Genomic DNA, 52,416 nt, shown 5'->3' with positions numbered 1-52,416 from the left:
TGGTTAGATGCTTTTAAAGCTATAATTATAAGATATGAAAAACTAGAAAAAAACTGGACCAGTTTACATTATATTGCGTTTATAATTATACTTTTTAATAAAGTCTATTTTTAAACAGGTTCAAAGTCTCTTTTTTAATAAAAACTGTATTTATTAAAATTTTATGAATATTTAATTGCATTAACCATAGAATACCCTAAGCCAGAAAAAAATCTAAAAATAAAGCACAAAAAAAGGGAAACTCCATAGAATTTCCCTTTTTGATATATTTTTAAAAAAATTGATTATCCTAATGCAATTCTTCTGAAATCAGTAACAGTAACATCTCCAATAGACTTCACATACTCAGCAACAGTTTTCTTGTTGTCTTTGATGAACATTTGGTTCACTAACGTGTTATCTTTGAAGAAACGCTTGATCTTACCTTTAGCGATGTTTTCTAACATAGCTTCTGGCTTACCTTCAGCACGTAATTGATCTTTTGCAATCTCGATTTCTTTCTCGATAATAGCAGCATCAACACCATCCTCGTTTAACGCGATTGGGTTCATTGCAGCAGCTTGCATTGCAACATCTTTAGAAACAACATCAGCACCTTCAGCAACAGCAGATAACCCTACTAATGTAGCGATTTTGTTTCCTGCGTGGATGTAAGATCCTACGAATGGAGCCTCAACTCTTTCGAAAGATTTGATCTCTAATTTCTCTCCGATAACTCCTGTTTGCTCGATTAATTTATCAGCAACAGTCATTCCACCAAAGTCAGCAGCTAAAAACTCTTCTTTACTAGCGTAACCTAAAGCTAAAGTAGCTAATTCAGTAGCTAAAGCAACGAAGTTGTCATTTTTACCAACGAAATCAGTTTCACAACCTAAAACGATAGCAGCACCTACAGTGTTGTCACCATTTACTTTTGCGATTGCAGCTCCTTCAGTAGACTCTCTGTCAGCTCTCTTTGCAGCTACTTTTTGTCCTTTTTTACGAAGAATTTCAATTGCTTTATCGAAATCTCCTTCAGCTTCAACTAATGCTTTTTTACAATCCATCATTCCAGCACCAGTTGTCTTTCTTAACTTATTTACGTCAGCGGCTGTTATTTTTGCCATGGTATTTTCGTTTAAATTTTTAATAAATAAAGGTTACTACCAAAATTAATTGATAGTAACCAAAGATATATTTTTTTAAAAACCCTAAAATTAAATTAGGGTTAATATTTTTTTACAAATTATTCAGCAGAAGCTTCTTTTGCTTTCTTTTCTTCACTAGCTTTTTCTCTGCTAGCTTTTCTTTCAGCTAAACCTTCTGCGATTGCTTCAGTTACGTATCCTAATACTTTATCGATAGACTTAGAAGCATCATCATTTGCAGGAATTACAAAATCAATTCCTTTAGGGTTTGAGTTTGTATCAACCATTGCAAATATTGGAATGTTTAATTTTTGAGCTTCAGCAACTGCGATGTGTTCTTTTTTCACGTCCACTACAAAAAGAGCTCCTGGTAAACGAGTCATATCAACGATAGAACCTAAGTTTTTCTCAAGTTTTTCTCTTTGACGATCGATTTGTAATTTCTCTCTCTTAGATAAAGCAGCGAAAGATCCATCAACCTTCATTCTATCAATTTGAGCCATTTTCTTAACAGCTTTACGGATAGTTACAAAGTTTGTTAACATTCCTCCTGGCCATCTTTCAGTGATGTAAGGCATGTTTACAGCTTTTGCTTTCTCAGCGATGATTTCCTTAGCTTGCTTTTTTGTAGCAACAAAAAGAATACGTCTACCTGAAGTAGCGATCTTTCTTAATGCGTTAGACGCTTCTTCAATTTTAGCAGCAGTCTTATATAAATCGATAATGTGAACTCCATTACGCTCAGTATAAATATACGGAGCCATGCTAGGATTCCATTTTCTTGTCAAGTGTCCGAAGTGTACACCTGAGTCTAATAATTCTTTAATATCTATGTTTGCCATTTTGTTTCTTGTTTACGTTCCGTTGAGATAGCAATACACAAGTAGCGAGTTTTCTCGGTCTTATGCATTTAGATGCTAAACATAATTTCTAGATGGTCTCTAGAACAACGGCAACTGAATTTTTGTTTTGTAAAAATCTTGTATACACAAAGTGTAATACTCGAAATAAAAAACGATTAACGTTTTGAGAATTGGAATTTCTTACGTGCTTTCTTCTGACCGAATTTCTTACGCTCAACCATTCTTGGATCTCTTGTAAGTAATCCTTCTGGTTTTAACACTCCTCTATGCTCAACATTAATTTCACATAAAGCTCTAGAAATTGCTAAACGAATAGCTTCAGCTTGTCCAGTGATTCCTCCTCCGTAAACGTTTACTTTTACATCATAAGCAGCTTCGTTACCAGTTAAGGCTAAAGCTTGCTTTACTTTGTATTGTAAAGTTGCTGTTGGAAAATAATCATTTAATTCTTTTTTGTTTACTGTAATGTTCCCCTCTCCTGCTGAAAGGTAAATACGAGCTACAGCTGTTTTTCTTCTACCTATTTTATGAACAATTTCCATATATTATTTAAGGTCGTTTAAGTTAATAGCTTTAGGTTCTTGAGCTTCTTGTTTGTGCTCAGATCCTGCGTATACGTATAAATTTCTATATAAAGCGCTACCTAATTTGTTTTTTGGTAACATTCCTTTTACAGCTTTCTCAACTAAACGTGTAGGATCTTTCTCAAACATCTCTGTCGCTGTAAGTGATTTTTGTCCTCCTGGATAACCTGTGTGACGGATGTATGATTTCTCAGTCCACTTCTTTCCAGTTAAATTGATCTTCTCAGCGTTGATTACTACTACATTGTCTCCGCAATCTACGTGAGGTGTATAATTAGGCTTATATTTTCCTCTAATTAGTTTTGCAACTTTAGAAGCCAAACGTCCTAATGTTTCTCCGTTAGCATCAACAAGGATCCACTCTTTGTTTACAGTGTTCTTGTTTGCTGATACTGTTTTGTAACTTAATGTGTTCACACTAATCTTATTTGTCAATTAAACATTCCTATCCCGTAATCGGGTCTGCAAAGGTATAACTATTTCTTAATATAGCAAATAGGATTTTTATCATTTTTTTCTGGTGTTTATTTTTTAACATTTTAGAAAAATAAAATTATAACTCATTAAGGGTAAAATTCTTAGAATTGACGCTTCTTTATTTTTATTCCTATAAACTTTGTTAAAGTTCTGTGTTCTTTGCATGAGGGATTGAAATGGAAAGCTCGTAAAGGTTTTTTTTCTAGTTTTTTTGATCTTTTATAGCGACCAAAGGAAGCTAAATAAAAGATTTTAAAAAACTTAAAAAAAAACTGCGAACTTGAAATGGAAAGCCCGACCCAGAGGGTCATGCCCTAAAATTCACTTAATTTAACTTGTTGTTTTCATAATTTCTAAAGATGATTTTATTTTTTACTAATTTTTTCTTTTGAAAAATATAATTAAAAGGTAATTACTTGTTTTTTAACAGTGATTTATTTTTAAAAAGAGGAAATTTGAGAATCAACTTAAAAACCTTGTATTATGAAACCTTTACCCCTCCTCATAATACTAACCTTACTTTTTGTTATTGGATGTACGAAAGACACTATGGAATCGGACATGCAAAAGAACTCCGACACTGAATTGAATTCTAGAATGCTTGCTGAAAACGAATGTGTCGTATATGAATTGGTTCTTTCTTCTCAGAAGGAAGTGGACGAATTTAGGTGCGAAAGCGGAATCATTCAGGGAATTATTATTGTTTCTGGTGAAGACATTACAGATTTGTCTAATTTATCAGAACAAATCAAGAGTCTATATGGAGAATTGGTCATTCGTGATAATGCTGCTTTAGAAACGGTTTCTGGTTTTGATGATATTGATCGAATTTATACTCGATTGGTTATTATCGAAAATCCAAACCTGAAATCTATCGAGGGTTTTAATGGAATGATTGCCTCCAACTCTATTACTATTTATGAAAATCCGAATCTGGAAACGATCGCTGGTTTTAACGGATTGACAGATTTGGGGAATAATCTTCAGATTAGAGCAAATGAAAATTTGAAAGAAATTACTGCTTTTACTTCTTTAGGTAGATTGAATGGACATATTCATTTTTCAGATTTACCAAAACTAGAATCTATGGATTTCTTTGAGCGACTTTTTGCTCTGAATGGAATTGAAATTGAAAATACGGGAATTAAGGATGTTTCTTGGATAAATAAACTCGGTGATGGAAATTTGATTCAAGATAAAGTTCGGATTGTAAATAATCCTGAAATGACGGTTACCTATAATAATGATTTGTGTAAATGGGTTTCGAATATTTCTGATTTTGAAAATAATGTAGAAATTCATGGAAACAAAAGTGCTATTCTTGATAAAGCAAACTTAGAAAATTCTCCTTGTAGAAAAGTAAAAGTTCGCTATCAAGTTTATCATAATGAAAGAGTGCACCAAGCAATTCACACAAATATTGGTGGTAGGTATTTTGATAGAGATGGAAATCAACAAGATCTTGGTAGATTAAAATGTCATACAGGTTATACTTCCAACGAAGTTTTTGTTCCTCGTGGACATTTAGTTTCTGGAGATGCTGCTTGGGAATCTACTTTAATTGTTATTCCTATTTATGAGTGGAAACGTCTTTGGGCGGAACATGTTGGTAAAGAAGATAAGCATGAATATCCTTTGGCTGAAATTGTAATTGATGGAAGACATCAAGAGTTTATCAATCCTGGTTATAAGCCAACAATTACGGTTACAAAAAAGTATAAAGACTGGGATGGAAATGAAAAACATAGTATCGAAAAACGTTTTCATTTTTATGAACATAGTACGGGAGCTGGAAACTTAACTGGCCCGCATAATGTATTTTACTAATGAGTTTTTAAAAAAGTATTAAAATCAATGCGTTTATTTTTTTAGATTTGACAAAATTCAAAATTGTCATATATGTTAAAAAAATACGCTCTACTAGCTATCATTGCTTTTCCTTTACTTTTTTCTTGCTCTGAAGATCCGGTAGCAAAAGCCGAAAAAGAGGCAACTGCAAGTTCGAAGGAATTCTTTCAGTGGTATCTGAAAAACAAAAAAGAACTTTTAGAAAAAAGAAAAGCAATTGTATTTGTTGATGAAGGAGGATTTAATGCTGTAAATATGTTTAAAATCGATGATTATGTTTCTTTTTTGAAAAAATCTGGAAAGTTTAGTGAAGATTTCATTCAGAAAGAAAAAGAATATTGGTTAGGTGAATGTTTGGATGTAATTTTTGAAATGCAAGAAAAAGGAGTAAAAGGAGATCCTGCTGTTTTTCCTTGTAAATTCAATGAAAATCCTTTTTATCTTACTCCAAAAGAATTCACACAAGAAAGTATTTCTACCATGAATTTTCAGTCAGATTCTATCAGTTTAGAAAATGCTTCTTTAAAATATGGAAATCATAGTTTAAAACTTAAAAATAAAAATGGATCGTGGAAAGTCATGGACTGGGCTTCGAAATAATTCTTTTCATTTTCCAAAAAACATCCCAATTCTAAATGAAAGAATTGGGATGTTTTATTTTTATTTTAAATAAGCTCTAAAGCATTTTTTAAATCTTCAATTAAGTCATCTTTATCCTCAATTCCTACACTTAAGCGAATCAAAGAATCTACGACTCCTATTTTTTCTCTTTCTTCTTTTGGAATCGAAGCATGCGTCATCGAAACCGGGTGACCAACTAAAGATTCTACACCTCCAAGAGATTCTGCCAAAGTGATAATTTTCAGATTTTCTACAATTTTTAATGCATTTTCTAAATTATCTCCAACAGTTGTAAAAGAAATCATTCCACCAAAATCTCGCATTTGCTCTTTTGCAATCTCATGATTAGGATGTGTTTCAAATCCTGGCCAATATACCTTTTCTACTTTCGGATGTGAAGCTAAAAATTCTGCCACAGCTCTACCGTTTTCACAATGGCGCTGCATACGAACATGTAATGTTTTGATTCCTCTCAAAACTAAAAAACTGTCCATTGGTCCGCAGATTGCACCACAAGAATTTTGAATAAAATATAATCTGTCTGCTAAATCTTTATCATTAACAACTAAAGCTCCCATCACAACATCCGAATGACCTCCAAGATATTTTGTAGCAGAATGCATTACGATATCCGCTCCCAAATCCAGTGGATTTTGTAAATATGGTGTTGCAAACGTATTATCGACTACCAAAAGTAAATTATGCTTTTTAGAAACCTCCGCAGATTTTTTGATATCGATAATATTCATCATCGGATTGGTTGGTGTTTCTACCCAAACCATTTTTGTGTTTTCATTTACAAAATTCTCAATATTATCTGCATTTTCCATTCCAACAAAATGAAATTTGATTCCATATTGCTCAAAAACTCTTGTAAAAATTCGATAAGTTCCTCCGTATAAATCGTTGGTTGAAATAACTTCATCTCCTGGTTTTAGAAGCTTCAAAACACAATCTATTGCAGCCAAACCAGAACCAAATGCTAAACCAAATTCTCCATTTTCGATACTCGCTATAGCATTTTCTAAAGCAGTTCTCGTTGGATTCGAAGATCTTGAATATTCATAACCTTTATGCGCTCCCGGAGAAGTTTGTGCATACGTTGAAGTCTGATAAATCGGAGGCATTACAGCTCCTGTAGAAGGATCATGTTCTTGCTTTCCGTGTATTGCTTTTGTATTAAATTTCATTCTGTGTATTCTATTTTTGAAGTAAAAAGATAAACTTATAAGAAAATATCTCTTTCAAAAATTCGTCTTTCAATAAAAAACAAATTCCTTTGTTCTGTTATTTAGCTTTAAATCTTTTAGATTACTTTTTTCAGAGCTAAAATAGACCCAAAGTGAATTCCTTCGTGGAAATTATTAAACTGAAGTGCTTTTTCAAAAGAATCCAATTCTACATTTGCACTTGTCATATAAGTATGATAGTTTTTGAAATGACCTTTTTCATAAAGTTCTTTTGTCTTTAAAGGAATTTCTAAAAACAGCTTCTTTTGTTCTTCAAATAATTCTAAATCTATTTTATGTACTGGATGTGTTCCTTTTCTATAAAGCTCGATAAATTCATCATCTACCAAACAAGGTTCTCCAGATAATTTATGACACAATAATTGTTGCGTAACCGTCAAATGATTCATATTCCAAACGATATTATTTTTAAATCCTTTTGGAATCGTATTCAATTCTTCAATAGATAATCCTTCAATCACTTTCAGGAATGTCTCTCTAGTTCTTTGCAAAACATCAAATGCTTCTTTCATTGTTTTTGATTTAAATAATATAGACTGCAATTTATTAAAAACTTAGCTATTTCTTGTAAGAAAGCAGCTATGGAAATTTTTATGAAATATTTTATCTTTTTAATAGTTATTTTTGAATAAAACTAGAATCCAATGAAACTAAAACTATTTTTTGTCAGCATCTTTATGCTATTTTCAATTTTAGGTTTTTCTCAAATCAAAGCAACTTTGGTCAAAGAAATTCCTTTAGATGCAGATTCCTTTGTTGGCGTAGATACTTTTGAAAATTTCTATTTTGTAAAAGACAATATTTTATACAAAAAAACAGACAGTAATCTGCTTTCTTATGCAAATATTAGTTTGGGAAATATCAGCTCTGTAGATATTACAGATCCTACAAAAATTATTATTTTCTATAAGGATTTTTCCAGCTTTGATATTTTAAATCGAAACTTGATTAAGATAGAAACTATCGAACTTCTAGACTTAAACATGACTTTTATAAGAAAATCTACAGATTCAAATGTTTGGATTTATTCGGATGTTTTTCAAAAAGTATTTTTATACGATTATCGAATGAAAAGAATTATTCTAGAGTCGGAGTTTATTCGAAATAACGAAATCAAAGAAATGACTTCAAACTATAATTTTTGTTGGCTTTTAACAGAAAAAAATAGCATCATAGAACTGAATTTACAACTGAATATGACCAACATAGAGAAAGATTTGGAAATAGAAAAAATAGAAACAAATTCAAATGATTTGATATTAAAAACAGAAGATTCTTTTTATAAGTTATTCTCTGATAAAAGTCTTAAAAAAATAAATCTTTCAGCAAAAGAAATTAAGGATTTTTATTCAAATGAGAATTATCTTTATATTTTTGAAAGAAAGCAAATTAAAGTGTTTGAAATTTCAAAAAATGATTAACTTTATCCCTTAATTTTTTATTCAGAAAATAGATTATGCACGTAGCAATTGCTGGAAATATTGGAGCAGGTAAAACTACGCTAACCAAGATGTTAGCGAAACATTATAATTGGGAACCACATTTTGAATCAGTTGAAGAAAATCCATATTTAGATGACTTTTATGGAGAAATGGAGCGTTGGTCTTTTAACTTACAAGTGTTTTTCTTGAATAGTCGTTTTCGCCAAGTTTTAGATATTCGTGAAAGTGGAAAAGAAATTATTCAAGATAGAACGATCTATGAAGATGCGCATATTTTCGCACCAAATTTACATGCAATGGGGTTGATGACAAATAGAGATTTTAATAACTATGAGTCTTTATTTGAATTGATGGAAAGATTGGTTTCGCCACCAGATTTATTAATTTATTTAAGAGCTTCGATTCCTACTTTAGTTGGACATATCCACAAAAGAGGACGCGATTATGAAAACTCAATCAGCATCGATTATTTAAGTAGATTAAATGAAAGATACGAAGCTTGGATTTCTAAATACGACAAAGGGAACTTATTGATTATTGATGTAGACGACCTAAACTTCATCGATAAAGAAGAAGATTTAGGGTTTATCATCGACAAAATTGATGGACAAATCAACGGACTTTTTAATAAATAAAATTCCAACAAAACATAAAAAAATCCAGAATTAGCGTTCTGGATTTTTTTATGTTTATATAATATATTTTTAATACATAATATATTTATTTTATATTTTTTTTAATTATAATTGCATTTTTTAACAACAAATTATAATTATGAAAAAGTTAGTATTTCTTTTAGCCTTATTTATTTCAGTAACAACATTTGCACAAGAAAATAGTGTGAAAGTTGGATACAATTTCAGTGGATGGGCTTTAGAGTATGAAAGAAAAATTGCAGATCATTTTGCAGCGTCAGTATCATTAAGTACTGGTGCTAAACATGAATTTAGTAAACCATCATTAATTGATGAAGGTCTTGCTGATATCACATTTGAAGAAAAAGTTTTTGGTGTTGGATTACGTGGTAAATACTATTTCTATGAAGAAATTGAAGGATTTTATGTTGGACCATACTTAGGATTCGTTACTTTTAGTGTTGAAGATGAAAAAGGTAGTGTTTTTAAATATGGTGCAGGTTTTGGATACCAATGGATTTTTGACTCTGGATTCACAATTGATTTCAATTTAGGATATGGAGGAAAAAGTGACAACATTCCTGATGGTTATAGCATAAGTGATGATACTGTTTATACTGCTGATTTCGGTTTAAAACTTGGATATAGTTTCTAATTGAAATTCACTCAAAATAAATTTAAATCCAGAATTAGCGTTCTGGATTTTTTTATACCTAATATTAAGAGTTTTAATATTATTCAAAAAAGCAAGTTGATTTTTACATTAATAGCATCCTTTTTTAACGAATTAATATCATAAACTTTTTAAATTTGCGAATCAGAACAACAGGAAAACAAAAGAACTAACTAACTTAACCAAATGATTTTCAACTCGATTGATTTCGCTTATTTCTTACCAGTAATATTTATCCTCTATTGGTTTGTAACCCAAAAAAACTTAAAAGCACAAAACATCCTTCTATTAGTAGCCAGTTATATTTTTTATGGTTGGTGGGATGTTCGTTTCCTTACTCTTATTGCTTTTAGCTCTGCTTTAGACTATTTTATTGGTTTAAAAATGGGTGAAACAGAAAATCCAAAAAAACGAAAACTTTTATTAGCATTAAGTCTAACAGTGAATCTTGGTTTTCTTGGTTTCTTTAAATATTTCAATTTCTTTATCGAAAGTTTTTCCGATGCCTTTACGTTTTTCGGAGGAAATATTGCAGCTTCAAAACTTAATATTATTCTACCTGTAGGAATTAGTTTTTATACTTTCCAGACTTTAAGTTATACCATTGACGTTTACAGAAAAACCTTAAAACCAACAAAAGATCCTATTGCATTTTTTGCTTTTGTAAGTTTTTTCCCACAGCTTGTTGCAGGACCAATTGAAAGAGCTTCGAATCTTTTACCGCAATTCTACAAAAAAAGAACTTTTGATTATGATTTGGCCGTACAAGGAGGAAGACAGATTCTTTGGGGACTTTTTAAGAAAATGGTAATTGCAGACAATTGTGCAACCTATGCAAACATCATTTTTAATAATTCAGAAGATTACTCTGGAAGTACTTTACTTTTAGGTGGTGTTTTCTTTGCATTTCAAATTTATGGTGATTTCTCAGGATATTCAGATATCGCTATTGGTACTTCAAGACTCTTTGGTTTTGACTTGATGAAAAACTTTGCTTTCCCTTATTTTTCTAGAGATATAGCAGAATTTTGGCGTCGTTGGCATATTTCACTTTCCACTTGGTTTAGAGATTATCTATACATTCCATTAGGAGGTAGCAAAGGTGGAACTTGGATGAAAATTCGAAATACTTTTATCATTTTTGCTGTAAGTGGTTTTTGGCATGGAGCCAACTGGACTTTTGTTCTTTGGGGACTAGTAAATGCAATGTATTTCTTACCAATCATGCTTTTAAACAGAAATAGAAACAACATGGAAATTGTAGCACATGACAGAGCTTTACCAACAATTAAAGAAGTTTTCTCAATGCTAGTTACTTTTACTTTAGCTGTTTTAAGTTGGATTATTTTCCGAGCAGAAAACATCGGTCATGTAAAAGAAATTTTCTCTAAAATATTTTCTAGTTCTTTATTTAGCAAACCTGATTTTTACCAAATGGAAATTGCAAATGTAATTCTTTGGGTAGTTGCTATTTTTATGCTAATTGAGTGGATTGGTAGAAAGCAAGAATTTGCTATCGCAAATGCAAAATTTAGAATTCCAAGAGTTTTAAACTGGAGTTTTTATTTCGTTTTAGTTTTTATGATTTTGATTTTTGGTGGTAGCGAACAAGATTTTATTTATTTTCAATTTTAAGCCTTATGAAAAAGATATTTAAAGACATAGGAATCATTGTTTTATTTGGAGTTTTATTTGTATTAATTATGGATGTATGGCTTCGAAATCAAAACTCTGTATATAAAGCAAAACTCTCAGGTTTGGAAAAAGAAGTTGAAGATATTGAGTTATTAATTCTTGGTAATTCTAGAGCTGGATATGGAATCAATCCAACACTTTTTGATCAAAATGCTTACAATCTTGCCAACGTAAGTCAGTCTATTTATTTTGATAGAAGAATCACAGAAAAATATTTAGATCAAATGAATAATTTGAAGTACGTTTTTCTAAGTATTGACTACCATACTTTATATTTTTCTTCACAAGGTCGAAGAGATTATTGGTCGTATTATGCACATGACATCAAACATCCTGACAGAAGTTATACAATGCCTACAATCTCTCCTTTTCTTTACGGATATTCTTCAAAACCTTCGATGGCAATGCTAAAAAGAAGTGTGATTAATAATTTATCACACAATGATTCTATTCTTGATTTTGATGTAGAAAATGGAATCAATATTGAAATTCCGATGCAAAAAGGTTTTATCACCTATGAAAACACAGATAAAGATGCTTTCAATAAAATAGCTTATGAAGCTAGAGCAAAATATTTCAATGGAAAAACAGTAAATTCTAATGAAAAAGAAGATGTTTTAAAAGATTTAGAAGATTTTATTCAACTTTTGAAAGACAAAAATATTCAACCAGTTTTGATTACTTCTCCATGCATCAAAGAATTTAGAGATTTATTAGATGAAAAAATTAAAGCTCAAAACGAAAAAGATATCGCTTATTTAGTAGAAAAATACGGTTTACCATATTTCAACTATTTCAATGGAGAAGAATATTTCGAGAAAGATGAATTTTATAATTGTGATCATTTAAACCTAAAAGGAGCTGAAAAATTTGCGACTCTTTTAAACAAAAAATTAAAAGATTTTAAATAGTTCAAGACTTTAAAAAGTTTATTTAAACCAAATACTACTTCTAAAACTAAAAAAAGAAATTCTCACAGATTTCGTACTTTTGCGCTTTAGAACGATTTCCTATGCAGCAGACTTTTTTTAATTATTTTTCTACGGATATTCAACACATAGAAAAACCAGCACTTTTCACGTATCCTTTTTACTACCAACCTCATGAATTGAGTAAAATAGCTAGTAAAGAAGTACAAGATTATTTAGAAAAAAACTTCAATCATTTTTTTCAAATAAGCGATTCGAATCCTACAGGGATTATCGGAAAAATGTTTGGTGTTTTGATTGTAGAAAATGCTAAAAAAGAACTTGGTTATCTAATTGCTTTTTCAGGAAAACTGGATAATGAAAATCATCATGAATATTTCGTTCCTCCTGTTTTTGATATGCTAAAAAAAGATAGTTTTTTCTTAAAACAAGAAATTACAATCAACCAAATAAATGACACTATCGAAGAGATTCTTGACAACCCAAAATTTCAAGAATTAAAACAAAAACTTCAGAAAATAAAAAAGCAAGCAAAAGAGGAAATCGAGCAACAAAAAGCAGAAGTAATCGAACTTAGAAAAATTCGAAAAGCAAAGCGTGTTGAAGCAGAAAAAAATTTAAATCCAGAAGAATTTTCTAAACTAAAAGAAGAACTTTCTAAAGAAAGTATTGCCACGAAAAATAAAACTAAATGGCTTATCATTCGTTGGGAAGATACTATTATAGAGCTAGAACAAGAAGTTGAAGTTTTTACAGAAAAACTAAATGCTTTAAAAGAAGAAAGAAAAATAAGATCTGCCAACTTACAAGAGCAATTATTCAGAAGTTATCAATTTCTTGATGCAAACGGAAAACAAAAAGATTTATTAGATATCTTTTCGGATTATTCGCAAAGCATACCTCCTGCAGCAGCTGGAGAATGCGCAGCTCCAAAACTTTTTCAGCAAGCATATTTGGAAGGTTTAAAACCGATTGCAATGGCTGAATTTTGGTGGGGAGCTTCTCCAAAATCAGAAATTAAAAAACATAAATATTTCTATCCTTCTTGCAGAGGAAAATGCGAACCTATTTTAGCGCATATGCTTCAAGGTTTACATGTAGAAGAAAATCCAATGCTTATAAATCCTGCGGAAGGAAAAGAGTTGACCTCTGTTTATGAAGATGAACATTTAGTCGTAATCAATAAACCCGCAGAATTTTTATCTGTTCCAGGAAAAAACATCACAGATTCGGTTGCTAGCAGAATGAAAATTGCGTATCCAAATGCAACAGGTCCTTTGGTTGTGCATCGTCTGGATATGTCTACTTCTGGTCTTATTTTGGTTGCCAAAACGGAAGAAGTTTACAAAGAATTACAGCAGCAATTCATCCAAAGAACGGTGCAAAAAAGATATGTTGCACTTCTGGATGGAATTGTGAAAAAAAATGATGGAATCATCGATTTACCTCTGCGTCTAGATTTGGAGGATCGCCCAAGACAATTGGTTTGTCATGAACATGGAAAAACTGCCAAAACTAAATTTGAAGTTATCTCCATCAAAGACAATAAGACCAAAGTTTATTTCTACCCAATCACAGGTCGAACACATCAATTACGAATGCACGCTTCACATCATTTGGGACTGAATGCTCCGATTGTTGGAGATGATTTATACGGAAAATCTGAAAATCGATTACATCTACATGCGGAAGTTTTAACTTTCACGCATCCGATTTCTAAAAAAGAAATGACCGTAAGAGCAAACGCAGAATTTTAATTTATTTTAACCAAAATAAGAAGCTCTGGCGCACTTTTGTAAAGTGTGTCCATTTATTTTTAACCTAAATAGTTCTTATTTGGAGCTTCCCCTCTATTCTTCAACTTCGTTACACTTCGCTCAGAATTCGGGTCGGGCTTTCCGCTATATCTTTTTTGCTAAAGCAGCAAAATGAAGAAAAGCAAAAAAGGATGCCGCTACTATCCCTAAGCCAAGAAAACAGGAATGTTTTACAATAAATAACCAATTTTAAATAAAAGCATTCTTGGTAAAATATAAGTTCTAGAATCATAATTCATGTACAGATTCGTAGAACTATTTCTAGTATAAGTAATATCAAAAATATTTGTTGCTTTACATTCAAAAAACCAAGGAGCAGAACCATTTTTATAAGACAAACTCAAATTCGCTTCACTAAAAGTTGTACTATTTTCTTCTGTTTTGTTTTCAAAAATTTGCAAAGAATAATCAGGTTTTAATAAGAAATGTTTCCAAAAAGGAAATTCTAAACTTAAAGAAACTTCATCTGAAATTATTTTTACATCCGTATTCGATTCCGTGAAATTATAATTTCTAGAAACTTGAAAATCGTAATTAATTCCTTCCTTAAAACTAGAAAAATGAGAAAAACTCACACCATAATTCTTCAAATCTGTTTTAGTCAAAATCGAATTTATTGGGTTGTAATAGGTGTTTAAATCAAAATTTCCAGACAACTTAAAATGTAATTTTCGGATTCTCTTAGAGATCGAACCAGAAGCTGAAAAAGCCAAATCATTTGTTCTTAATAATTCTAAAGAATTCACACTATTAATTCCATTCAGAGCAATTGTTTCTTTAAAACTTCGAATCTTTCTTTCATAATTTAAATTCAAACCATAAGAAAAACGATAAGAACTATATTTAGAAAAGTTGAAAGAAAAATGATGTGCTAAACTATTTTCCAAATTTGGATTTCCTCTAAAAACTTGATTGAAATTTTGCAATACAAAACCATTCGCTAAATTTTTAATATTGGTGAAACTAGTTTGCATTTCATATCGAAATTCTAACTTTTTTGACTTGTTAAATTTATATTTCAACAAAAATTCTGGCAATACCAACTGAAGATCTTTAGAAGCATTTACATCCCAAAAATAAGCATGATAGAAAAGTCCTGGTTTCAACAACCACTTTCCTTTTTTCACTTTGTATTGCATTCCGAGATAAGAATCCGAAAACTGATAATTCAGGTTATTTCCAAAACCATTTGTTGAAAAATTATTTTCAGCTCCAGAATCCAAAACTTGAAAAGTATTCGTTTGATATTTCTCTGAATTAAATTGTGTTCCAACCGTCGTATACAAATGACTTAAATTCGTCAACACCCAGTAATGCTTGAAAACCACAGACAAATCTTGCATTTTTCTTTTGTTTTCTTGAAAAATAGTATACGTATCCGAAGAAATTAAAGGAAGAATCTCTGAAAGAATTTCCTCATCAGTTCTCCAATTTGTCTTTGGTGTTTTTTGTTTAAAATTATAATTCGCTCTAAAGCTTGAAGTATGTTTTTGATTGTATTTCTGATGCCAATCAAAATTGGATTTGATATCAAAGTTGGAAAAATCCGTATTGTTTTGAAGATAATTATTTTCTGAATTCGTTTCGGTTACAATAATTCCATCGGCATCTAGATTCAAGTTTTTTACATAAAAATCCAAAGTCAAATCAGAATTTTCAGAAGGATTTGATTTCAAACTTGCTTTCCATAACTGAAAATTTGACTTTGAGTGCTGCTTATTTTCTCTCGTTTCTAAAATATCATTAAACAAATAATCTATCTGAGAAATACTTCTTTTCTCCTCTTCTACTTCCGACCCAATTCCATAAGCTGTAAAAACTGTTTTCTTTGATACATTTTGAAAAACATTAAAAGCAGCAAACTTTTGCTTTCGCTCCATTGTATTTCTATTTGGTATCAAACTTGAAAGATTCTCATAAACACTAGCTTTTCTGGCTTCGGATTTAAAAATTCCCATCGCATCTCCTTCAAAAGCCATATAATCTTGAAAACCGAATGAACTTGTCCCAGTATTATTGAGATCTCCAATAAAATTAAGCGTCGTTTTTGGTGAATAATAATAAAGTGTCGGATTTATAATATATCTTTCTTTAATCCCTCCTCCGGCTTCTATGTTTCCAAAAGTAAATTTCTTTTTATTCTTTTTCAGCTTAATATTCATCGCTATTTTATTCGTATCATCTAAACCTTTTAGCAAAGAAACATTCGAATAATTTTCTAAAACCTCAACTTCTGCTACCACATCTGCTGGAATATTCTCCACAGCTAATTTGCTATTTCCTGTGAAAAATTGTTTTCCATCAACCAAAACTTTAGTTACTTTCTTTCCTTGCACTGTTACATTTCCGTTTTTATCTACTTCTACCATCGGAAGTTTTTTCAAAACATCTTGTAACTTTCGTTCTTTTCCGTTGACGAATTTATCTGTTTTATAGCGTATCGTATCTTCTTTTATTTCTACAGCCAAACTTCTTTCTAAAATCACTTCTCCGAGCTGCTCTTCTGTTGCTTGCAAAACAAAATGTTTTACTGTGTTTTCCTCTGCTTTCCAAGAAACACTTTGCTCTTTAAATCCGATATAACTTACTTTTAAAATGTAATTTTCTCCCTTTTTCAATTCTATATAATAGTTTCCTTCTTCGTCAGAAATAGCGAACTCTAAACCAGAATCTTTTTCGGGTTCTGCAATGATATTGGTATAAGGTAAAACTTGATTCAAAGAATCTTTTACAGTTCCTTTTAAAGAAATTGTTTGTGAAAAAAGAAAAATTCCTTTTAAGAATAAAAGGAAAAATAAAACAGATTTATACATAGCAATTTTGGAGGTTTTCTAAAAGAGTAAAGTTTTTTTATTGAAAATTAAACATTATTAAAATATAACACATCCCTAGCCCCTATCAAGAGTAGGGCTGTCAAGTTCTAGTTTGATTTATAGGTTTTTGATGATCGCTGGCGCGAGTTTGTAACTCGTGACCACACAAATGCTAGAAACAATGGGCACACTTTACAAAAGTGCGCCAGGTTTTCAATTAAAAAATTTGGAGAACCTGACAGCCCTGCCTCTCAAGAGGGGAACTTGACGAATTATATAAAATGAAACATAAAAACATCTATTTTAAAAAGGAGAGTTTTTCAACATCAAAGCACTAAATTCTTTTGATTTCATTTTCTTTCCTTTAGTTGGTTTCTGGATCTCCACTTCTTTTTTTTCAAAATTGATTTTTATAGCATTAAAAACCACAAACATTTCTTGATATTGTAAAATCAATCCTGGTAAACCTCCTATTCCTTTTGGTCCATATTTTAAAGGAATTTGTGGCGTAAACCAAGCAATTATTTTTCCTTTTCTTTTTTCATTATCTGTTTTAAAAATTGCTTTATAACAGGTATAATCTCCAATTTTCTTAGATTCTTTCGTTATTTCCCATTCTGAAGCTTTTGACTCTACTAAATATAAATCTCCATCATCTTCTGTTTGGTAAAAATTTTCTTTTTCTTTTGGGTTTGTATAAAATATTCTATCTCCTCCTCCAATTTTTTCTAAAGTATTAAAACCTATAGCATCTTCTTCTTCCACTTTTTCTATTTTTTGATACAGACATTCTTCCTGGTTAAAAGTCAGCAAAAACTCGGTAGGAGTAGCTTTTAAAAAAGACTTGATGACAAATGGGTTGGAATTTGCATCTTGTTTTTTCTTTTTCATATCTTCTATAAAACTTTTTGTATAAGATGTTTCATAGATAATTGTTCCTTGTATCTTTCTTTGACCAAACAAAACTAAAGATTGAAAACAAAATATAAACAGTAAAATATTTTTCATAACAAATCATTTAAATTATAGATTTCAAAGCCTTTACAATATAAACAAAAAAAACTCCACATCGCTAAATGTGGAGTTTTATAAATAATAAAAATATATTTAACCTCTAAATAGAAAAAAACGAGATTTCATTTCTTCTATTTCAGACTTTTTATTCGAAATGATATAAGAGATTGCTTCTTCTGTAAACAATTTTCCTTTGTCTGTTAGCGAAACAATTTGATTATTTATCGTAATCATATTATTCTTTAAAGCTAAATCTACTACTCTTTTTGAAGTTCCTCTTTGCCAATTTATCTCATCTTGTAAGTGATCTAAATGTCTTTCATTTTCTTCAGTATGATTGTGTAAATGTAAAAGAAAAGTCAGTAAAGAAACCTCAACTTTTTGTTGTCTTTGTCTATGTAAAACAGCAATAATTCCTTTTTTTGGTGCAAATAAATACGTGATAAAAAATAGAACTCCAAGTACTGTTGTGATAGATCCAGCAATCGAAGCATCTAAAAAATTCGCTACCCAATAACCAACTATCGCAGAAAATACTCCGCTTACAATTGAGATTCCTAACATTTTTTTCAAATCTTCGGTCAACAAATATGCTGTAGCAGCGGGCGCAATCATTAAAGCAACAACCAAAATTGCTCCAACAGCATCAAAAGCTCCAACTGTTGTTACAGAAGCAACAGACATCAAACCATAATGAATAATCGCAGGTGAAAAACCTAAAGCTGCAGAAAGTTGTGCATCGAATGTACTTACTTTTAATTCTTTGAAAAAAGTGATTAAAAGTGCGATTGTAATCAATAAAATCGTTCCAATAACCCAAAGAGATTTTGGACCTAAATCATAATCTTCCCAATAAATTCGATCAAAAGGAGCAAAAGCAATTTCTCCTAAAAGAACTGCATCTATATCTAAATGTACGTCATTAGCATTTTGTGCAATCAAGAGAACTCCAATACTAAACATGGCGGGAAAAACCAACCCGATGGCGGTATCTTCTTTAACCAAACCTGTTTTCTGAATAAATTCTACCAAAACAACTGTGATTACTCCAGTTAAAGCAGCAAGAACAATTAATAAAGGAGAATTTATGTTATGAGAAATAAAGAAACCAACTACAATTCCAGGAAGAATTGAATGACTAATTGCATCACTAATCATTGCCATTTTTCTTAAAACCAAAAATGTTCCAGGAATCGCACAAGCAATTGCTACTAAACTCGCAATTAATTGTATTTCAAATTGCGCACTAGTCATGATGTTGAATATTTTGTTGGTTATACAAATTAATTGCTTTATGATATCCCTTATCTGTCAGATTCCACATTTGTCCATTTAATTCAATCCACTGATAAGCTTCCATTTTTTTCAAAGATTTTCTAGAAAAACCTTGGAAGTTATTTAAGATTTTAATCTTATGTGGATGCTTAAAATTCTTATGTGTTTTTGCAATTTCATACATCACTGAAAGAGTTTTATGTAATTTCAGATTATTTCTGTTTTTCATAAAACGAATCTGACGAAACAGTAATCCTCTTGATGGAGCAAAAATGAAAGAAAACAAAACAAAAACTGCTGCTACAAGTACAATCACCGGACCTGTAGAAAGATTGTTTTGTGTTGCACTAATTCCTGTTCCAATAATTCCTGATAAAGCACCAAAAACTGCTGCAATTACAATCATTTTCCATAAATGATTTGTCCATTGTCTCGCTGCTGCTGCAGGAGCTAATAACATTGCACTCATCAAAACAACTCCAACTGTTTGCAATCCAAGAACGATTGCTAAAACCATAAAAGTTGTAATTAATATATCGATGATTCTCGTGTTGAATCCTAATGTTTTTGTGTATTCTGGATCAAAAAGTAAGATTTTAAATTCCTTCCAAAAGAATAAAAGTATTAAAAGAGAAATTCCTGTAACTCCGGCTAAAATCCAAACATCACTTTCCATTAAAGTTGCTGCTTGACCAAATAAATATTTATCCAATCCAGCCTGATTTGCATTTTCTTGTTTTTGAATGTAAGTCAATAAAAGCATTCCAAATCCAAAAAATAAAGAAAGAACCAAACCTAAAGCAGTATCCGATTTTAAATGTGTTCTTTTTGTAATTCCTTTAATCCAAAATGTTCCTAACAATCCACTAACTAAAGCTCCAATAAGAAAATAAAAAGAATTTTTAGCACCATGAATTAAAAAAGCTATAGCAATTCCTGGTAATGCTGCATGCGAAATGGCATCTCCCAAGAGACTTTGTTTTCTTAGAACAGCAAAACTTCCTAACATTCCACAAATAGCACCAAGCAAAGCTGTACCAAGAGTGATTGTTCGCAAGGTATAATCGGTGAAAACTAAAGTTATGTAATCTTGTAATCCCATTATTTTTGCATGCTTACTTTATAATTAATCCCATAAGTTTTGGTCAAATTATCATCGTTGAAAATATCTTTCACAGGACCAGTGGCAATTTTCTTCACATTTAAAAACGTTACCCAATCAAAATATTCAGGAACTGTTTGTAAATCGTGATGCACTACAATTACCGTTTTTCCAGCTTTTCTTAATTCTTTTAAAATTTGAATAATCGCTTTTTCTGTAGTTGCATCTACTCCTTGAAAAGGTTCGTCCATCAAATAAATTGAAGCATTTTGCACCAAAGCTCTCGCTAAGAAAATTCGTTGTTGTTGTCCTCCAGAAAGTTGAGAAATCTGTCGGTTTTGAAAAGGCAACATTCCTACTTTTTCTAAAGCTTCCAAAGATGCTTTCTTTTCTTTTTTTCCTGGCCTTTTAATCCATCCTAAACTTCCATAAGTTCCCATCATCACAACATCCAAAGCAGTTGTTGGGAAATCCCAATCTACACTACCTTTTTGCGGGACATAAGCAACTTTATCACGTTGTTTCTGATAAGGTTTTCCGAAAACTTTTACACTTCCAGCCAAAGGTTTTATAATTCCAAGAATCGATTTTATCAAAGTAGATTTCCCTGCTCCATTTGGGCCTACAATAGCCATCAAAACGCCTTCTGGAATCACTAAATCAATATCCCACAAAACAGGCTTATAATTATAAGCAACCGTTAAATCATCTACTTTTATTGCGTTTTGTTCTTGCATTTTATTTTAAAGCGTTAACAATCGTGTTTGTATTATAAATATACATTCCGATATAAGTTCCTTCCTCTGTTCCTTTACTTCCTAAAGCATCTGAGAATAATTCTCCTCCAATTGCCACATCATGACCTTTAGATTTTACAGCAGCTTGTAAAGCTTCAATTGTTCTTTTTGGCACTGAAGATTCTACAAAAATTGCTTTGATTTTTTTCTCTATAATTAAGTTAGAAAGTTTTTGTACATCTTGCACACCAGCTTCTGTTGCTGTTGATAATCCTTGTAAACCTACAACTTCAAAATCATAAGCTTTTCCGAAATAGTTAAAAGCATCGTGTGCTGTTACTAAGATTCTTTTATCAACTGGTAATTCGTTGATTTTTGTTTCAATTTCTTTTGCTAAAACATCTATTTTTTTTAAATATTCTTCTCCATTTTTAGCATAAAAATCTTTATTCTTAGCATCTACTTTTTGTAAGGTTTCCGAAACATATTGTGTTACTTTTTTCCAGTCTTGAATGCTGAACCAAATATGTGGATCGTAGTTGGAATCAAATAATTCAGAAGGAATTAAATCTGCTTTAGAAACAGCATCTGCAACCGCAAAAGTCTTTTTATTTTGATGTTTCATCTTTTCAAAAACTTCTACTAATTTTCCTTCCAAATGCAATCCATTATAAAATACAACATCTGCATTGAAAAGCTTGTTTACATCTCCTTCAGAAGCTTTGAATAAATGTGGGTCTACCCCAGTTCCCATCAATCCATTTAATTCGATTTTATCACCTCCGATGTTGTGTAATAAATCCGTAATCATTGTTGTTGTAGTAACAACATTCAACTTCTCATCTCCTACAACAGTTTCTTTTTTATCTTTCTTTTTACAGCTAAATAAAAGAACTGTTATCGTTAGTAGTAATGCTATTTTTTTCATTTTAATTTGATTTAAATATTTTCAAAAATCCCCAAAACTCTTCGTAAAAATGACTAATTAAAACTGATGTTTGTAGAGTATGGGAATTTTGTTTTTTTTCTATTGTTTAAAAATCTTCTCTCTAGAGATAAAATATTTTTATTTAAATAATCTTACTGTAAATCCTGTACTGATAAAATAATCTTGATCTGAATTAATACCAGAACCACCTGAAATATCCCATTGAAAAACATCTGTTATTAAGAATAAAAATCCTGCATCAAACAAATGATCTGGATGTCCATTTTCTTCTAAAACACCATAAACTTCTCCAAAAACAGAAAGTCTATCCAAAATGCTATAACTCAAAGAAGCTGTATAAGCATATTGTAAGTTTTCTCCAGTAGCCCAATTCGTTCCAAAATTATAACCTAAACTAAATTTATCACTCAAAGTATGTTCGAAAGCCAAACGAGTATCCATTGCAGTACCTTCAGGTTTTAATTCTTTTGAAGCTGTAAATGGAAAATACATATGAGATAAAAATCCGATTTTTGGTCGCCAACCTTTTTCTTCTGCAATCGTATATTTAAATCCAAATCCCATTGGAGCAAAACCAGAAGATTTAGAATCCATATTCACCGTATTTGCAAAAGGTAAATTTTTAGAAGTCATTTTTGACTCTTCAATGTTCCAAATCAAACGCAGCTCAAAATTTTCCAAAAGACCAAAGCGCAACAAACTTGTATTGAATTTTGTATTTTCAGTTTCGTCAAAATCCGAACTCAATTTTTCATACTGAAAACCTGTTTCCCACTGCACAGCTCCTACAGGAACGACTGTAGCCGATTCTGTTTGATCCGGTCTGTCTGTTACTAAATCTGGTTTTTCTTGTTCTTGTGCATTTGCAATAAAAGCTGAAAAACTTAAAGCTAATCCTAATAGTACTTTTTTCATCATATTAGATTTTTTTATTAACGTAGATAATTTTTGTAAAATCGTTATTCAGTAATAAAGTATTTCCATTCACTTGGATCTGCGTCATCTTATTTTTCTCATATTGTTTGACAACTTCTATTTCTGCTCCGTTGTTCAAACCATTTTCAGCACAAAAATCAAAAAAGTCTTTATCGACACTTACTAATCTTGAAATTTGATACTTCCTTCCTTCTTCCGCATTTAATAAAACGATAGAATGATCTTCTGTGTGAATAATTCCATTAACATCTGGAATCGGATCTCCATGTGGGTCGTATTTTGGATAACCTAAAAATTCATCCATTTTTTGGGCTAAAAAATCTGAAGTTTGATGCTCTAATAATTCTGCTTCAATATGAATTTCGTGTAAAGACATATCGAATAATTTAAAAAGAAGTGCTTCCCAAAGTCTGTGTTTACGAACAATTCTTAAAGCGTATAATTCTCCTTCCTGTGTTAGTTTTAGTTCTTTATATTTTTCATAATTCACTAAATTCTTTTTAGAAAGATTTTTCGCCATATCTGTGGCAGCTGCATTGCTTATTTTCAGAAAAGAAGCAACGGAACCAGGTTTTGTATCTCCTTCGTGTTTTCGGCTTAAATTATAAATAGCCTTGATAAAATTTTCTGTTGCTACAGACATATTAAAGTTTTTGTAATAAAATTTTTAAGCTTACTTAAATTTTAAGCAAAGATACATTAAAAATTTATTTTCATTTACAAAATCAATTATTTAGAACGCTTCCTTGTAATTTAATTTCACTTTATTCTATTTTATTTAATTTTAGGAATATTTCTTGTTTAACTTTGGGAAGTAAAAAATTTGAATTTAAAAAAGGCATTCCTTAGTTTTAAAATTCTTCTATAATAAATGAATATCATGAAAAACATATTGAATATCTTAATGTTGATTTGCTTCACTACGCTTTCTTTTGCACAAAGTAAAGTGAATATCAAACTCACGAATCCGGAAGGTTATGAGTGGGCAATTTTATATAAAATCATCGATGGACAACAAGAATATATTCAGAATACAGAACTGAAAGACGCTACATATACTTTTGATTTGGACAAAGATGCTAGTAAAGGAATTTATCGTGTAGCATATTCTATGAATCAATCTCAGGTTGTTGATTTTATTTACGATGGAAAAAACATTAATTTTTCTATAAATCCAGCCAATCCTTTTGAAACTATTTCTTTTGAAAATTCAGAAGAAAATATTCTTTTCCAAGATTATAAAAAAGATATTTTGGAGGAACAAACAAAGTTAGATCAACTGCAAATTTCTTATTTCTCTGCAAATTCTGCGCAAGAAAAAAAGGATATAGAGAAAGAATATCAAAACGATTACTTAGCTCTTGAAAATAAACAAAAATCTTATGAGGAAAAATCTAAAAACACTTTTGCTTATCATTTAATTAAATCTAGCAGAAGATATTTTAGTCCAACTTTATATAAAACACAAGAGACTTTCTTAAACGAATTCAAAAAACATTATTTTGAATATATTGATTTTTCAGATAAAGAATTGAACAAATCTAGTCTTTTGATTGATAAAGTAATTGAATATGTTTTCTATGTAAATTCTTCAGAAGATAAAGAAGTACAGAATACTCTTTATAAAAATTCGCTTCAAGAGGTGATGCAAAAAATTGGAAACAATGAAACTGCTAAAGCTTATATTACAACTTCACTTTTATACGCTTTTTCTCAATTAGAAAATCATGATTTATTAAAAATAATGTTGGATGATTATTATGAAAAACTTCCTCGTCAATATGTAGATGAAAATGTAGTAAGAGAAATGGAAGCAAAATTAAAAACTGCTATTGGGAGTTTGGCGCCAAATATTTCTTGGGAAGAAAATGGAAAACAAAATAGTTTAGAAAATCTTGCTGAAGAAGAAAATTATCTAATTGTTTTCTGGAGTACAACTTGTCCACACTGTTTGAATGAAGTTCCTGTTTTGTATGAAAAAACAGCAAATGACAAAAACTTAAAAGTAATTGCTGTAGCACTTGAAGATGATGATAAGGATTATTCAATTTATAAAGCAAAATTCAAAAACTGGATCAATGTATATGGAATCGGGAAATGGGAAAATCAATTTGCAATAGCTTATGATATTCATGCGACTCCTACTTATATAGTCTTAAATTCGAAAAAAGAAATAATTGCAAAACCAGATACTTATGAAGATGTTTTGAATTATTTAAACATAGAATAAACTCCTATAATATATATAGTACAAAATCAACGTCTATCTGACGTTGATTTTTTTTAACATAACTTTTTAGCTAAAGATTTTTATAATAAAACTCAATATCGTAATATTGCGATAATAAATATTTTTAATCATGGGAACAACTAAAACACAAGTTTTTACGGATAAACAAAACGAACTAGCAAATATCTTGAAAGTATTAGGACATCCAGCTCGTTTGGCAATCTTGGAGCAAATAGCAAATCAGGATGAGTGTATTTGTAATGATTTTGTCTTGAAGATAGATTTAGCACAGGCTACGATTTCCCAACATTTGAAAGAGTTAAAGAAAATAGAAATCATTCAGGGTACAATTTCAGGAAAAAAGATGTCTTATTGTATCAATCAGAAAAAATGGAATGAAGTTCAGACAATCATAAATCAATTTTTTAAACAAGATATAAAAACTAAAAGCTGTAGTAACTAGTTATGAAAACAAAAGAATTATATGAGATCATCAAAAGAAATGGAGAGAAGCCATTACTTTTTGAATATGCAACAGGAGTTTTAGTCGGATCAAACTATCATTTGACAGAAGTAAAAAATGTCATTATAGAATCTGTAGATTGTGGAGCTGTTCCGCATAATTGGAAAGAAACAGTTTTACAACTTTGGGAAAATCCGTTAGAATTAGGAAAAGCTACTTATATGACTTGTGCAAAAGCAGGTTCTATTATAGATAAGGTAAATGGGATTCGTCCTATTGATATGGAAACGGAAGTAAAAATCGAGTACGGAAACAAGATTTTCCATACAACACAATTAAATGTTCGTAGAGTTTTAGAAACAGATCGTTATGTTTTGGTAAAACTTGCTACAGAAAAAACACAATGTAAAGCTCCAGATCTTTGCGGAACACCTGAAGAAGAAGCTTCAAGTTGTTGTACACCAGATTCTGGTTGTTGTTAAACAATAATTCGTAAAAAATAAAACTATTTTAGCCTAAAAAAGTCCTTTTTAATTAAAGATTTTTTTGGGCTATTTTTTTACCTTATTATTTCTAAAAATGATGCAAAAAAAATTGTTATTAAATTCTTGAAAAAAAAATATAGATTCATTTTGATATTTATAAAATACTGATAATCAATGATTGAATGAAAATTTTTAAGCAAAATTTTTGTTAGAATTTTTCGGATTGTGAATAAATAATGCATTTTGTGAATAAGTCCATCTTTCGCCGTATTTCTTTTTTTTTAAACTTTGTTCTATCAAATGAAATAGAAAAAGTAATAATATAATTATTTAAAAAAATACTATAAATATGAAGTCTACAATGGAGCCTATTTTACAGCCAAATGAGAATAGATTTGTAATATTCCCGATTCAACATCATGATATTTGGGAATGGTATAAAAAACAAGAAGCGAGTTTTTGGACAGCAGAAGAAATAGACTTACATCAAGATATTGTAGATTGGAAAACGAAGCTAAATGATGATGAGCGTTATTTCATCAAACATATTTTAGCCTTTTTCGCTGCATCTGATGGTATCGTAAACGAAAACTTAGCAGAAAACTTCATCAATGAAGTACAATATTCTGAAGCAAAGTTTTTCTACGGATTCCAGATCATGATGGAAAATATTCACTCGGAAGTTTACTCTTTATTAATTGATACTTATGTAAGCAATGAAGTAGAGAAAGACAAACTTTTCAGAGCTATTGAAGTTTTCCCAGCTATTAAGCAAAAAGCTGAATGGGCTTTAAAATGGATCGAATCAGATTCTTTTGCAGAAAGATTAATTGCTTTCGCAGCCGTAGAAGGAATCTTTTTCTCAGGAGCATTCTGTTCTATTTTCTGGTTAAAGAAAAGAGGATTAATGCCTGGTCTTACATTTTCAAATGAATTAATCTCAAGAGATGAAGGTCTGCACTGTGACTTCGCTGTTCACCTTCACAACCACCATGTTATAAATAAAGTGCCGAAAGAAAGAATTGTGGAAATCATCACAAATGCACTTGATATTGAAAGAGTATTCATTACAGAATCTCTTCCAGTTAGTTTAATTGGAATGAACTCAAAATTAATGACACAGTATTTAGAGTTTGTTGCAGATAGGCTTTTAGTTGAATTCGGATGCGAGAAAATTTACAACTCTACAAATCCTTTTGATTTTATGGAAATGATTTCTTTAGAAGGAAAAACAAATTTCTTCGAAAAAAGAGTTTCTGAATATCAAAAAGCAGGAGTAAAAAGTGGAGGAACTGGAAGTATCTCATTTGATGCAGACTTTTAATCCCCTATAACTAAAAAAACATAAAAATTTAACAATACACTATTGTGTAACAGCAATAGCTATGCTTTGTATTCTAACAATACAAACAAGAATTGTACGCCCTTTTGGCAAGATATCTGTGTGTAAAATACTTAAATCTAAAAAATTATGTACGTAGTAAAAAGAGATGGCAGAAAAGAGCCCGTAATGTTCGATAAAATTACCGCAAGAATCCGTAAAATGTGTTACGGACTAAATCAACTTGTTGATCCTGTAAAGGTTGCAATGCGTGTAATTGAAGGTTTATACGATGGAGTATTAACAACTGAGTTGGATAATTTAGCTGCAGAAGTAGCAGCGACAATGACAACTACGCACCCTGACTATGCAAAATTAGCAGCGAGAATTGCTGTTTCTAATCTACATAGAAATACAAAGAAATCTTTCTCGGAAACGATGACAGATTTATACAATTACGTAAATCCACGTACAGAGCAAGAATCACCTTTATTAGCAGATGATATTTATGAAATTATCATGGAAAATGCTGCTACTTTAGATTCTACAATTATCTATAATAGAGATTTCGGATATGATTATTTTGGATTTAAAACTTTAGAACGCTCTTACTTATTAAAGATAAACGGAGAAATCGCTGAAAGACCTCAACATATGCTTATGCGTGTTGCTATCGGAATTCATAAAGAAGATATCGAAGCAGCTATCGAAACTTATGAGTTGATGTCTAAAAAGTATTTCACACATGCTACACCTACTCTTTTTAACTCTGGTACACCAAAACCTCAAATGTCTTCTTGTTTCTTATTACAAATGCAAGATGATAGTATTGAAGGGATTTACGATACATTAAAACAAACTGCAAATATTTCTCAATCTGCTGGAGGAATTGGTCTTTCTATTCATAATGTTAGAGCTACTGGTTCTTACATTAGAGGAACAAACGGAACTTCAAATGGAATTGTTCCAATGCTTCGTGTATTCAATGATACAGCAAGATATGTAGACCAAGGTGGTGGAAAACGTAAAGGTTCTTTCGCTGTTTACTTAGAACCTTGGCATGCAGATATTTTTGAGTTTTTAGATTTAAAGAAAAACCATGGTAAAGAAGAAATGAGAGCTAGAGATTTATTCTATGCTATGTGGATTTCTGATTTATTCATGAAACGTGTGGAAGAAGATGGAGAGTGGACTTTAATGTGTCCTAATGAGTGTCCAAACTTATATGATGTACACGGAGAAGAATTTGAAGCTCTTTATACAAAATACGAACAACAAGGAAAAGGAAGAAGAGTAATCAAGGCAAGAGAACTTTGGGAAAAAATCTTAGAGTCTCAAATTGAAACTGGAACTCCTTATATGTTGTACAAAGATGCAGCTAATAGAAAATCAAACCAAAACAATTTAGGTACTATCCGATCTTCAAACTTATGTACGGAGATTATGGAATATACTGCAAAAGACGAAGTAGCGGTTTGTAATCTTGCATCTTTAGCTTTACCAATGTATGTAGAAGAAGATGAGCATGGAGTAAAATTCTTCAATCACCAGAAATTATATGATGTAACTAGAAAAGTTACTAAAAACTTAGATACTGTAATTGACAGAAATTACTATCCTGTAAAAGAAGCGGAAAACTCTAACTTCAGACACCGTCCTGTAGGACTTGGTGTTCAAGGTTTGGCAGATGCATTCATCATGCTACGTCTTCCTTTTACTAGCGAAGAAGCTAAAAAATTAAACCAAGAAATCTTCGAAACTATTTATTTCGCAGCAGTTACTTCTTCTATGGAGTTGGCTAAAGATAAAGGAGCTTATTCTACTTATGAAGGTTCTCCAATGTCTAGAGGAGAATTCCAATTTAATATGTGGAATATTTCTGAAGAAGAATTGAGCGGAAGATGGGATTGGAAAGCATTAAGAAAAAATGTTTTAGACAATGGTGTAAGAAACTCTCTGTTAGTTGCGCCAATGCCAACAGCGTCTACTTCTCAAATTCTTGGGAACAATGAGGCTTTCGAACCTTATACTTCAAACATTTATACAAGAAGAGTTCTTTCAGGAGAATTTATTATTGTAAACAAACATTTACTAGAAGACTTAGTAGAATTAGATCTTTGGAATGACGAAATGCGTGAGGAAATCATGCGTGCAAATGGATCTATCCAACATATAGATATTATTCCAAAGCCACTAAAAGAATTATATAAAACTGTTTGGGAAATGAGTATGCGTGATATTATCGATATGGCTCGCCATAGAGGTTATTTCATCGATCAATCTCAATCTTTAAACTTATTTATGGAAAACCCTGATTATGGTAAACTGACATCTATGCACTTCTACGCGTGGAAATCAGGACTAAAAACAGGTATGTACTATTTAAGAACGAAAAGTGCTGTAAACGCGATTAAGTTCACGCTTAAGAACGAGAAAAAGCAAGAGGACGAACCTCTATCTCCACAGGAATTAAAAGCAATGATTGAGCAATCTAAAAATGATGCTGATGACTGCGTAATGTGTGGATCTTAATTATGTTTGAATAGTTTATTTATTTATTTTTAAAAAAACCAGGGAGTTGCTGCTCTGGTTTTTTTATGCAATAACTTTACCTAAACTTCACATTCCTAACATTTTAACTACATTTTCATAACAAACCAATTTCTTTTTCACAAGTATAAGTTACTAACTTTAAGATAGTTAATCATTAATAATCAAAAAGTTAAACAATCACATGGAAAATTTTAAAGAAAAAACAGGTTTAGTTTCAGAAAAAGAACTATTAGTTGGAGGATGGTCATCTTTTGAGCCTTTAACAGAAGAAGACAAAGAAATTTTTAACGAAGTAATGAAAAACTATGTTGGTGTAGATTATGTGCCATTCGAAGTTTCAAAGCAAATCGTTAATGGAACAAACTACAGATTCCGTTGTAAAGCAAAAGGAGTTTATCCTGGAGCAACTGAGGAATTATGTATCGTAGAGATTTACAAGCCAATCAAGGGTGAACCAAGATTAGTAAGCATCAAAAATGTAGATTCTTATTCAGAGCAAAACACAGAATTATTAGGAGGATGGTCTCCATACGAGCCATTGACAGCAGAAAGCAAATTTGTTTTTGCAGAAGCTACAGAAAGAATCGAAGGAGTAGTTTACACTCCTTTTAAAGTTTCTACACAAGTTGTTGCTGGAATGAACTACAGATTCCGTTGCGAAGCTCAAATCGTATATCCTGGAGCAAAACCTTATTTAGTAATCATGCAAGTATTCAAACCATTACACGGTAAAGCTGTAATTACTAGCATCGAAAAAATCTAATTCTTACTACAATTTTTCTTTGAGTTTGTTTAAAATTGTATCATAATTTATTTTATAGCTTATTAAATTGCGATTTTGAAGACATTTTTGGAGTGCATAGCATTGCTATGGACGAGAAAAAAGACAAAAAATAGTTTTTAAGAAGTGTATAAAATTTTTTGATATGAATTTAAACAAGCTCTTTTAATCTGGAATGAGTCATCTTGTTCCAGATTTTTTTGTTTAAAAATTGATAAATCGTGTAGATGTTTTTAACTTAGGGAAGTAATTTCCGAACGCATTTAAACTATTTAGCTATGATTAATAAGCGATTATTAATAAAAACTTTACTGAAATATACAGACGAAAATAGTTTTTATGACAAAAAAGAAAAATTGAATCTAGACAATCGAGTTGGAAAAGCACGATTTTTAAAACATATTTGCTCTCTTTCTAATTCCAATCCTCGAAATAATTCTTTTATTGTTGTAGGTGTTACAGATCAAGAAAACATGCTAAAAGGTGTTGATTTTTTTGATGATAGTAAAATTCAAAATCTTGTAAATGCTTATCTGGAAAATCCACCTTTGATTCAATATGAAAATGTCTATTTTTCTATACTTCCAAAACATAAAGTAATTGGACTCGTAACGATTCGCTCGCAAGAAAACACGACTTATTTCAAAAGAAGTATTTGGAAATATCCTTCTGGAACGATGTTTTATAGAATTGGTAGTAATTCTACAATGTCTCAGACAGAGAAAAACATCAGTAATCAAAATCATAAAATTGTTGAAGAAATAGAAAAAGCTGCTCGAAATAATATTGAACATATTCTGGATAATGTTTTCAGTTTTTTCAATCAACATAGCGAAGAATTTAATCCACAATACAAAGTTTTTAAAGAGCAATTTATCATTTGTTGGGCTGGTAAAAAAAATACTATTAATGATGAAGAATTTTATTCTAGAGTAAATATTGAATTGATCAATGAGCAAGTTCGTTTGTTTTATTCCTCTCTAGATTTGGTGACATTTTCAATAGGAAAAGAAGTTTTTATCATCACTGAACATATTAATTTAGGTTTAAAAGATGATTTAAAATATTATCCTCTAGAAAAAACGATTTTGCATTTTAAAGACAATGGAAAATTAAAAATAGCCAAAGAAGTTTTATTCGAACCACCAATTTATGACAAGCATCTTCTACATCATATTTACAACAATAATAATTCGATTTTACAAAAGCTACAGAAGAAAACAAAACTGACAAATCTTGAGCAAAAAGACTTGGAAAAATTCCCGATTACTTACACGATCTGTGCTCTGAATAATTTTTTGAATGCAAAAACAAAACTTGAAGCTTCCAAAGAATATTTGAAAAACTTGGATAATAAAATCCCTTACATTCAGTTTAAAGAAGCAAAGCGATTATTTCGAAAGCTAAAATATGCGTAGTTTTGAGTTTTAAATTACGAACATATTTAAACAAAAAATATTATGAGCAAACAGGTTTTCTATCTTAAAACATGTGATACTTGCAGAAGAATTTTGAAAGAAGTTGATACAACTGGTTTTGAATTATTCGAAATAAAATCGACGCCAATCACAGAAGCACAATTGGAAAATATGCGTTCTCTTACAGATTCTTACGAAAGCTTATTCAACAAAAGAGCAAAGAAATATACTGCAGAGAAAATGAAAGAACAAAATCTAACAGAAGAAGACTTTAAAAATTTGATTTTGGAAGAATATACATTCTTAAAAAGACCTGTTTTTATCGTTGATGATAAAATATTTATTGGGAATAGCAAGAAGAATATCGAAGCGCTAAAAGATTATTTAAAATAAACGCTCACAGACTCTCAAAAAAACAGAACATTCTGATTATCAACATTTAATAATAAATTTTTATAAAAAAGATAACATATAATTATTATTTTTAGAGTAATTTAAGCGTTTCCTATCGGAGGATAGACAAAAACAGTAAGTCATGACAAAATTCGGAGAATTAATTAACTCTAAAAAACCGATTCTTTTAGATTTTTATAAAGAAAATGGTAATTATATCGAGAATCAGGAAGATATCTTAAGAGATGTTGCTGCTGCTTTAGGTGATAGAGCGAAAGTGGTTAAAATTGATATTGAAAAAAATCAGGTTTTAACAGATGCTTTACGAATTAAAGGTTATCCTACTTATATTATTTATGTAAAAGGAGAAATGAAATGGCGACAGTCTGGCGAACAAAATGCAAATACTTTAATTAGTCTAGTCAAAATATATTCATAAAAAAAGGCTGAGTTTAAATACTCAGCCTTTTCTATTTTATTTAAAAATCTATTATAAATCGAATTTGATTCCTTGTGCTAAAGGTAATTCTGTTGTATAATTGATAGTGTTTGTTTGTCTTCTCATGTAAACTTTCCAAGCATCAGATCCAGACTCACGTCCTCCACCAGTTTCTTTTTCACCTCCAAAGGCTCCACCGATTTCAGCTCCAGAAGTTCCGATGTTTACGTTTGCAATACCACAATCAGATCCAGCAGCAGATAAGAATCTTTCTGCTTCTCTTAAATTGTTAGTCATAATCGCAGAAGAAAGACCTTGAGCAACTCCGTTTTGTAACTCAATTGCATTTTCTACATCTCCAGAATACTTCATTAAGTATAAGATTGGAGCAAAAGTTTCGTGTTGAACGATTTCGAAGTGATTTTCAGCTTCAGCGATTGCTGGCTTCACGTAACATCCACTTTCGTATCCTTCTCCTTCTAAAACTCCTCCTTCAACTAAGATGTTTCCACCTTCTTCCACAACTTTAGTTAAAGCATCTTGATACATTTTTACAGCATCTGTATCGATAAGTGGCCCAACGTGGTTATTTTCATCTAATGGGTTTCCGATACGTAATTGTTTGTAAGCATCAACAACAGCTTCTTTTACTTTGTCATACATTGAATCATGGATGATTAATCTACGAGTAGAAGTACAACGTTGTCCTGCAGTTCCTACAGCTCCGAATACAGCTCCGATTACAGTCATCTTCACATCAGCATCTGGAGTAACGATAATAGCATTGTTTCCTCCTAATTCTAATAAAGATTTACCTAATCTTCCTGCAACAGCTTGTGCAACGATTTTACCCATTCTTGTAGAACCAGTAGCAGAAACTAAAGGAACTCTCTTATCCGCTGTCATGTATTCACCAACTTTGTAATCTCCGTTTACTAAACAAGAAATTCCTTCTGGTAAATCATTTTCTTTTAATACGTCAGCGATGATATTTTGACAAGCAACTCCACATAATGGCGCTTTTTCAGATGGTTTCCATACACAAACGTCTCCACAAATCCATGCTAAAGCAGTATTCCAAGCCCAAACAGCAACTGGGAAGTTGAATGCAGAAATGATTCCTACAACTCCAAGTGGGTGATATTGCTCATACATTCTGTGTCCTGGACGCTCAGAGTGCATTGTTAGTCCATGTAATTGACGAGAAAGACCAACTGCGAAATCACAGATATCGATCATTTCTTGTACTTCTCCTAAACCTTCTTGTAAAGATTTACCCATTTCGTAAGAAACTAACTCTCCAAGAGGTTGTTTTAATTCACGTAATTTTTCTCCAAATTGGCGAACGATTTCTCCTCTTTGTGGTGCTGGCATTGTACGGAAAGTTTTGAAAGCAGAAGTCGCTGATTCCATTACTTTTTCGTAATCTTCTTTTGTCGCAGAAGTTACTTTTCCGATTAATTGTCCATCTACTGGTGAGTAAGAAGCGAATTCTTCACCACCTCCAAAGTTCTCAGAACCTGTAGATACACCGTGATTTAATTCTTTAAGACCTAGTTTATTTAATGTTTCTTTAATATTGTCTGTAGTCTTCATTATGAATTGTGTTATTTATAATTGAGGCTAAATTACAAATTATTTAGCTTTAAAAATTCAATATTTTTTAGTGTTTTAGTCGAAAGTATTATTAGTTTTTAAAACTTTCTGATAAATTCATTTTTATTCAATTCCAAGGTCTTTATTTGGTATAAATCCTTTAATTAATAAAAGAATTCCGCAAATCATTATGATTATAGCAACTGCGTGTTTTATTTTTAAAATAACTTTTGGTGTTAATTTTTTCTGAAGTTGTTTTGCCAGAAATATTTTTCCTAAATCTGTCAAGAAATAACTCAAAATAATTACTGCAAAAAAATTGAAGATTCGTTTAGAATCAAAATCTAATTGCGGGCCGATTCCAATTAAAATCAACAACCAAAAACCTAAAACTCCAATATTGATAAAATTTAGAAAAAATCCTTTGATGAAGAGTTTTCCATAAGTACTTTTTTTAGAAATCGTCTTTTTATCAACGTTTTCAATAGCATTCTCTTTTTCTTTCTTTTTTTGAATATAAGAAATCAAACCATAAGAAAACAAAACTGCTCCACCGAAAAAATATAATCTCGGATCATCTTTTATTTGTTCTAAAAGCTGTTGACTTCCAAAATAAGCAACCAAAATGAAAAAAATATCTCCAAAAATTACTCCCAAATCAAAAGCAATAGCAGCTCTTGCTCCTTTGATAATACTTGTTTGAAGTAACATGAAAAATACTGGCCCAATCATAAACGAAAGACCAAATCCAATTGGTATTGCTTTTAAAATGTCATTTAGCATAAAATGTATTATGTATAATTATTGATAAAATACAAATTCCATGTGAAACCTATTCTTTTCGGGGTTAAACATGGAATTCATAATTAATATTTTATTTTGATTTACAACATTTTAAACGTCGTCAAAATCAACTTTAATCTTATCTGTTACAGCATGTGCTTGACAAGTTAAAATATATCCTTCCTCGATTTCAGAATCTGTAAGAATTTGATTATTATCCATCACAGCTTTTCCTTCTGTAACTTTTGCAATACAAGAACTACAAATTCCACCTTGACAAGAATAAGGAGCATCTAAATCCGCATCTAACATAGCGTTTAATAAAATCTCCTTTTTAGAAACTTCGATAGTTGTTTCTTCGTCATCTAAAAGTACTGTTGCTAAAGTGTTTCCATCTAAACTCTTTGCAGCTTCACTTCCTGTAGATTCTGCAGCTGAGAATAATTCGTAGTGGATTTTTCCAGCTTCAACTTCGTTTTCTTTTAAAGTTTCTGTTACTGCATTAATCATCGCTTCTGGTCCACATAAATAGTGTCCATCAAAAGAAATGTTTCTGTGTTTGTTCTTAACAACTAAATTCGTAACCGATTTATCGATTCTTCCAAATAATGCTCCATCATGTAATTTCTTACTAAAAACATATTGAATCTCTAATTGCTTAGGGAATTCAGCAACTAAAGTATCAAGTTCATCCTTAAAAATAGTATCCTCAACAGATTTATTTCCATAAACAAGAACGAATTTACTACTCATTTCTTGCTTTAATACAGACTTGATCATCGACATAATTGGCGTAATTCCACTTCCTGCAGCAAAAGCGATATAATTTTTAGCATTTGCAGCATTTGTTTCTAAAACGAATTTTCCTTCTGGCGGAGCAACTTCTAAAGAATCTCCTTCTTTTAATACAGAAACTGCGAAGTTTGAAAACAAACCTTTTTCTACTGCTTTTATAGCAACTCTCAATTCTGTACAAGAAGATGAAGAACAAATTGAGTAAGCTCTTCTTACCTCTTCTCCATTAATCTCAGTTTTTAAAGTTACATATTGCCCTGGAATGAAGCTAAAAACAGAAGCCAAATCCGTTGGTACAGTAAATGCAATGGAAACAGCTTTTTCTGTTTCGTGCTTTATTTCTTTTATTTTAAGTGTATGAAATTTTGACATGCTAAATTTTTAAGGTAACCACAAAATTACGAAACTGTTAAAAAATCTACACTAAATTTTGGACTAAAAAAATGATAAAGAATGAAAATACTTTTAATTTTAGTTAATTCTTCTTAGAAGAATGTCTTTTTATTTAATTTTAGCTTTTCAGTACTTTAAACTATTACAAATTGAGCTCATTAATCAAACAGTTTGACAACAATCAATTTTTAAAAAAAAATCTAAATTCTTCAGGTAGTATCAGTCAATCTATCAGAAATGATTATGGACTTTTTTTTATGTTGAAATTAGAGGATTTATTAAAACAGTTAAAAACAAATATTTCACCTACAAGAGATAATAATACACATACAATCCTTTTTTTAACTTCAGGAAAACTAAATGTAAATATAGCTTTTCATTCTTTAATTCTTAAAAAAAATGATTTCCTAATTATCCCTGCTGGACAAGTTGTTAGTTATAACTCAAAAAATAATTGTACAGGATTTATCTGTAATTTTCATATTGATTTTTTATATGGTAAAATTGGTAGTTTTGATTTAAAAAGAGATTTTCGTTTTTTAAATATATTGAACAATCCAATCATCCAGCCTGATAAAGAAAGTTTTAAATATTTAAACCAATTATTTGATAGAATTTTTCATGAATATTCTTTAAATACTTGTAAAAATAGTATGCTTTTAAAATCATATTTAATCGCTAGTTTATCAGAATTAAACCAAGTTTATAAAAAATTATTTATCGATGTTAAAAACGATAGACCACTTGAATTAACTAATAAATTTAAGGAGTTATTAATTCAAAATTTTAAAGATAATCATTCAACAAAAGATTATGCATATTTATTAAATGTAAGTGTTAATCATTTAAATAAATGTGTAAAAAGCGTAACTGGAAAATCAACCTCTTCTTGGATCAATGAGATATTAATTCTTGAATCTAAAATTTTACTTTCACAAACAAATGATCCTATTTCACAAATTGCATTTGACTTAGGTTTTGAAGACCCTTCTTATTTCAGTCGATTTTTTAAAAAACATGAAAAAACAACTCCATTAGAATTTAGAAAAATGATTGAATTATCCTAAATATTGCATTAATTATCCAGAGTATTTTGATTTGCTTTGATTGATCTTTGCAACATTAAAAACACAAAAAATGAGTATTTTATTATTTCTTCATTCTATCAACAGATGGCTTGTATTGCTCTTTTTGTTGATTTCAATTTATTTATCATTATCTGGATATTTTAAAAAACGTAATTTTAATAAAACAGATAATTTATTTAGACATTGGACTGCTACAGTTACGCATATACAGCTAATTCTGGGTATTATTCTTTATGTAAAAAACCCTCTTATTTTAAATTTTTGGAAAAATAACTCTGAAATAAATAGCTCTTACAACTTTTCTTTTTTTGCTATTTATCATAGTCTTTTCATGTTTTTAGCAATTATTTTTATTTCAATAGGTTCTGCTAAAGCAAAAAGACAACTAGAAAATATACAAAAATTCAAAACTATGCTTATATGGTTTTCAATATCTATTATCATCATAATAGCAGCAATTCCTTGGCCATTTTACAAATCAATTGGTAGAGTACTTTTTAGAACAATATAATTATGACAAATCTATTACAATCAGAAATCGGTAGGTTAAGATTACTTGCCTTTCTAGAAGGTACTTCTTTAGTTTTTCTTCTATTCATTGCAGTTCCATTAAAATATTATTTTGAAAAAGATATAGTAAAATTTATAGGTCCTGCACATGGAATCCTATTTATTTTATATGTAATTAAAGTTATACAATTTGGAATAGAAAACAATTGGAAGTTCACAAAAATAACTTGGAAAGTATTAATTGCTTGCGTTATTCCTTTTGGAACTTTTTATATCGATTACCAAGTTTTAAAAAAATATTAAGATTATGGTTTATGTATTTAAAACGAATGTTTACACTTCATATGAAGTTAATCTTCTTAAACCAAAATTGAATTTTTTATTTCCTAATATAAAATGGATTTTCGATCTTGAAGATTGTGATAAAATTTTGAGAATTGAAAGTTCAGAAAATATAGTAAACGATATTATTTCTTTACTGAATAAAAATAACTTTATATGCAGTGAATTAGAATAACTAATTCTTCTATTTTCATCAATTAAAATGTAGATAATTTTCTTATCACATTTTAATTGATTTTTCTATTTTCTAAAATATTTTTGAAATAGCAATCTAGGAAAAGTCTAATTTTTGACTTCAAAATATCTTTGCATTAAATGTAAATCAAGAAAAATAGTTCTTCAAAATGAATAAAGTTGATTATATAAAAAAAGTAAATATTGTTATCAATTACATTGAAGAACATTTGGATGAAAATTTAAGTTTGGAAAAACTTGCTGAAAAATCAAACCTTTCTAAATTTCATTTTCATAGAATTCTAAAAGCAATTTTAGGAGAAAATATTGGAGAATTTATCACTAGATTACGAGTAGAAAAAGCTGCAAATTTACTTCGATATTCTCAGAAAAATATTTCAGAAATTGCTTATGAAGTTGGTTTTGAAACTCCTTCTGGTTTAAGTAAAAGATTTAAAAAATTTTATTCTTTTAGCCCAAAAGAATATCGTGAAAATAAAAATATAGAAATTCAACATAAGACTAAAAAAACAAATACGGATTATAATAATTCGATCAAAATTGTTGAAATTCAATCTAAAAAAATAGCTTTTATACGATTACACGGATCTTTAAAAGAAATGAAATATAGTGAAACAAGAGAAAAACTAAGAAATCTTTTAGAGAAAAATAAAATCGATTTATCAAAATCAGAAAGAATCGGAATATACTATGATAACCCAAACATTACTGAAGCTAAAAATTGCAGGTATGATGTAGCTTTTTCTATTAATGAAGAAATTAAAAACTCTAAAAATTTTGAAATAAAAGAAATCAAAAGTGGAAAATATGCGGTTTTTACACATTTTGGAGCTTTACAAAAATTAGAATTCTTACATGATTTTATTTATGAAAAATGGCTTTTTGAAACTGAATTTGAATTGAGAAATATACCAACTTTTGAAGTTTATTTAAAAGATCCACGATTTACAAAAGACGAAGATTTAATAACAGAATTATATATTCCAATACGATAAAAATGAAATTAAAAATTAAAGCTTTTGAAGGTCAACATTGCGAAACTACAGCTACAGGAACTCTTTTAAATCAATTAGGAATCGAACTTTCTGAACCAATGTTATTTGGTCTTGGTGAAGGTTTTGCATATGGTTTTATGAATTTTAAAGGAATGGATTTTCCTTTTATGGGTGGAAGAATTCGAAGTGATTATATCACAAAAAATCTTTGTAAAAACTTAAATCTTGATTTAGAAATAAAAGAAACAACTTCTATCAAAAAAGCTTGGAAAAATATTGAAATAGCATTAGAAAAAGGAAAAGCTGTAGGTTTAAAACTAGATTGCTATCATTTAGATTATTTCACTAAAAAAATTCATTTCGCAGCACATTATGTGGCCATGTATGGTCACGATGAAAAAGATGCTTTTCTAGTAGATACAATGCGTCAAGGTGGAAGTTCTGTAAAAACTTCTTTGAAAAATTTGGAATTAGCAAGGAACGAAAGAGGACCTTTATCTTCAAAAAACTTAAGTTATACAATTGAAAAAAAAGGAAAAATTCCAGAAATAAAAGCTATTATTAATGAAGCTGTTTTGAGAAATGCAGAGGATTATTTGAATCCTCCTATCAGAAATTTTGGTTATAAAGGAATTTTCAAAACAAGTGTTGAAGTCAAAAAATGGTTTGATAGAACAAAAAATATTGAATCTGATTTTGAAACTTCTGCAATGATTATGGAAAATGCTGGAACTGGTGGTTCACTTTTCAGAAATATATATCGAGATTTCCTGAAAGAAGCTCATAATATCACTGGAAATAAAAGCTATTTGGAAGCTTCAAATTCTTTTAAAGAAATTGCAGTTTTATGGAAAAATGTCTCGGATTTATTTTTAAAAATTTCAAAAACAAAAGATAGAAAATTTGTTGAAGAAGTTTCAGATTTATTTCTAGAAATTGGACAAAAAGAGCAACAAACAATGGAAAAATTATTTCAAAATTTATCTAATAACTAATAAAAAAGCTGAATTTAAATAATTCAGCTTTTAATATTTTTATTTCTTAAAATCCCAAGAATCTGCATACATTCCATAAACATAAGGAAACTCATTTTCGAAAACATATTTCTCGTTTTTCCCTTCAGAATTTACATGATATACATAAGTTCTAACTCCCTCTTTTTTCAACTCTAAAAGATATTTTGCTTTTTTAAGAACTTTTTTTCTAGAAATTGCAATCGTTTCTATTTTATGCTCTTGCACGTATTCTAAAATATTACCGAATCCAATATCATAAATTGCACTTTGAGAAATCATCACAATTTTTGGATCAATTTGAATTGCTTCCTCTATCGCTTCCTCTGTAAACAACTCCATTTTCAATCTTGAATTATCAATAAACTTAGAAGTAAACTCTTTTGGAGAATTAATTTTATCTGTAACCAATATTGCATCCGAATGTTCTTCAAACCATTTATTAACATCTTGCATATTCATTGGTGTATATTTATCAAAAATCAATTCACTCTGAAATTGTTCTAAAGTTGGAGGAATATCTCCTGTAAAACCTGTTTTTTCTTTCCAAGAATCCCAATCATGTGCAGCAACAATTTTATCATCCGAAGTTTTAAGAAAATCTATTTCGAATAATTTAAATCCTTTTTCATAAGAATAATTTAAAGCTTCTAATGAATTAGTGTATAAATGACCATCAATCATACCTCCAGCGTGCGCTATAAATCTATTCACATTATGATAATCTGACTTATCTTCTTCTGGTGGTGGCGGCACTTCTTCATTACAATTTGTAAGTAATAATAAAGAACCAATTAAAAATAGTTGCTTTATTCTTGTATTTTCTAGTATTTTTTGCATGGGACAAATATCGTTTTTTTTGAATACTTTTTAAGTTTTGAATAAAATATTTTAAGAGCCTGTTTAAAATTGTATCAGAATTTATTTTATAGATTATTAAAATGCTATTTTGAAGTATTTTTGGGAATGCATAGCATCGCTATGGGTGAGAAAAAATACAAAAAAGAGCTTTTAAGAAGCATATAAATTGTTTTGATATAAATTTAAACAGACTCTAAGACAATATTATTTTCAATAAACTGATTTAAAGTCTACATTCGTAGCTCAATCTAAACATCCGTTATGGAAGCAGCATTTACATTTTCAGAAGATAAAAAAGAAATTATCGATTTGGTTGAAAACACCGATAAACACTTATTTATTACAGGAAAAGCAGGAACAGGAAAATCAACTTTGCTAAAATATATTTGTGAAAGAAATAAAGATATTGTTGTGCTTGCTCCAACAGGAATTGCTGCAATTAATGTAAATGGAGATACGATTCATTCATTTTTTCGTTTAAAACCAGGTTATGAATTAGACGAAGCTAAAAATGTTCGTGTAAATCGTTTTTTGATTGAAAAACTGAAAGCTGTAGATACGATTTTGATTGACGAAATTTCAATGGTTCGAGCTGATATTTTGGATGCAATTGATGTTTTATTACGAAAAGCCAGAAGATCTCAAGCTGATTTTGGCGGAGTTCGTATGTTGTTTTTTGGTGATTTGTTTCAACTTCCTCCTGTGGTAAATGAAGAAACAGAATCGAATTATTTTCAAAAATATGACTCACCCTATTTCTTTTCCGCACATGTTTTTCAACAAAAAGATTTGTTTACACCAGCTTTTCAACTTGAAATTAAAGAACTGAATAAAGTTTTCCGTCAAACAGATTTAGATTTTATTGAAGTTTTAAATAAAATTCGTTTAGGAGAAATTACTAATTCCGATTTGGATTTTATGAACCAAAGAGTTCAGAAAAATTTTATTCCAAATTCAGACAAACCTTATATTCATTTGGTATCCACAAACCAAATTGCAAATTCGATTAATAATAAAAAATTGAATGAAATTTCGGATACTCTTATTCAGTATAAAGCAACCAAACATGGAGAAATTGGCAGCTTACAACCTAACAATCCCTTGATATTACTGAAAGTAGGTGCGCAAGTAATGTTTATTCAAAATGATGTGAAGAAACGTTGGGTAAATGGAACTATTGGAATTATTACTAAACATGAAGTTATTTTTGATAAAGAAGAAGAAGAATATTTAGATGTTGTTTTTGTGAAATTAGAAAATGGAAAAGAAGTAGAAGTTCGACCATTTACTTGGGAAATTTCGAAATATACTTTTGAAAACGGAAGGTTTCAACGAATCAATTTGGGATATTATACACAAATTCCTCTAAAACTCGCTTGGGCAGTAACGATTCATAAAAGTCAAGGAAAAAGTTTCCAGAATGCAATTATCGATCTTGGAAGTGGAAGTTTTGCACACGGACAAACTTATGTCGCTCTAAGTCGTTGTAGAAGTTTTGAAGGTTTAGTTTTAAAACAAGAAATCCAACACTCAGATATTATTGTAGATGAAATAGTAGTAGATTTTTTAAATCACTAAAAGGAAATTATAGAAAACAATTTCTTTAATAATTAAATTTTGGGCGTTCCCTTCGGTCGGGCTTTCCGCACTCGCTTTTTTTGGCTAAAAAAGCCAAAAAAGAGCTCAGACAATTGCTACAATCCCTAACGCAGATCTGTTTTCAAAAGAAAAATTTCAAACAAAATAAAAGTTCTTCATAAAAAAAGCCCAAATGCAAAACATTTGGGCTTTCTAATATTTTTATAGAATAAAATTAAGCTTCTTCTTTCTTTACTAAAGCAATGTTAAGCTCATTTAATTGTTCTTGATCTACAAAATCAGGAGCATCAATCATTACATCTCTTCCTGAGTTATTTTTTGGGAATGCAATGAAATCTCTAATTGTTTCTTGTCCTCCTAAAATTGCAACTAATCTATCCAATCCGAAAGCTAAACCTCCGTGTGGTGGCGCTCCATATTTGAATGCGTTCATTAAGAATCCGAATTGCTTTTCAGCTTCTTCTTTCGTGAATCCTAAATAATCAAACATTAATTGTTGTGTTTCCTTATCAAAAATACGAATAGATCCTCCACCGATTTCGTTTCCGTTTAAAACTAAATCATAAGCATTAGCTCTTACTTTTCCTGGCTCTGTAGGAAGTAAGTGCATATCTTCTGGTTTTGGAGAAGTAAATGGGTGGTGCATTGCGTGGTAACGCTCTGTTTCTTCATCCCATTCTAAAAGAGGGAAATCAATTACCCAAAGAGGAGCAAACTCATCAGATTTACGTAAACCTAAAGTTTCTGCCATCTCCATACGTAAAGCACTCATTTGCGAGCGTACTTTGTTTGTTTCTCCAGTTAAAACTAAGATTAAATCTCCAGGTTTAGCTCCTGTAGCATCTGCCCAAAGTTTTAAATCTTCTTGTCCAAAGAATTTATCTACTGAAGATTTGAAAGTTCCATCTTCTTGGTATTTTGCAAAAATTAATCCGCTAGCTCCAATTTGTGGACGCTTCACCCATTTGATTAATTTATCTGTTTGCTTTCTTGAATAATCTGCACATCCTGGAACCGCAATACCAAGAACTAATTCTTGACTATCAAAAACAGCGAAACCTTTATTTTGAGCAACTTCATTTAACTCAGCAAACTCCATCCCAAAACGAATATCTGGTTTGTCATTTCCATAAGTTTTCATTGCGTGCTCATAAGTCATTCTTGGGAATTTATCAATTTCAACACCTTTAACTTCTTTTAATAAGTGACGTGTTAATCCCTCGAAAGTATTCATGATATCTTCTTGCTCTACGAAAGCCATTTCACAGTCAATTTGTGTAAACTCTGGCTGTCTGTCTGCACGAAGATCTTCATCTCTAAAACATTTTACAATCTGGAAATATTTATCCATTCCACCAACCATCAATAATTGTTTGAAAGTTTGTGGCGATTGTGGTAATGCATAAAATTGTCCTTCATTCATACGAGAAGGTACAACGAAATCTCTTGCTCCTTCTGGAGTTGATTTGATTAAATATGGAGTTTCCACTTCAATAAATCCATCACCAGATAAGAAATTACGAACTTCTTGTGTAACTTTAGATCTGAAAATTAAGTTGTTTTTTACAGGATTACGACGAATATCTAAATAACGATATTTCATACGAAGATCTTCCCCACCATCTGTTTCATCTTCAATAGTAAAAGGAGGTGTTTCAGCTGCATTTAAAATCGTTAAATCTTTCACTAAAATCTCCACATCTCCAGTATCCAAGTTTGGATTTTTAGAAACACGTTCGATTACATCTCCAGTAATTTGAATTACGAACTCACGTCCTAGTGATTTCATTTTTTCAATAGTTTCTGGATTCGATTCCTCAGTATTTACCATTAATTGAGTAACTCCGTAACGATCACGAAGATCTACCCATATCATAAAACCTTTATTTCTTATTTTCTGTACCCATCCGGCCAAAGTTACTTCTTGACCAACATTTGACATACGTAATTCTCCGCAGGAATGACTTCTATACATTATAATTATCTATTTTGGTATGCAAATTTAAACAAATAGAATTTAGTTAATGTATTTTTAGGTAATGATTTGAAAATTCTATTTTTAGTTTTTGTAAAACCTTTCTTTTATATCTATTTTGAAAAATATTTATTAAAAAGTCATCATGAAAAAAATCTTATTAACAATACTAACTTCAACGCTGTTTTTTGCATGTTCTTCTGACGAATCTTCAGAAAACACTAGCGTTTATGAACCGAAGCTAATCATAAAACTAAAAGTTGATTCTGAACAAATCAGGTTAGGAAACACTGGAGAACCAGAAGAAATTCCTGAAAATCATGCAGCTCAAAATCCAAATTTCAATAAAATTTCAGCACATTATTTAGAATTTTCATCTGATAAATTTACAGCACTTGGTAGTGGAGAAATATTGTTTCATGCACCAGAAACAACACAAGGAGGAGAAAATGCAATAGATTTCAATAAAAGTAATGTAATTTCTCCCAATGAAACTTTTCTTGAAATTCCACTAAAATCAATTTCTGAAGGAAATTATAATTGGGTACGACTTTCTGTTTCTTATCAAAATTATGATATAAATTTTCAATATAACAACCAACAATACCAGGCTACACTTGCAAGTTTTGTTGGATACAATACATTTATCGAATCTTTTTTAGTCAAAAATGAAACCCTTGAAATCAATGAAAATAAAAAACAAGGATTCTTTGCTTTTGAAACAATTAATGGAGTACAAACAGGACAAGCTCCCGAAAATGCAACAACAGTTCCAAATCCACTTTTCGAAACTTCGCCAATTCCACAAGGATCATGCGTTGTTACAGGAAATTTTGGAAATACATTAGAAATTAATGGAAACGAAACTGAAGATATCATCATAGAGCTTTTTCTTTCTACAAACAAAAGTTTCGAATGGATCGATATCAATAATAATGGTCAATGGGATGTAGATATTGAAGGAGAAAAAGTAGTAAATATGGGACTTCGTGGTTTGATACCAATTGTGAAATAAAAATTTAGGGTTTTCTTTATATAATTTGAAAACCCTTTTTATTTTACCAAATACAATTATTTTCTTTCATCAAAAGATACCAATTTAAAAATTCAGAATCTATTTCTTCTTTTCTTTTAGAAAACTGAATAAACGTTTCTTGTTTTATTGTATTAATAGTCTTTTCTACCTTCAAATTTGACAAGATATAATATTGCCAATCTTTAATTTCTGTGATTTTTTCTTGATAATTTTTTCTTGAAATAACTAAATATGTTTTTTGCTTATTTGGTAGAGAATTTGAAACATTCATTCTTACATTTTTATTTATTTTATGAATCGGATATTCAAATTCTAATAACTCAATATTTCTTATTCTTTCTATGAAATTATTTTCAGAAATCAAATTAAATAAATATTGAAAATGAATATCAGATTTTTCTCCTTCATTCCCTTTTGAATAGATAACTTTTAACTTTGTTTCTTCGTATTTAGTAATTTCAATTGGTAAATCAATTAAAGTTTGGTTTAATTTTCTATCTAAATTCTTAGGTTTCGTTTTATCAAAAAAAATTGAAAAAGAAGCTCCAAGCTCAGTTAAACTCCATGAAGTTGAAGGTAAAGTTACAATATAAGCTTTAGCAAACATTTCAAACATAGATTCACCCAAAAAAGATAACAACATAGGAAATTGAGATTTTAAACATTCTACAAGTCTTAAAACATATCCGGTAGCATAAACATTTAATCTTTTAAGTGATGGAAACTTTTCTGTTTCTTTTATTAATTCATTCAATGGAATATCTAATTTCTCATTCGCTGTTTCAATTTTCTCAATCAAATCTCCTCTAGAAATCAATACAGTTTGCATCCATTCTTGAATTATTTCTAATTTTAATACTTCTTCTTTATAATTGTTTATCATAAATCAATTGGATTTGAAATAATATGTTGAAACGATTCTTTTTGAATTTCTTCGCTAGGAATTATTCCGCTCAAAACATTTTTAGCCTTATGAAGTTCTTTTACTAAATCAGGAAAATCAGGAATATTTGCATCCCATTCTAAAAGTGTTGAAACCCCTCCTGTTAATTCTTGAGCTAATTTATACAACTCCCAAACTTTTGAAGGTACTGGCTTATCATGAGTATCTACAAGATAATTTCCACAATCAGTTGGTCCAGCAATATGAATTTGTACAATATTCTGATGTGGTAAATTTTGAATATAATTTTTCGCATCAAACTCATGATTTGTTGCAGAAACAAAAACATTATTTACATCTAATAATAAACCACAATTTGTATTAGAAACCATTTCACTTAAAAAATCCCATTCAGAAATAGTCGAACTATGATATTGTAAATAAGTAGAAGGATTTTCAATAATTATAGGTTGTTCTAAAAAATCTTGGACAATATTTATTCGATTTGAAACGTGTTTTAATGATTCTTCATTTAAAGGTAAAGGTAGCAAATCATGAGTATTTTGATTTGCGAACCCAGTCCAACACAAATGATCTGAAATCCAAGAAGGTTCTATAAAATCTGATAATTCTTTTAGTTTTTTTAAATATTCAAAGTTTAAATCATCTTTCGAACCTAAATTCATAGAAACTCCATGCATTACAATAGGTTTTTGCTCTCGTACTTTTTTTAAAACATGACGAGCATAGCCAAAATTATCCATAAAATTTTCACTAATGATTTCAAACCAATCCACCAAAAGTTCATTATTCTTCATTAAATAAGGAAAATGCTTGGAACGTAAACCAACGCCTAGGCCTAAATTTGGTAGACCTAGACGTTTATTTGAATTTATTGTATTCATATTTTTTATGTTGAAGGTGGTAATGCCATTCGTATTGCATCATTGAAATTATTTGGATCATTCTTAAATACCATTTTTTCTGGTTTTAATGATCCTGAAACTAAAATAGAATCCTTATCATCTGAGTTTTCAAATTTTTGCTCTGTGATAGAATTAAAATTATGCAACTCTTTATTTGCAAAAGAATATGCTTTCCAAGCAATATCATAGACCTTGTCTCCTTCTTTAAATTCTAAAAATGCAGGTTTCCCTTCTATTTCCATAGGAATATTCTCATATCTATTTCCATCCCATTTAAAATTAAACAGCTGCATTACTTCTTCGGTATTTTTTTCAAATACCTTTTTAGGATATAATTGAGAAGCAGAAATTGGAACAGCACAACCTCCTAACATTCCACATTTATTATTTGCTGGAGAACTTACTTGATGATAAGCATCCTTATCGCTTACATTTCCACCACAACTTCCTCCACCAGAAACTGGCTGAACAAATCCACAACCTCCTTGTGCTCTACAACTATTTGAACCCTTACAACTATGAAAAACAGCTGGATCAGGTAAAGTATTTGTAGTGAGTACTGATTCATTTCTTTGAGGATAAGTCATTCCTTGACAAGCATTGAATAGGTTATTATGAGTATCTATACTACCAATACCTTTAGTTAAATCTGGGATTTTACCTGTTGAAGCCCAACAAATAGAAATTCGATCACCAGATCCTCCCATTGCAGGTGATGGAAATTCTCCATTAGGATTACTCCAATATTCATTTAAAGCCATTGTAAGACCTTTCAGAGTTCCAACTGCAGATTGACTAAATAATTCATATGTATTTTCTATATTTTCAGGTTTAGCTAAAGTATTTAATGAATCTGCTATTTGAGCGCCACTAGGAATTGATTTTGAATATTTACTTAATCTATTTTCATTTGGTACAAGCATTTCTGCTTTCCATGGATTCGCTCCATTTTTCTCATGCCAATCAATCCAAGTTGTATAAGGATCTTCTTCTTTAGAGTTTACTATAATCCCCAAACATTCCGTGAATATCTCAAAGTGATCTTGCGCTCCATTTTCAAATCTAGCATATGCATTTCCTGAATATTTAATTTCTTTCCCTTCATCATCATATCCAACATAATCCTTTTCCAAACCTTCTTTACTAGGTCTATATGGTTCAGCTACTCTAGATAATTTAAGTCGTTCATTAAATTTTATTGCCCATTCTTCATTTTTAAACGTCTCTAATATTTCTTTAACTACACCTTCTCCACCTTCTCCTTGACTTGTAATTGCGTTTATCATATTCATAAATTTGAATTTGATATCGTTCAAGTTTGGATAAAGATCTATATCACCATCAACATTTGGATATTCTTCTCTTGGATGTCCATCATCTATTCTATTGAAATAATTCTTTTGATTTCCTTTCCCTAAAAGTAATTCAAGTAAAGAAGTACCATCTTCATATACTATTTCTAAATAAGTCCAATAATTTAGATACATACTACCAATAGAACCAAACATAGGAAGATCTGCTTCTGTATATCCTTCTTGCCACCAATCATACGGAGCATGTTCAAAATATTTTGGTCTATTATTTAATTCTGGTTTTAAATAAGGAGGTTCCCAATATTCTTTTTTAATAATCTTTTTAGCATTGTCTTCAGTTTCCTCAATAATCATAAAAAGTAAAGCTTGCTCTTTTGTCATTGCATTTAAGTTTACTTCCATATTTTGCAGGTTCTGTCCAGGGAATATTTTTTCAAAATATTCTTTCACCTTCGGGTTGATTTCATTCAAATCATCGACACAATCTTTAAAATCTAAAATATGAGGAATTGTTGTTACCTTTCTTGCACCATTTGGCATACCATAGCAAATCCATCCATTTTCAGAATTTTGTAATAATGGACTTGTAAAAGTTGGTGTAAAACCAAGTTTACTAGACATATTTGATGCTAATTGTAAATGCAACATCTCTTCAATAAATACGCTAAATACTTTATTGAAAACAGTTTCATTTTTGGTCAACTCATCTGACTCATTCAATTTTGGAGTAGCTGCTGCTCCAGGCCACCATCGTCCTTGATATAATGTACTATCTTTACTCGTAATTTGATGCATTCCTTGAATAGAATACAATGCTGTCATATATAGTGGAATTGTAAATAATTCAACATTTATTGCAGCCTGTGCTATTGATTGAATACATGAAATATCTGCTTGTTTGTATTTCGGATCTCTTTGTTTAATTCCTTTGAGATCAATTACAGTTTTGTAAAGCTTATCTTTAGCTATCATCGTAAATTGTTTTTGGTTAGTTTAATTTGGTTATTTTTATTTTTTGATATTTGCTATTGCAATCTGAGCTTTCACTCTTACAAATGGGCCATCATCTGAATCCGTTTCTTTATCTGGATTAACTACAGTAAATTGTTTTATAGCATCTTTTTCAAAAATCAAGCACATACTAGACCCTCCATAACTAAACCTTCCTAATTCTTGACCTTTTTCTACATAATCACCTAATTTATTTTCAAAAGAAATAGAAGATATTTCTGTAATTCCAATTGGCATAACACACACTTTTCCAATTTTATCATTTTCAATAATAACAATTCCTCTTGTATTAACATTAGCCTCATAACCTTGAGATTCTGTTCCAGCAGAAGGATCAAATCCTTCAGATTGAAGTTCACTAAACATGAATGCATTTACAATTCTTTGTTCTATAATTTTCCCTGAAACTGGTGCAGTCCATCGATGATAATCATGTCCACTAAGAAAAGTTTGTAAAACATCACCTCCCATAAAATCATCAGTAAACTTACTCCCATCCAACATTTGTTTTAAAGAATAAGGTTGCCCTTTTGAATCTATATCCGCTTCATCTTGTACATTTCTCTTTAATCGATAAACAGTACCATCATTAGAAGAAACAACAACAGATTCGTTCCCAATTCCATCCATAGGTCTACAAATTGGAATTATCTGACGATGAAAAAAATCATTAAAAGATTTAAACCCCCAATGTTTAGGATCCAACATTTGTTGTGAATTAGTAACAAATTGAGTTAAGTTATTCTGAATAACAGATGGTGGAGAAAGCCAGCCTCTAGATTTTGTAGTAATAACAGAAAGTGATTGTGGAGAATCTAAAAATTCACACCAAGATTGAAGTACTAACCTCAATCCATCATTAAATGTTTCATTTCTAAAAACATCCCATCCAGCCTCAGTTGCCATCATATATACAAATAATCCCGACATTGGAAATGCAGAATGCGGTACATCCTGATCAAACTCAGGTGCATGTGTTATAATATAATTTAAAGAAGTCATTAAAGTTTCTAAATTATCTACAGGATAAGATACATTAGGCTCATACTGTTGATGTATTGCAACACCTTGCTTAAGCATTAATTTTACAGCTGCTTCCAATTTAGAGTCAGAAGTAATCATCTTATAAAATTTATCTACAGCAGGCATAAACTGAAAATCATTCTGTTTCTCCTTTTCTAAAGAAGCCTTTTTTACAATATCATTTATCCAACTACCTATATGATCTAAATCTTTAGGCAAATGACCTGCAATAGTTCCCAAGCTATTTTTATGAATAGCCAAAGCTTTTTGTTTTAAAGCTGTTTCCATAATTATTTATATTGAAATTTAAAATTATTAGCTAATTGATATTCCAAAATAAATAGGTGACTGTGGGGTCGAACTAAACAACTATTTTAAAGTAGATTGAATTTAATATTAAACAAACGGAATACATAAAAAAGGTAAGAAAAAAACTTTTATAAAAAATTTGTTCTATATAGGCCGAAATATTCATTCATTAATAAATATTTCATAATTTGTAAGTTAACTCTTTTTAATTTTAAGCTATCATAAATAAAATTTGGGCGTTTCCCTCCGGGTCGGGCTTTCCGTTATATCTTTTTTGCTAAAAGCAACAGGCTGAAAAAGCAAAAAAGGATGCCACTACAATCCCTAACGCAAAAACAAACAAAACCCTCACATTTCTTCCAAACAGCTCTAAAAACTGTTAAAACAATCAAATTAAGCAACTATAACCACATCCCATTAGATTAAGAACATTCTCTATTGATTCTCCGAAGGTAGAATCATCATGTTCTACTACGATTTATCAATTTTAAATTTTCGCTAGCGCGAGTTCGTAACTCCTGATCACACAAATAACAGAAAAAACAGAAGTATTCTACAAAAGGTTACTTATAAAACAAAAAAGAAAAGAAATAAAATGAAAATAAGAAAAAGGAATAAACCCTAAAAACAAAAAAAGTCCCAACGGGACAACATAAACAAGCATAGTGTACAACACTATGAACTCTCAAAATCAGAACAAAAAAAGTCCCAACGGGACGATATAAACAAGCATAGTGTACAACACTATGAACTTTCCTTTGAGGAAAGTTTAGAGCAAAAAAAAATCCTGATTCAAAAAAAGAATCAGGATTCAAAGAAAGGCGATGACATACTCTCCCACCAAAGGCAGTACCATCTGCGCTGGTAGGCTTAACTTCTCTGTTCGGGATGGAAAGAGGT

General features: G+C 30.3%; 47 protein-coding genes and 1 rRNA gene. 24 read left to right on the top strand and 24 right to left on the bottom strand.

The window, feature by feature from the left end; translation table 11 throughout:
• Window positions 1-284: 284 nt before the first annotated feature.
• The 4 genes from tsf to rplM form a co-directional block, all read right to left on the bottom strand.
• The gene (gene tsf / locus I0K12_RS20150) at window positions 285-1,106 is read right to left on the bottom strand and encodes a translation elongation factor Ts (RefSeq protein WP_196889986.1); all 822 of its coding nucleotides are present in this window, start codon (window positions 1,104-1,106) and stop codon (window positions 285-287) included.
• Between the two features lie 119 nt (window positions 1,107-1,225).
• Window positions 1,226-1,969: a 30S ribosomal protein S2 gene (rpsB, locus tag I0K12_RS20145; RefSeq protein WP_196889985.1), complete on the bottom strand. Its 744-nt coding sequence runs from the start codon at window positions 1,967-1,969 to the stop codon at window positions 1,226-1,228.
• 176 nt (window positions 1,970-2,145) lie between these two features.
• Window positions 2,146-2,532 carry a 30S ribosomal protein S9 gene (gene rpsI / locus I0K12_RS20140; protein WP_196889984.1) on the bottom strand — a complete coding sequence of 129 codons (387 nt, stop codon included), beginning with the start codon at window positions 2,530-2,532 and terminating at the stop codon, window positions 2,146-2,148.
• A 3-nt stretch (window positions 2,533-2,535) separates the two neighbouring features.
• Complete coding sequence (gene rplM / locus I0K12_RS20135; protein WP_196889983.1) at window positions 2,536-2,991, bottom strand: 50S ribosomal protein L13; 456 nt, start codon at window positions 2,989-2,991, stop codon at window positions 2,536-2,538.
• Between the two features lie 543 nt (window positions 2,992-3,534).
• On the opposite strand from rplM, the gene I0K12_RS20130 reads away from it, so the two are divergent.
• Both I0K12_RS20130 and I0K12_RS20125 read left to right on the top strand, forming a co-directional pair.
• Window positions 3,535-4,878, top strand: coding sequence for a hypothetical protein (locus I0K12_RS20130; protein ID WP_196889982.1), 1,344 nt, complete (start codon window positions 3,535-3,537; stop codon window positions 4,876-4,878).
• 72 nt (window positions 4,879-4,950) lie between these two features.
• Window positions 4,951-5,499 carry a hypothetical protein gene (locus I0K12_RS20125; protein WP_196889981.1) on the top strand — a complete coding sequence of 183 codons (549 nt, stop codon included), beginning with the start codon at window positions 4,951-4,953 and terminating at the stop codon, window positions 5,497-5,499.
• Window positions 5,500-5,564: 65 nt separating this feature from the next.
• On the opposite strand, the gene I0K12_RS20120 is transcribed toward I0K12_RS20125, so the two are convergent.
• Window positions 5,565-6,710 (bottom strand): cystathionine gamma-synthase, encoded by a 1,146-nt coding sequence (locus tag I0K12_RS20120; RefSeq protein WP_196889980.1) that lies wholly within the window; start codon window positions 6,708-6,710, stop codon window positions 5,565-5,567.
• A 116-nt stretch (window positions 6,711-6,826) separates the two neighbouring features.
• Window positions 6,827-7,282, bottom strand: coding sequence for a DinB family protein (locus I0K12_RS20115; RefSeq protein ID WP_196889979.1), 456 nt, complete (start codon window positions 7,280-7,282; stop codon window positions 6,827-6,829).
• Window positions 7,283-7,414: 132 nt separating this feature from the next.
• Between I0K12_RS20115 and I0K12_RS20110 the strand changes: the two genes are divergently transcribed.
• The 6 genes from I0K12_RS20110 (at window position 7,415) to I0K12_RS20085 (ending at window position 13,901) form a co-directional block, all read left to right on the top strand.
• Window positions 7,415-8,191, top strand: a complete 777-nt coding sequence (locus I0K12_RS20110; protein ID WP_196889978.1) for a hypothetical protein — start codon at window positions 7,415-7,417, stop codon at window positions 8,189-8,191.
• 35 nt (window positions 8,192-8,226) lie between these two features.
• A complete protein-coding gene (locus I0K12_RS20105; protein WP_196889977.1) occupies window positions 8,227-8,847 on the top strand; it encodes a deoxynucleoside kinase in 621 nt (206 codons plus the stop codon).
• A gap of 139 nt (window positions 8,848-8,986) precedes the next feature.
• Entirely contained in the window at window positions 8,987-9,502 is a 516-nt protein-coding gene (locus I0K12_RS20100) for a DUF3575 domain-containing protein (protein ID WP_196889976.1), read from the top strand.
• A 204-nt stretch (window positions 9,503-9,706) separates the two neighbouring features.
• Window positions 9,707-11,155 carry an MBOAT family O-acyltransferase gene (locus tag I0K12_RS20095; RefSeq protein ID WP_196889975.1) on the top strand — a complete coding sequence of 483 codons (1,449 nt, stop codon included), beginning with the start codon at window positions 9,707-9,709 and terminating at the stop codon, window positions 11,153-11,155.
• Window positions 11,156-11,160: 5 nt separating this feature from the next.
• A complete protein-coding gene (locus tag I0K12_RS20090) occupies window positions 11,161-12,126 on the top strand; it encodes a hypothetical protein (protein ID WP_196889974.1) in 966 nt (321 codons plus the stop codon).
• A gap of 101 nt (window positions 12,127-12,227) precedes the next feature.
• Window positions 12,228-13,901 (top strand): RluA family pseudouridine synthase, encoded by a 1,674-nt coding sequence (locus I0K12_RS20085; protein ID WP_196889973.1) that lies wholly within the window; start codon window positions 12,228-12,230, stop codon window positions 13,899-13,901.
• Between the two features lie 230 nt (window positions 13,902-14,131).
• Here the strand turns inward: I0K12_RS20085 and I0K12_RS20080 are convergent, their stop codons facing one another.
• The 8 genes from I0K12_RS20080 to I0K12_RS20045 all read right to left on the bottom strand — a co-directional run bounded on the left by I0K12_RS20080 (window position 14,132) and on the right by I0K12_RS20045 (window position 23,430).
• The gene (locus I0K12_RS20080; RefSeq protein ID WP_196889972.1) at window positions 14,132-16,774 is read right to left on the bottom strand and encodes a carboxypeptidase-like regulatory domain-containing protein; all 2,643 of its coding nucleotides are present in this window, start codon (window positions 16,772-16,774) and stop codon (window positions 14,132-14,134) included.
• A gap of 303 nt (window positions 16,775-17,077) precedes the next feature.
• The gene (locus I0K12_RS20075; RefSeq protein WP_196889971.1) at window positions 17,078-17,782 is read right to left on the bottom strand and encodes a GLPGLI family protein; all 705 of its coding nucleotides are present in this window, start codon (window positions 17,780-17,782) and stop codon (window positions 17,078-17,080) included.
• Window positions 17,783-17,881: 99 nt separating this feature from the next.
• Window positions 17,882-19,042, bottom strand: coding sequence for a metal ABC transporter permease (locus I0K12_RS20070; RefSeq protein WP_196889970.1), 1,161 nt, complete (start codon window positions 19,040-19,042; stop codon window positions 17,882-17,884).
• Window positions 19,035-20,165 (bottom strand): metal ABC transporter permease, encoded by a 1,131-nt coding sequence (locus I0K12_RS20065; protein WP_196889969.1) that lies wholly within the window; start codon window positions 20,163-20,165, stop codon window positions 19,035-19,037. Before I0K12_RS20065 ends, I0K12_RS20070 begins: the two co-directional genes overlap by 8 nt.
• The gene (locus I0K12_RS20060) at window positions 20,165-20,902 is read right to left on the bottom strand and encodes a metal ABC transporter ATP-binding protein (protein WP_196889968.1); all 738 of its coding nucleotides are present in this window, start codon (window positions 20,900-20,902) and stop codon (window positions 20,165-20,167) included. Before I0K12_RS20060 ends, I0K12_RS20065 begins: the two co-directional genes overlap by 1 nt.
• A gap of 1 nt (window position 20,903) precedes the next feature.
• Complete coding sequence (locus tag I0K12_RS20055) at window positions 20,904-21,830, bottom strand: metal ABC transporter solute-binding protein, Zn/Mn family (protein WP_196889967.1); 927 nt, start codon at window positions 21,828-21,830, stop codon at window positions 20,904-20,906.
• A gap of 138 nt (window positions 21,831-21,968) precedes the next feature.
• Window positions 21,969-22,766 carry a transporter gene (locus I0K12_RS20050; protein ID WP_196889965.1) on the bottom strand — a complete coding sequence of 266 codons (798 nt, stop codon included), beginning with the start codon at window positions 22,764-22,766 and terminating at the stop codon, window positions 21,969-21,971.
• A gap of 4 nt (window positions 22,767-22,770) precedes the next feature.
• A complete protein-coding gene (locus tag I0K12_RS20045) occupies window positions 22,771-23,430 on the bottom strand; it encodes a metal-dependent transcriptional regulator (protein ID WP_196889964.1) in 660 nt (219 codons plus the stop codon).
• A gap of 237 nt (window positions 23,431-23,667) precedes the next feature.
• On the opposite strand from I0K12_RS20045, the gene I0K12_RS20040 reads away from it, so the two are divergent.
• The 9 genes from I0K12_RS20040 (at window position 23,668) to I0K12_RS20000 (ending at window position 32,870) form a co-directional block, all read left to right on the top strand.
• The gene (locus I0K12_RS20040) at window positions 23,668-25,017 is read left to right on the top strand and encodes a TlpA family protein disulfide reductase (protein WP_196889962.1); all 1,350 of its coding nucleotides are present in this window, start codon (window positions 23,668-23,670) and stop codon (window positions 25,015-25,017) included.
• A gap of 130 nt (window positions 25,018-25,147) precedes the next feature.
• A complete protein-coding gene (locus I0K12_RS20035) occupies window positions 25,148-25,480 on the top strand; it encodes an ArsR/SmtB family transcription factor (protein ID WP_196889961.1) in 333 nt (110 codons plus the stop codon).
• A gap of 2 nt (window positions 25,481-25,482) precedes the next feature.
• Window positions 25,483-25,962, top strand: a complete 480-nt coding sequence (locus I0K12_RS20030; RefSeq protein WP_196889959.1) for a DUF6428 family protein — start codon at window positions 25,483-25,485, stop codon at window positions 25,960-25,962.
• A 352-nt stretch (window positions 25,963-26,314) separates the two neighbouring features.
• Window positions 26,315-27,289 carry a ribonucleotide-diphosphate reductase subunit beta gene (locus I0K12_RS20025; protein ID WP_196889958.1) on the top strand — a complete coding sequence of 325 codons (975 nt, stop codon included), beginning with the start codon at window positions 26,315-26,317 and terminating at the stop codon, window positions 27,287-27,289.
• Between the two features lie 147 nt (window positions 27,290-27,436).
• Complete coding sequence (locus tag I0K12_RS20020) at window positions 27,437-29,818, top strand: ribonucleoside-diphosphate reductase subunit alpha (RefSeq protein WP_196889957.1); 2,382 nt, start codon at window positions 27,437-27,439, stop codon at window positions 29,816-29,818.
• A 202-nt stretch (window positions 29,819-30,020) separates the two neighbouring features.
• The gene (locus I0K12_RS20015) at window positions 30,021-30,602 is read left to right on the top strand and encodes a hypothetical protein (protein WP_196889955.1); all 582 of its coding nucleotides are present in this window, start codon (window positions 30,021-30,023) and stop codon (window positions 30,600-30,602) included.
• A gap of 296 nt (window positions 30,603-30,898) precedes the next feature.
• Window positions 30,899-32,038, top strand: coding sequence for an ATP-binding protein (locus I0K12_RS20010; protein WP_196889954.1), 1,140 nt, complete (start codon window positions 30,899-30,901; stop codon window positions 32,036-32,038).
• A gap of 42 nt (window positions 32,039-32,080) precedes the next feature.
• Entirely contained in the window at window positions 32,081-32,431 is a 351-nt protein-coding gene (locus tag I0K12_RS20005; RefSeq protein ID WP_196889953.1) for an arsenate reductase family protein, read from the top strand.
• Between the two features lie 142 nt (window positions 32,432-32,573).
• The gene (locus I0K12_RS20000; protein WP_196889952.1) at window positions 32,574-32,870 is read left to right on the top strand and encodes a thioredoxin family protein; all 297 of its coding nucleotides are present in this window, start codon (window positions 32,574-32,576) and stop codon (window positions 32,868-32,870) included.
• 51 nt (window positions 32,871-32,921) lie between these two features.
• On the opposite strand, the gene I0K12_RS19995 is transcribed toward I0K12_RS20000, so the two are convergent.
• The 3 genes from I0K12_RS19995 to I0K12_RS19985 all read right to left on the bottom strand — a co-directional run bounded on the left by I0K12_RS19995 (window position 32,922) and on the right by I0K12_RS19985 (window position 36,416).
• Window positions 32,922-34,466, bottom strand: a complete 1,545-nt coding sequence (locus I0K12_RS19995) for an aldehyde dehydrogenase family protein (protein WP_196889951.1) — start codon at window positions 34,464-34,466, stop codon at window positions 32,922-32,924.
• Between the two features lie 123 nt (window positions 34,467-34,589).
• On the bottom strand, window positions 34,590-35,249 hold the full coding sequence (locus I0K12_RS19990) for a LysE family translocator (protein WP_196889950.1): 660 nt from the start codon (window positions 35,247-35,249) through the stop codon (window positions 34,590-34,592).
• A gap of 111 nt (window positions 35,250-35,360) precedes the next feature.
• Entirely contained in the window at window positions 35,361-36,416 is a 1,056-nt protein-coding gene (locus I0K12_RS19985) for a ferredoxin--NADP reductase (RefSeq protein WP_196889949.1), read from the bottom strand.
• A 170-nt stretch (window positions 36,417-36,586) separates the two neighbouring features.
• Here I0K12_RS19985 and I0K12_RS19980 point away from each other — a divergent pair, with 170 nt between their 5' ends.
• From I0K12_RS19980 to I0K12_RS19960, 5 genes are all read left to right on the top strand, one after another.
• Complete coding sequence (locus tag I0K12_RS19980; protein WP_196889948.1) at window positions 36,587-37,504, top strand: helix-turn-helix domain-containing protein; 918 nt, start codon at window positions 36,587-36,589, stop codon at window positions 37,502-37,504.
• A gap of 70 nt (window positions 37,505-37,574) precedes the next feature.
• Window positions 37,575-38,036 carry a hypothetical protein gene (locus I0K12_RS19975; RefSeq protein ID WP_196889947.1) on the top strand — a complete coding sequence of 154 codons (462 nt, stop codon included), beginning with the start codon at window positions 37,575-37,577 and terminating at the stop codon, window positions 38,034-38,036.
• 2 nt (window positions 38,037-38,038) lie between these two features.
• A complete protein-coding gene (locus tag I0K12_RS19970) occupies window positions 38,039-38,338 on the top strand; it encodes a DUF3817 domain-containing protein (RefSeq protein WP_196889946.1) in 300 nt (99 codons plus the stop codon).
• A gap of 383 nt (window positions 38,339-38,721) precedes the next feature.
• Entirely contained in the window at window positions 38,722-39,567 is an 846-nt protein-coding gene (locus I0K12_RS19965; protein WP_196889945.1) for a GyrI-like domain-containing protein, read from the top strand.
• A 2-nt stretch (window positions 39,568-39,569) separates the two neighbouring features.
• Window positions 39,570-40,562 (top strand): BtrH N-terminal domain-containing protein, encoded by a 993-nt coding sequence (locus I0K12_RS19960; protein WP_196889944.1) that lies wholly within the window; start codon window positions 39,570-39,572, stop codon window positions 40,560-40,562.
• A 39-nt stretch (window positions 40,563-40,601) separates the two neighbouring features.
• On the opposite strand, the gene I0K12_RS19955 is transcribed toward I0K12_RS19960, so the two are convergent.
• Complete coding sequence (locus I0K12_RS19955; protein WP_196889943.1) at window positions 40,602-41,420, bottom strand: hypothetical protein; 819 nt, start codon at window positions 41,418-41,420, stop codon at window positions 40,602-40,604.
• Between the two features lie 282 nt (window positions 41,421-41,702).
• On the opposite strand from I0K12_RS19955, the gene I0K12_RS19950 reads away from it, so the two are divergent.
• Window positions 41,703-43,019: an ATP-dependent RecD-like DNA helicase gene (locus tag I0K12_RS19950; RefSeq protein WP_196889942.1), complete on the top strand. Its 1,317-nt coding sequence runs from the start codon at window positions 41,703-41,705 to the stop codon at window positions 43,017-43,019.
• 235 nt (window positions 43,020-43,254) lie between these two features.
• On the opposite strand, the gene aspS is transcribed toward I0K12_RS19950, so the two are convergent.
• Window positions 43,255-45,015: an aspartate--tRNA ligase gene (gene aspS / locus I0K12_RS19945; protein WP_196889941.1), complete on the bottom strand. Its 1,761-nt coding sequence runs from the start codon at window positions 45,013-45,015 to the stop codon at window positions 43,255-43,257.
• 145 nt (window positions 45,016-45,160) lie between these two features.
• Between aspS and I0K12_RS19940 the strand changes: the two genes are divergently transcribed.
• A complete protein-coding gene (locus I0K12_RS19940) occupies window positions 45,161-46,030 on the top strand; it encodes a hypothetical protein (protein ID WP_196889940.1) in 870 nt (289 codons plus the stop codon).
• Between the two features lie 43 nt (window positions 46,031-46,073).
• Here the strand turns inward: I0K12_RS19940 and I0K12_RS19935 are convergent, their stop codons facing one another.
• The 5 genes from I0K12_RS19935 to rrf form a co-directional block, all read right to left on the bottom strand.
• Window positions 46,074-46,934: a DNA-binding domain-containing protein gene (locus I0K12_RS19935; RefSeq protein WP_196889939.1), complete on the bottom strand. Its 861-nt coding sequence runs from the start codon at window positions 46,932-46,934 to the stop codon at window positions 46,074-46,076.
• Window positions 46,931-47,839: a DUF692 domain-containing protein gene (locus tag I0K12_RS19930; protein ID WP_196889938.1), complete on the bottom strand. Its 909-nt coding sequence runs from the start codon at window positions 47,837-47,839 to the stop codon at window positions 46,931-46,933. Before I0K12_RS19930 ends, I0K12_RS19935 begins: the two co-directional genes overlap by 4 nt.
• A 5-nt stretch (window positions 47,840-47,844) precedes the next feature.
• Window positions 47,845-50,145 (bottom strand): ferritin-like domain-containing protein, encoded by a 2,301-nt coding sequence (locus tag I0K12_RS19925; protein ID WP_196889937.1) that lies wholly within the window; start codon window positions 50,143-50,145, stop codon window positions 47,845-47,847.
• 36 nt (window positions 50,146-50,181) lie between these two features.
• Complete coding sequence (locus tag I0K12_RS19920; protein ID WP_196889936.1) at window positions 50,182-51,495, bottom strand: phosphatidylserine decarboxylase family protein; 1,314 nt, start codon at window positions 51,493-51,495, stop codon at window positions 50,182-50,184.
• Window positions 51,496-52,332: 837 nt separating this feature from the next.
• A 5S ribosomal RNA gene (gene rrf, locus I0K12_RS19915) occupies window positions 52,333-52,416 on the bottom strand; the annotation flags it as partial.

This window comes from Aureivirga sp. CE67, assembly GCF_015767245.1.
Classification (GTDB): domain Bacteria; phylum Bacteroidota; class Bacteroidia; order Flavobacteriales; family Flavobacteriaceae; genus Aureivirga.
Note: the sequence above shows the minus strand (reverse complement) of the source record. Positions and strands in the feature narration are given on the sequence as shown.

What these genes read in the sequence shown, in the direction of transcription:
- I0K12_RS20105 (WP_196889977.1), top strand. Translation starts at nt 8,227, where the DNA reads ATGCACGTAGCAATTGCTGGAAATATTGGAGCAGGTAAAACTACGCTA.
- I0K12_RS19990 (WP_196889950.1), bottom strand. Translation starts at nt 35,249, where the DNA reads ATGCTAAATGACATTTTAAAAGCAATACCAATTGGATTTGGTCTTTCG.
- I0K12_RS20115 (WP_196889979.1), bottom strand. Translation starts at nt 7,282, where the DNA reads ATGAAAGAAGCATTTGATGTTTTGCAAAGAACTAGAGAGACATTCCTG.
- I0K12_RS20020 (WP_196889957.1), top strand. Translation starts at nt 27,437, where the DNA reads ATGTACGTAGTAAAAAGAGATGGCAGAAAAGAGCCCGTAATGTTCGAT.
- tsf (WP_196889986.1), bottom strand. Translation starts at nt 1,106, where the DNA reads ATGGCAAAAATAACAGCCGCTGACGTAAATAAGTTAAGAAAGACAACT.
- I0K12_RS20010 (WP_196889954.1), top strand. Translation starts at nt 30,899, where the DNA reads ATGATTAATAAGCGATTATTAATAAAAACTTTACTGAAATATACAGAC.
- I0K12_RS20100 (WP_196889976.1), top strand. Translation starts at nt 8,987, where the DNA reads ATGAAAAAGTTAGTATTTCTTTTAGCCTTATTTATTTCAGTAACAACA.
- I0K12_RS19935 (WP_196889939.1), bottom strand. Translation starts at nt 46,934, where the DNA reads ATGATAAACAATTATAAAGAAGAAGTATTAAAATTAGAAATAATTCAA.
- I0K12_RS20065 (WP_196889969.1), bottom strand. Translation starts at nt 20,165, where the DNA reads ATGGGATTACAAGATTACATAACTTTAGTTTTCACCGATTATACCTTG.
- I0K12_RS20070 (WP_196889970.1), bottom strand. Translation starts at nt 19,042, where the DNA reads ATGACTAGTGCGCAATTTGAAATACAATTAATTGCGAGTTTAGTAGCA.
- I0K12_RS19940 (WP_196889940.1), top strand. Translation starts at nt 45,161, where the DNA reads ATGAAAAAAATCTTATTAACAATACTAACTTCAACGCTGTTTTTTGCA.
- I0K12_RS19950 (WP_196889942.1), top strand. Translation starts at nt 41,703, where the DNA reads ATGGAAGCAGCATTTACATTTTCAGAAGATAAAAAAGAAATTATCGAT.
- I0K12_RS19920 (WP_196889936.1), bottom strand. Translation starts at nt 51,495, where the DNA reads ATGGAAACAGCTTTAAAACAAAAAGCTTTGGCTATTCATAAAAATAGC.
- I0K12_RS20125 (WP_196889981.1), top strand. Translation starts at nt 4,951, where the DNA reads ATGTTAAAAAAATACGCTCTACTAGCTATCATTGCTTTTCCTTTACTT.
- I0K12_RS19955 (WP_196889943.1), bottom strand. Translation starts at nt 41,420, where the DNA reads ATGCAAAAAATACTAGAAAATACAAGAATAAAGCAACTATTTTTAATT.
- I0K12_RS20110 (WP_196889978.1), top strand. Translation starts at nt 7,415, where the DNA reads ATGAAACTAAAACTATTTTTTGTCAGCATCTTTATGCTATTTTCAATT.
- I0K12_RS20075 (WP_196889971.1), bottom strand. Translation starts at nt 17,782, where the DNA reads ATGAAAAATATTTTACTGTTTATATTTTGTTTTCAATCTTTAGTTTTG.
- I0K12_RS19965 (WP_196889945.1), top strand. Translation starts at nt 38,722, where the DNA reads ATGAATAAAGTTGATTATATAAAAAAAGTAAATATTGTTATCAATTAC.
- I0K12_RS20000 (WP_196889952.1), top strand. Translation starts at nt 32,574, where the DNA reads ATGACAAAATTCGGAGAATTAATTAACTCTAAAAAACCGATTCTTTTA.
- I0K12_RS20015 (WP_196889955.1), top strand. Translation starts at nt 30,021, where the DNA reads ATGGAAAATTTTAAAGAAAAAACAGGTTTAGTTTCAGAAAAAGAACTA.
- I0K12_RS19925 (WP_196889937.1), bottom strand. Translation starts at nt 50,145, where the DNA reads ATGATAGCTAAAGATAAGCTTTACAAAACTGTAATTGATCTCAAAGGA.
- I0K12_RS20050 (WP_196889965.1), bottom strand. Translation starts at nt 22,766, where the DNA reads ATGAAAAAAGTACTATTAGGATTAGCTTTAAGTTTTTCAGCTTTTATT.
- I0K12_RS20120 (WP_196889980.1), bottom strand. Translation starts at nt 6,710, where the DNA reads ATGAAATTTAATACAAAAGCAATACACGGAAAGCAAGAACATGATCCT.
- I0K12_RS19985 (WP_196889949.1), bottom strand. Translation starts at nt 36,416, where the DNA reads ATGTCAAAATTTCATACACTTAAAATAAAAGAAATAAAGCACGAAACA.
- I0K12_RS20035 (WP_196889961.1), top strand. Translation starts at nt 25,148, where the DNA reads ATGGGAACAACTAAAACACAAGTTTTTACGGATAAACAAAACGAACTA.
- I0K12_RS19995 (WP_196889951.1), bottom strand. Translation starts at nt 34,466, where the DNA reads ATGAAGACTACAGACAATATTAAAGAAACATTAAATAAACTAGGTCTT.
- I0K12_RS20130 (WP_196889982.1), top strand. Translation starts at nt 3,535, where the DNA reads ATGAAACCTTTACCCCTCCTCATAATACTAACCTTACTTTTTGTTATT.
- I0K12_RS19975 (WP_196889947.1), top strand. Translation starts at nt 37,575, where the DNA reads ATGAGTATTTTATTATTTCTTCATTCTATCAACAGATGGCTTGTATTG.
- I0K12_RS19930 (WP_196889938.1), bottom strand. Translation starts at nt 47,839, where the DNA reads ATGAATACAATAAATTCAAATAAACGTCTAGGTCTACCAAATTTAGGC.
- I0K12_RS19970 (WP_196889946.1), top strand. Translation starts at nt 38,039, where the DNA reads ATGACAAATCTATTACAATCAGAAATCGGTAGGTTAAGATTACTTGCC.
- I0K12_RS20025 (WP_196889958.1), top strand. Translation starts at nt 26,315, where the DNA reads ATGAAGTCTACAATGGAGCCTATTTTACAGCCAAATGAGAATAGATTT.
- rpsB (WP_196889985.1), bottom strand. Translation starts at nt 1,969, where the DNA reads ATGGCAAACATAGATATTAAAGAATTATTAGACTCAGGTGTACACTTC.
- I0K12_RS19960 (WP_196889944.1), top strand. Translation starts at nt 39,570, where the DNA reads ATGAAATTAAAAATTAAAGCTTTTGAAGGTCAACATTGCGAAACTACA.
- I0K12_RS20055 (WP_196889967.1), bottom strand. Translation starts at nt 21,830, where the DNA reads ATGAAAAAAATAGCATTACTACTAACGATAACAGTTCTTTTATTTAGC.
- I0K12_RS20030 (WP_196889959.1), top strand. Translation starts at nt 25,483, where the DNA reads ATGAAAACAAAAGAATTATATGAGATCATCAAAAGAAATGGAGAGAAG.
- I0K12_RS20040 (WP_196889962.1), top strand. Translation starts at nt 23,668, where the DNA reads ATGAAAAACATATTGAATATCTTAATGTTGATTTGCTTCACTACGCTT.
- I0K12_RS20005 (WP_196889953.1), top strand. Translation starts at nt 32,081, where the DNA reads ATGAGCAAACAGGTTTTCTATCTTAAAACATGTGATACTTGCAGAAGA.
- I0K12_RS20060 (WP_196889968.1), bottom strand. Translation starts at nt 20,902, where the DNA reads ATGCAAGAACAAAACGCAATAAAAGTAGATGATTTAACGGTTGCTTAT.
- I0K12_RS20095 (WP_196889975.1), top strand. Translation starts at nt 9,707, where the DNA reads ATGATTTTCAACTCGATTGATTTCGCTTATTTCTTACCAGTAATATTT.
- I0K12_RS20085 (WP_196889973.1), top strand. Translation starts at nt 12,228, where the DNA reads ATGCAGCAGACTTTTTTTAATTATTTTTCTACGGATATTCAACACATA.
- I0K12_RS20080 (WP_196889972.1), bottom strand. Translation starts at nt 16,774, where the DNA reads ATGTATAAATCTGTTTTATTTTTCCTTTTATTCTTAAAAGGAATTTTT.
- I0K12_RS20045 (WP_196889964.1), bottom strand. Translation starts at nt 23,430, where the DNA reads ATGTCTGTAGCAACAGAAAATTTTATCAAGGCTATTTATAATTTAAGC.
- I0K12_RS20090 (WP_196889974.1), top strand. Translation starts at nt 11,161, where the DNA reads ATGAAAAAGATATTTAAAGACATAGGAATCATTGTTTTATTTGGAGTT.
- aspS (WP_196889941.1), bottom strand. Translation starts at nt 45,015, where the DNA reads ATGTATAGAAGTCATTCCTGCGGAGAATTACGTATGTCAAATGTTGGT.
- rpsI (WP_196889984.1), bottom strand. Translation starts at nt 2,532, where the DNA reads ATGGAAATTGTTCATAAAATAGGTAGAAGAAAAACAGCTGTAGCTCGT.